This is a genomic window from Erwinia sp., from assembly GCF_049696395.1.
Lineage (GTDB): Bacteria > Pseudomonadota > Gammaproteobacteria > Enterobacterales > Enterobacteriaceae > Erwinia.
In genome coordinates, this window is record NZ_JBAVTT010000109.1 from 1 (window position 1) to 43,731 (window position 43,731).

Annotated in this window: 39 protein-coding genes; 16 read left to right on the top strand and 23 right to left on the bottom strand. The window is 53.8% G+C overall.

The window, feature by feature from the left end; all coding sequences use genetic code 11:
• The 4 genes from WCC56_RS14020 to WCC56_RS14035 form a co-directional block, all read left to right on the top strand.
• A partial coding sequence (locus tag WCC56_RS14020) for a cation diffusion facilitator family transporter (protein WP_424692971.1) occupies positions 1 to 523 on the top strand: 523 nt, incomplete at its 5' end.
• 208 nt (positions 524 to 731) lie between these two features.
• Positions 732 to 1,694, top strand: coding sequence for a 6-phosphofructokinase (pfkA, locus tag WCC56_RS14025; RefSeq protein WP_424692972.1), 963 nt, complete (start codon positions 732 to 734; stop codon positions 1,692 to 1,694).
• 145 nt (positions 1,695 to 1,839) lie between these two features.
• Positions 1,840 to 2,832: a sulfate ABC transporter substrate-binding protein gene (locus WCC56_RS14030; protein WP_424692973.1), complete on the top strand. Its 993-nt coding sequence runs from the start codon at positions 1,840 to 1,842 to the stop codon at positions 2,830 to 2,832.
• Positions 2,833 to 3,041: 209 nt separating this feature from the next.
• Positions 3,042 to 3,800: a CDP-diacylglycerol diphosphatase gene (locus WCC56_RS14035; RefSeq protein WP_424693002.1), complete on the top strand. Its 759-nt coding sequence runs from the start codon at positions 3,042 to 3,044 to the stop codon at positions 3,798 to 3,800.
• 31 nt (positions 3,801 to 3,831) lie between these two features.
• Here WCC56_RS14035 and yhjD read toward each other — a convergent pair whose 3' ends face one another.
• Both yhjD and WCC56_RS14045 read right to left on the bottom strand, forming a co-directional pair.
• A complete protein-coding gene (gene yhjD / locus WCC56_RS14040) occupies positions 3,832 to 4,833 on the bottom strand; it encodes an inner membrane protein YhjD (RefSeq protein ID WP_424692974.1) in 1,002 nt (333 codons plus the stop codon).
• Between the two features lie 57 nt (positions 4,834 to 4,890).
• Positions 4,891 to 5,790, bottom strand: a complete 900-nt coding sequence (locus tag WCC56_RS14045; RefSeq protein WP_424692975.1) for a LysR substrate-binding domain-containing protein — start codon at positions 5,788 to 5,790, stop codon at positions 4,891 to 4,893.
• A 114-nt stretch (positions 5,791 to 5,904) separates the two neighbouring features.
• Here WCC56_RS14045 and WCC56_RS14050 point away from each other — a divergent pair, with 114 nt between their 5' ends.
• Positions 5,905 to 6,663, top strand: a complete 759-nt coding sequence (locus WCC56_RS14050; protein ID WP_424692976.1) for an SDR family NAD(P)-dependent oxidoreductase — start codon at positions 5,905 to 5,907, stop codon at positions 6,661 to 6,663.
• A gap of 56 nt (positions 6,664 to 6,719) precedes the next feature.
• Here WCC56_RS14050 and WCC56_RS14055 read toward each other — a convergent pair whose 3' ends face one another.
• Complete coding sequence (locus WCC56_RS14055) at positions 6,720 to 7,571, bottom strand: PhzF family phenazine biosynthesis protein (RefSeq protein WP_424692977.1); 852 nt, start codon at positions 7,569 to 7,571, stop codon at positions 6,720 to 6,722.
• 161 nt (positions 7,572 to 7,732) lie between these two features.
• Here WCC56_RS14055 and WCC56_RS14060 point away from each other — a divergent pair, with 161 nt between their 5' ends.
• Positions 7,733 to 8,356 carry a glutathione S-transferase family protein gene (locus WCC56_RS14060; protein ID WP_424692978.1) on the top strand — a complete coding sequence of 208 codons (624 nt, stop codon included), beginning with the start codon at positions 7,733 to 7,735 and terminating at the stop codon, positions 8,354 to 8,356.
• 2 nt (positions 8,357 to 8,358) lie between these two features.
• On the opposite strand, the gene WCC56_RS14065 is transcribed toward WCC56_RS14060, so the two are convergent.
• The gene (locus WCC56_RS14065; RefSeq protein ID WP_424692979.1) at positions 8,359 to 9,816 is read right to left on the bottom strand and encodes a PLP-dependent aminotransferase family protein; all 1,458 of its coding nucleotides are present in this window, start codon (positions 9,814 to 9,816) and stop codon (positions 8,359 to 8,361) included.
• A gap of 136 nt (positions 9,817 to 9,952) precedes the next feature.
• Between WCC56_RS14065 and WCC56_RS14070 the strand changes: the two genes are divergently transcribed.
• Entirely contained in the window at positions 9,953 to 10,537 is a 585-nt protein-coding gene (locus WCC56_RS14070; RefSeq protein WP_424692980.1) for a LysE family translocator, read from the top strand.
• 50 nt (positions 10,538 to 10,587) lie between these two features.
• On the opposite strand, the gene mqo is transcribed toward WCC56_RS14070, so the two are convergent.
• Together mqo and WCC56_RS14080 are read right to left on the bottom strand one after the other, a co-directional pair.
• The gene (gene mqo / locus WCC56_RS14075) at positions 10,588 to 12,207 is read right to left on the bottom strand and encodes a malate dehydrogenase (quinone) (protein ID WP_424692981.1); all 1,620 of its coding nucleotides are present in this window, start codon (positions 12,205 to 12,207) and stop codon (positions 10,588 to 10,590) included.
• A gap of 290 nt (positions 12,208 to 12,497) precedes the next feature.
• Complete coding sequence (locus WCC56_RS14080) at positions 12,498 to 13,916, bottom strand: aldehyde dehydrogenase family protein (protein WP_424692982.1); 1,419 nt, start codon at positions 13,914 to 13,916, stop codon at positions 12,498 to 12,500.
• Positions 13,917 to 14,017: 101 nt separating this feature from the next.
• Between WCC56_RS14080 and WCC56_RS14085 the strand changes: the two genes are divergently transcribed.
• Positions 14,018 to 14,926, top strand: a complete 909-nt coding sequence (locus WCC56_RS14085) for a LysR substrate-binding domain-containing protein (protein WP_424692983.1) — start codon at positions 14,018 to 14,020, stop codon at positions 14,924 to 14,926.
• A gap of 2 nt (positions 14,927 to 14,928) precedes the next feature.
• Here WCC56_RS14085 and WCC56_RS14090 read toward each other — a convergent pair whose 3' ends face one another.
• Complete coding sequence (locus WCC56_RS14090) at positions 14,929 to 15,384, bottom strand: carboxymuconolactone decarboxylase family protein (protein WP_424692984.1); 456 nt, start codon at positions 15,382 to 15,384, stop codon at positions 14,929 to 14,931.
• 90 nt (positions 15,385 to 15,474) lie between these two features.
• On the opposite strand from WCC56_RS14090, the gene WCC56_RS14095 reads away from it, so the two are divergent.
• Complete coding sequence (locus tag WCC56_RS14095; RefSeq protein WP_424692985.1) at positions 15,475 to 16,914, top strand: PLP-dependent aminotransferase family protein; 1,440 nt, start codon at positions 15,475 to 15,477, stop codon at positions 16,912 to 16,914.
• Positions 16,915 to 16,958: 44 nt separating this feature from the next.
• Here the strand turns inward: WCC56_RS14095 and tpiA are convergent, their stop codons facing one another.
• Positions 16,959 to 17,726, bottom strand: a complete 768-nt coding sequence (tpiA, locus tag WCC56_RS14100) for a triose-phosphate isomerase (RefSeq protein ID WP_424692986.1) — start codon at positions 17,724 to 17,726, stop codon at positions 16,959 to 16,961.
• 119 nt (positions 17,727 to 17,845) lie between these two features.
• The gene (locus tag WCC56_RS14105) at positions 17,846 to 18,439 is read right to left on the bottom strand and encodes a DUF1454 family protein (protein ID WP_424692987.1); all 594 of its coding nucleotides are present in this window, start codon (positions 18,437 to 18,439) and stop codon (positions 17,846 to 17,848) included.
• A gap of 90 nt (positions 18,440 to 18,529) precedes the next feature.
• Here WCC56_RS14105 and WCC56_RS14110 point away from each other — a divergent pair, with 90 nt between their 5' ends.
• Entirely contained in the window at positions 18,530 to 18,973 is a 444-nt protein-coding gene (locus tag WCC56_RS14110; protein WP_424692988.1) for a DUF805 domain-containing protein, read from the top strand.
• Here WCC56_RS14110 and fpr read toward each other — a convergent pair.
• A complete protein-coding gene (fpr, locus tag WCC56_RS14115; RefSeq protein WP_424692989.1) occupies positions 18,964 to 19,710 on the bottom strand; it encodes a ferredoxin--NADP(+) reductase in 747 nt (248 codons plus the stop codon). The two genes, WCC56_RS14110 and fpr, sit on opposite strands and share 10 nt — an antisense overlap.
• A 302-nt stretch (positions 19,711 to 20,012) precedes the next feature.
• Between fpr and emrD the strand changes: the two genes are divergently transcribed.
• Positions 20,013 to 21,191: a multidrug efflux MFS transporter EmrD gene (gene emrD, locus WCC56_RS14120; protein WP_424692990.1), complete on the top strand. Its 1,179-nt coding sequence runs from the start codon at positions 20,013 to 20,015 to the stop codon at positions 21,189 to 21,191.
• A 90-nt stretch (positions 21,192 to 21,281) separates the two neighbouring features.
• Here the strand turns inward: emrD and glpX are convergent, their stop codons facing one another.
• The 3 genes from glpX to WCC56_RS14135 all read right to left on the bottom strand — a co-directional run bounded on the left by glpX (position 21,282) and on the right by WCC56_RS14135 (position 24,789).
• Complete coding sequence (glpX, locus tag WCC56_RS14125; protein ID WP_424692991.1) at positions 21,282 to 22,292, bottom strand: class II fructose-bisphosphatase; 1,011 nt, start codon at positions 22,290 to 22,292, stop codon at positions 21,282 to 21,284.
• A gap of 101 nt (positions 22,293 to 22,393) precedes the next feature.
• The gene (gene glpK / locus WCC56_RS14130) at positions 22,394 to 23,908 is read right to left on the bottom strand and encodes a glycerol kinase GlpK (RefSeq protein WP_424692992.1); all 1,515 of its coding nucleotides are present in this window, start codon (positions 23,906 to 23,908) and stop codon (positions 22,394 to 22,396) included.
• Positions 23,909 to 23,940: 32 nt separating this feature from the next.
• Positions 23,941 to 24,789 (bottom strand): MIP/aquaporin family protein, encoded by an 849-nt coding sequence (locus WCC56_RS14135; RefSeq protein ID WP_424692993.1) that lies wholly within the window; start codon positions 24,787 to 24,789, stop codon positions 23,941 to 23,943.
• 447 nt (positions 24,790 to 25,236) lie between these two features.
• Here WCC56_RS14135 and zapB point away from each other — a divergent pair, with 447 nt between their 5' ends.
• Positions 25,237 to 25,476, top strand: coding sequence for a cell division protein ZapB (zapB, locus tag WCC56_RS14140; protein WP_013200190.1), 240 nt, complete (start codon positions 25,237 to 25,239; stop codon positions 25,474 to 25,476).
• A 45-nt stretch (positions 25,477 to 25,521) separates the two neighbouring features.
• On the opposite strand, the gene rraA is transcribed toward zapB, so the two are convergent.
• The 7 genes from rraA to priA form a co-directional block, all read right to left on the bottom strand.
• Positions 25,522 to 26,007 carry a ribonuclease E activity regulator RraA gene (gene rraA / locus WCC56_RS14145; protein WP_013200191.1) on the bottom strand — a complete coding sequence of 162 codons (486 nt, stop codon included), beginning with the start codon at positions 26,005 to 26,007 and terminating at the stop codon, positions 25,522 to 25,524.
• A 106-nt stretch (positions 26,008 to 26,113) separates the two neighbouring features.
• Positions 26,114 to 27,022 carry a 1,4-dihydroxy-2-naphthoate polyprenyltransferase gene (locus tag WCC56_RS14150; RefSeq protein WP_424693003.1) on the bottom strand — a complete coding sequence of 303 codons (909 nt, stop codon included), beginning with the start codon at positions 27,020 to 27,022 and terminating at the stop codon, positions 26,114 to 26,116.
• Between the two features lie 177 nt (positions 27,023 to 27,199).
• A complete protein-coding gene (gene hslU, locus WCC56_RS14155; RefSeq protein ID WP_424692994.1) occupies positions 27,200 to 28,531 on the bottom strand; it encodes an HslU--HslV peptidase ATPase subunit in 1,332 nt (443 codons plus the stop codon).
• A gap of 11 nt (positions 28,532 to 28,542) precedes the next feature.
• Positions 28,543 to 29,073, bottom strand: coding sequence for an ATP-dependent protease subunit HslV (gene hslV, locus WCC56_RS14160; RefSeq protein WP_013200194.1), 531 nt, complete (start codon positions 29,071 to 29,073; stop codon positions 28,543 to 28,545).
• A gap of 90 nt (positions 29,074 to 29,163) precedes the next feature.
• Positions 29,164 to 30,072, bottom strand: coding sequence for a cell division protein FtsN (ftsN, locus tag WCC56_RS14165; RefSeq protein ID WP_424692995.1), 909 nt, complete (start codon positions 30,070 to 30,072; stop codon positions 29,164 to 29,166).
• Positions 30,073 to 30,240: 168 nt separating this feature from the next.
• On the bottom strand, positions 30,241 to 31,245 hold the full coding sequence (gene cytR / locus WCC56_RS14170) for a DNA-binding transcriptional regulator CytR (RefSeq protein WP_424693004.1): 1,005 nt from the start codon (positions 31,243 to 31,245) through the stop codon (positions 30,241 to 30,243).
• A 227-nt stretch (positions 31,246 to 31,472) separates the two neighbouring features.
• On the bottom strand, positions 31,473 to 33,671 hold the full coding sequence (priA, locus tag WCC56_RS14175; protein WP_424692996.1) for a primosomal protein N': 2,199 nt from the start codon (positions 33,669 to 33,671) through the stop codon (positions 31,473 to 31,475).
• A 217-nt stretch (positions 33,672 to 33,888) separates the two neighbouring features.
• Here priA and rpmE point away from each other — a divergent pair, with 217 nt between their 5' ends.
• Complete coding sequence (rpmE, locus tag WCC56_RS14180; RefSeq protein ID WP_013200198.1) at positions 33,889 to 34,104, top strand: 50S ribosomal protein L31; 216 nt, start codon at positions 33,889 to 33,891, stop codon at positions 34,102 to 34,104.
• 157 nt (positions 34,105 to 34,261) lie between these two features.
• On the opposite strand, the gene metJ is transcribed toward rpmE, so the two are convergent.
• A complete protein-coding gene (gene metJ, locus WCC56_RS14185; protein ID WP_013200201.1) occupies positions 34,262 to 34,579 on the bottom strand; it encodes a met regulon transcriptional regulator MetJ in 318 nt (105 codons plus the stop codon).
• Between the two features lie 286 nt (positions 34,580 to 34,865).
• Between metJ and metB the strand changes: the two genes are divergently transcribed.
• The 3 genes from metB to metF all read left to right on the top strand — a co-directional run bounded on the left by metB (position 34,866) and on the right by metF (position 39,583).
• The gene (metB, locus tag WCC56_RS14190; RefSeq protein WP_424692997.1) at positions 34,866 to 36,026 is read left to right on the top strand and encodes a cystathionine gamma-synthase; all 1,161 of its coding nucleotides are present in this window, start codon (positions 34,866 to 34,868) and stop codon (positions 36,024 to 36,026) included.
• Positions 36,027 to 36,028: 2 nt separating this feature from the next.
• Positions 36,029 to 38,458 carry a bifunctional aspartate kinase/homoserine dehydrogenase II gene (locus WCC56_RS14195; RefSeq protein WP_424692998.1) on the top strand — a complete coding sequence of 810 codons (2,430 nt, stop codon included), beginning with the start codon at positions 36,029 to 36,031 and terminating at the stop codon, positions 38,456 to 38,458.
• A 225-nt stretch (positions 38,459 to 38,683) separates the two neighbouring features.
• Positions 38,684 to 39,583, top strand: a complete 900-nt coding sequence (gene metF, locus WCC56_RS14200; RefSeq protein ID WP_424692999.1) for a methylenetetrahydrofolate reductase — start codon at positions 38,684 to 38,686, stop codon at positions 39,581 to 39,583.
• Between the two features lie 100 nt (positions 39,584 to 39,683).
• Here metF and ppc read toward each other — a convergent pair whose 3' ends face one another.
• Entirely contained in the window at positions 39,684 to 42,335 is a 2,652-nt protein-coding gene (ppc, locus tag WCC56_RS14205) for a phosphoenolpyruvate carboxylase (RefSeq protein WP_424693000.1), read from the bottom strand.
• A gap of 245 nt (positions 42,336 to 42,580) precedes the next feature.
• Positions 42,581 to 43,731: acetylornithine deacetylase (argE, locus tag WCC56_RS14210; RefSeq protein ID WP_424693001.1), on the bottom strand; the 1,151-nt coding region annotated here is incomplete at its 5' end.

Sequence of the window (43,731 nt, forward strand, 5' to 3'; positions counted from 1 at the left end):
TACCCTGGTGTTGGTGGCGTTCCAGCGGTGGGTGGTCAAGCGTACTCGCAGCGTGGCTATCCGTGCCGATATGCTTCATTACCAGTCCGATGTGATTATGAACGGGGCGATTCTGCTGGCGTTGGGGCTTAGCTGGTATGGCTTTAAACGTGCCGATGCGCTTTTTGCGTTAGGGATTGGCGTGTGGATTTTATACAGCGCATTGCGGATGGGATATGAAGCCGTACAGGCGCTGCTGGACCGGGCTTTACCTGATGAAGATCGTCAGGCGATCATCGATATCGCCTCAAGCTGGCCAGGCGTTCAGGGGGCGCATGATATCCGCACCCGCCAGTCTGGCCCAACCCGTTTTATCCAGTTGCACCTGGAGATGGACGATAATTTACCCCTTGTTCAGGCGCATAAAATGGCGGAAGACGTTGAACAGGCTCTGTTAAGTCGGTTTCCTGGTTCGGATGTGATCATTCATCAGGATCCCTGCTCGGTGGTTCCGGCTGAACGGGCGCGGGGACTTGATCTATAATTCTTTGGGAAATAAACGGGTTAGCGTAATGAATGTGAAAAACGTGACGCGGCGCAAAAAAAATAGCTAAATGATGACTGACCTGAATCAATTCAGCTGCCTGGCTTTGATATACTATTGCCATCATTAGTGGGTAAGCTCGCCTTATGCGCCGACCTTCCACGGCGCTCAGAATTCTAATTTTGCATCAACAAGTTCAGAGGTTGTCATGATTAAAAAAATCGGTGTACTGACAAGTGGCGGCGATGCGCCGGGAATGAACGCAGCCATCAGAGGCGTGGTCCGTGCCGCCCTGAGTGAAGGCCTGGAAGTGTGTGGCGTTTATGATGGTTACCTTGGTCTGTATGAAGATCGCATGGCCAATCTGGACCGTTACAGCGTGTCTGACATGATTAACCGTGGCGGCACCTTCCTGGGCTCTGCGCGTTTCCCTGAGTTCCGTGAAGATGCCGTTCGCACCGTTGCCATTGAGAACATGAAAAAGCGCGGCATTGATGCGCTGGTCGTGATTGGCGGTGATGGTTCTTATATGGGAGCCAAACGTCTTACTGAGATGGGCTTCCCTTGTATTGGTCTGCCGGGCACGATTGATAATGACGTAGCCGGAACGGATTACACCATTGGCTACTTCACTGCGCTGGAAACGGTAGTTGAAGCCATTGACCGCCTGCGTGATACCTCCTCTTCTCACCAACGTATTTCAATCGTTGAAGTCATGGGACGTTACTGTGGCGATCTGACGCTGGCCGCAGCTATCGCTGGCGGGTGTGAATTTATCGTGCTGCCAGAAATACCTTATACCCGCGAAGAGCTGGTAGAAGAGATCAAAGCCGGCATAGCGAAAGGGAAAAAGCACGCTATCGTGGCGATTACCGAGCACATCTGCGATATCGATGAGCTGGCGAAATACATCGAAACAGAAACCAAGCGCGAAACCCGCTCAACGGTGCTGGGACATATCCAGCGCGGCGGAGCGCCGGTAGCTTACGACCGTATCCTCGCTTCCCGTATGGGCGCCTACTCTATTGAGTTGCTGCTGCAGGGTTACGGCGGCCGTTGTGTGGGGATTCAGAATGAGAAGATGGTGCACCACGACATCATTGATGCGATTGAAAATATGAAGCGTCCTTTCAAAGGTGACTGGCTGGATACCGCCAAAAAGCTTTATTAAGAGAAAACAAGGCGCTGAAGCACAGCGCCTTTTTACTGCCGGTCTATATTCCATTAGGTTATTAAAGCTTTTTTTTAATTCTTTAAATCATGGATAGGTTTGTGTCAGGCTCTCTTACAGCAAAAAACCTTTGGGAGAGAGTGTGATGAATAAGTGGAGTGTGGGGTTTACCCTGTTACTGGCTTCAACCAGCGTCCTGGCGAAAGATGTCCAGCTGCTGAATGTCTCTTACGATCCAACTCGTGAGTTGTACGAACAATACAACAAAGCGTTCAGCGCGCATTACAAACAGGAAACTGGCGACAATGTTGTGGTCCGTCAGTCGCATGGGGGCTCCGGTAAGCAAGCCACTTCGGTCATCAATGGTATTCGTGCTGATGTAGTTACGCTGGCGTTAGAATCCGATGTGGATGCTATTGCTCAACGCGGCCGTATCGACAAAAACTGGATTAAACGTCTGCCAGACAACTCTGCTCCTTACACCTCTACCATCGTTTTCCTTGTCCGCAAAGGGAACCCAAAGCAGATCCACGACTGGGGTGATTTAACCAAACCAGGCGTTTCGGTCATCAGCCCGAATCCTAAAACGTCAGGCGGTGCTCGCTGGAACTATCTGGCGGCATGGGGTTGGGCTCTGGATCAGAACCATGGCGATCAGGCTAAAGCTCAGGCTTATGTGAAAGCCCTGTATAAAAACGTTGAGGTGCAGGATTCAGGCGCTCGTGCTGCGACCAATACCTTCGTAGAACGTGGACTGGGTGATGTGTTGATTGCCTGGGAAAATGAAGCCTATCTGGCGGTAAATAAGCTGGGTAAAGACAAATTCGAAATCGTGACGCCGAGTGAATCAATTCTGGCGGAACCTACCGTTTCGGTAGTGGATAAAGTGGTTGATGAGCGTGAAAGCCGCAAAGTGGCAGATGAGTATCTGAAATACCTGTATTCACCAGTAGGCCAGACTATCGCCGCGGAAAACTATTATCGCCCGCGTGATCCTGAAGTGGCTAAGAAGTTTGCCAGCACCTTCGCGCCGGTGAAACTGTTTACCATTGATAATAAGTTTGGCGGCTGGACTCAGGCCCAGAAAACGCACTTTGCCGATGGTGGCACTTACGATCAGATCATGAAACCCGATTAATTCTTACCAGGCGGTGAAACCCTTCACCGCCTGATTTGCCTTATCCCCGCCCTTAATCGCTTATTTACGCCTTCCTTACCCTTTCCAGACACAGACTTAAGTCGATTTATTTCCGCCCAGAAAAATGGTCACCGCGATTGATTATTTGACATGATCTTTATCCGTAATTCGTTTACATTACGAGCAGATTATGAGCAGAGGTTTCAATGATGCAGGGGCGAAAGCGGATCCTGATTTTAGTGGGTGTAGCTGGGGTAATTTTGACGGCGGGCTGTGCCTCGATAGCGTTGAATTATAAGAACAATTCGGACGCGCTATGGAAAATTGTCAGTCAAAAATGTGTGCCTAACCAAAATCAGAATAACGATCCTACGCCCTGTCGTCAGGTCGACTTACGCAATGGTTATGTTGTCATGAAAGACCGCGTGGGTCCTCTGCAGTTTTTATTAATGCCGGTGGAAAAAATAACCGGTATTGAAAGTCCGGTGTTACTCAATCCTGCCACACCTAATTTCTTTGCTGAAGCCTGGCGCTCACGTCATTTCATGGAAGAGAAACGCGGCGCACCTATTGATGACAGCGCAGTCGCTTTGAGCATTAATTCAGAGCGCGGAAGAACACAGAATCAGCTGCATATTCATATCTCCTGTCTACGCCGGGATATTCGCCAACAGCTGGACAGCCTGAGCCCGAAACTCACCAGCCTGTGGCAATCTGAACAGTTGTCTGGCCATACTTATCAGGTGCGGGCAGTGACGCGGGATGAGATCAAAAAAATGAGTCCTTTCCTGCGTATCGCTAAGGAGTTGCCCGGTGCACGGGAAGAGATGTACAAATACGGCATTGCCGTTGCTGCGCTGCCGGATGGCCGTCGCGTGATGATGGTGATCAAGCGCAATCTGCTGATGCTAAACCGTGGGTCTGCCGAGGAGCTACAGGATCACAGCTGCAGCATTCTGAAATCTTAAGGGCAACACAGGCTGCCCTTAAGAAGAAGCGTCAGGCTTTGTCAGTCGCTGGCTCGATGGGTTTATCGTCTTTGTACTTCGCCGTAGCAATCCAGGCGGCGCAGAACAGCGTCAGGCGCGCAAAGAAGTAGAAAAAGGCCATTAAGCCAAGGACCGAACCAAACGCAGCCCCGGAAGGGGAAGACGCCAGCTTAGGTAAGGTCAATGTCATGATGAATTTGATGACTTCAAAACCGATAGCCGCCAGCAATGTCCCGCGGAATAAGGCTTTCTTACGCGGTTTATGCCGTGGAAGGATCCAGAAAATCCACAGGAACAGCAGGTAGTTAGCCAGAATCGAAATCGACAGAGCGATGAGCGTCATCGCCGGTTTCAGCCACTCGATTCCTTCCAGACCTAGCGAGCGAACAATGAGGTCCTGCGCCGCTCCAGCAATTGAGGTGAGTGAAAGGGTGATGATCAGCGCCAACACCAGCCCGGTCAGAGAAATAAAGTCGCGCGAATACCTCAACCAGATTTTCTCTTTATCCTGCTTGTTTCTTTCCCACACATCGCGCGACTGAGCGCGGATAGCCTCGCGAAGGTTCCCCATCCAGCTGATGCCAGAATAGAGTGCAAGGAACAAACCGGTCAGCCCGACAGTGGTTCGCTGTTGAATCGCCGTGTTAACGGTATTTTTCAGCGTTGAGGCCAGCGTAGGATCGCTGATGTTGTCCACGATCTTATTGATCAATTGGGTCAACAGGTCCTGGTTTGAAGCCAGCACAAAACCGACAGCGGCAAAAGACACCATCAGAATGGGGATCAGCGACAGAAAGGAGAAATAGGTGATGGCCGCGCCAAACTGGCTGCCCAGGCGATCGTTAAAGCGTTCACCGGCACGCAGGAAATGCGCCACGGCGGGGATGGCCTGGAACCAGCTAACCAGCCGCGATACCCGGGTAATGGATTTATCCACGGTGTGATTGCCAGTCTTGATATTGATCAGCGGTTTTTCTTCTTGCTGCGTTTCAGCGGAGTGGTTTTCCTTCATGTCACCTTCTTCGTGTCCTTCAAATGAATGTAGCTGCCTGAAATTATAGTCTCGCAGTCAGGCAACGTAATTTTTCATCGTCTGAGTGATCCATTCCATAAACACATGCACCCGTCGGGCGAGGTTACGGCGATGGGGATAAATCAGCGAAATGGGCATCGGCTCAGCCCGAAAATGGGGAAGCACTTCGACCAACGTTTTGTTCGCCAGTGCCTCCTTCATCCCGGCCAGCGGTGCCTGAATAATGCCTAACCCAGCCAGACAGGCGGCCTGGTAAGTCACCGTGTTGTTAACGGTGATCGATCCACCCGTCTGGATAAAGCGAGTGGTTTTGCCGTCCCAGTACTCAAATCCCTGTGGATGAACGCCCAGCTGTTGGCTGTAATGCACCATCGCGTGTTGGCCAAGATCGTCAAGCGTCTGCGGAGTGCCGAACCGGGCCAGATAGTCAGGACTGGCGCAGTTTATCTGGGTCATCTTCCCCAACGGACGAGCGATCAGCCCCGAGTCACCCAGCGTGCCCCCACGGATCACGCAGTCAAAGCCTTCACGTATCACATCTACCCGCCGGTCACTGCTGCTCAGCTCCAGCTCGATACCCGGATACTGCTGCAAAAATTGTGGCAGCAAAGGCAGGATGAAATTACAGGCAAGGCTTACCGACATATCTACCCGTAACCGGCCGCTGAGCGTGGCGGGATCGTGCTGGAATAACGAGTCCATCTCTTCAAGCGTGGCTAAGACATCCCGGCAGCGCTCGTAATACACCAGCCCATCCTGAGTCAGTTGCACTCGTCGGGTGGTGCGGTGCAGTAAGCGCGTACCCATGCTGTTTTCCAACGCCTGAAGCTGACGAGAGAGGCTGCCTTTAGGTAAACCCAGGCTATCTGCAGCCCGGGTAAAACTCTGCAACTCCGCTACCCTGACGAATACCTGCATTGCGTGAATTTTATCCATTTTTGCGCCTGTTGTTATCCAGAATGAAACAGTGAAGCGTCATTCAGGACATTTATAGATCAGAACGAAGGTAATATCCTGTTTTTTGTCCACAGAAACAGACTGGAGAAGAAAATGCATTCTAAAATCGCAGTGATTACCGGTGGAAGCAGGGGTTTAGGTGAGAATTCCGCCCTGAAACTGGCCGCAAGAGGCGTAGACATCATTTTGACCTACCGCAGTAAGCAGCCGGAAGCCGATCAAGTTGTACAGCGCATTGAAGCGCTGGGAGCCCGTGCCGTGGCGCTTCAGCTGGATGTGGGTAACAGTAAAAGCTTCGCGGCCTTTGCCACTGAAGTGCAGAACCAGCTAAAAACGATCTGGCAAAGAGAGCGTTTTGATTATTTATTAAACAACGCCGGGACGGGACTTCACGCCAGTTTTGACGAAACCACGGAAGAGCAGTTTGATGAGATGGTAAATGTCCATTTCAAAGGGCCATTTTTCCTCACGCAGAAGCTGTTGCCGCTGCTGGTGGACGGCGGACGCATCCTCAATATTTCCAGCGGACTTGCCCGTTTCAGCCTGCCAGGGTCCAGTGCTTATGCTTCGGTAAAAGGGGCGATGGAAGTGTTGACCCGGTATCAGGCCAAAGAGCTGGGCAAACGGGGAATTGCGGTGAACATCCTGGCACCAGGCGCGATAGCCACAGATTTCAGCGGTGGGATGGTGCGGGATAATCCGGAAGTGAATGCTTTTGTTGCCTCGCAAACGGCGTTGGGACGGGTAGGTTTACCTGATGATATCGGCAACGCTGTAGCGCAGATCCTCAGTGACGAAAGCGGTTGGATCAACGGTCAGCGTATTGAGGCTTCGGGCGGCATGTTTATATAAGCCTCTGGCGCCGCTCTCTGCATTCACACACAGAAAGCGGCGCTCAGTTAGAGTGATCAGACCTTGAGCGTCCCGTCGATAACCGTCACGGTTTGTCCGCCAATCCACACGCCATCTGTTGCGTAGGTAACGCTTAGCCTGCCAGCGCGTTTCATTGCGGTTCCCTGACGTACCCGATAGTCCAGCTCTACGCCCTGCGCCTGCAGATAGCGTGCCAGGCAGGCGTTAGCACTGCCTGTTACCGGATCCTCGGTGAAGGAGCCATTCTCGACCAGCAACCCTCGCACTTCATATTGCTCGGGCATCCCGTCCAGCGGCCCGAACGGCATCACGCCATTCACCTGGGCCTTACGCAACAGCCGCTCAAACTCCACGATATTGGGTTTGATAGCCAGAACGGCCTCAGCGGATTGCATCGGCACCAGCAGCCAGCGTATCCCCATATCTGCCACCATGACCGGCAGTTTAGTTTCCAGCGCATCACTGTTCAGGGCGCTGCTCAACGGCGCATCGCTGAACTCTGTCAACGTGGCTTCCGGCGCGGCGAACGCCAGCGCGCCATCGGCGGCAATCTTAATAGTGACCAGGCCAATCCCGCACTCCTGCACTATCTTTCCGTGAGTGTTCAACGGCACGCCAGATTCAATCAATGCATGGGCTGTTCCAAGGGTCGGATGACCGGCGAACGGCAGTTCCAAATCTGGGGTGAAAATCCGTACCCGATAGTCTGCTGCCGGATCCGTTGGCGGGAGAACAAAGGTGGTTTCTGACAGATTGGTCCAGCTGGCAATGGCCTTCATCTGCTCATCGCTCAGGCCGCTGGCATCGATAATGACCGCCAGCGGATTACCATTGAGTGGGGAGGAGGTAAAGACATCAACCTGTTTAAATGCACGTAACTGTGTCATCACTAAAGTCCTTCTGGTGGGCATGTTGCAAGAGTAGCCGGAAAATGACCTGTTGAAGCCGGCAGTAATCACAATCTTGAGGCAACAAGGGGTTAGCCATTGTCAGCTTCATCGAATATGGGTATTAATAGCCTAACCCTGCACAAAAAAGTGACGGAACTATGCTGAAAATACTGGGACGAGCCTCATCAATCAACGTTCGCAAAGTGCTTTGGGTTTGTGAAGAGCTGGACATTGCCTTCCGCCGGGAAGACTGGGGCGAAGGATTTAAATCCCCCCAGGATGCTGCGTTCAAAAACCTCAATCCCAACGCCCTGATACCGGTTATTCAGGAAGGCGATTTCATCCTTTGGGAATCCAACGCCATCATCCGTTATCTGGCGAATGCCTATGGCGGCGGCTGGCTGTATCCCGAAGATCCTCGCGCTCGTGCGCCGGTCGATCAGTGGATTGACTGGCAGGCAACCGAGCTGAACACCTCCTGGCGCTATGCTTTTATGTCGCTGGTTCGTCACTCTCCTGCGCATCAGGATCCCCGTTTGCTGGCCGCAGCCAGTAAAGGCTGGTCGCATACCATGGGTATTCTTAATGCCCAGCTGGAACGGACGGGCGCTTATGTCGCGGGCAAAGAGTTCTCGCTGGCTGACGTTCCCGTAGGACTTTCCGTCAACCGCTGGTATGAAACTCCGCTTGACCATCCTGACTTACCGGCAGTTCGTGCTTATTATGAGCGTCTGACTCAGCGCAAAGGCTACGCGACCTATGGCCGCAACGGCACACCCTGATCTCAGCCGATGCCCGCTTCAAGCCCGCTAAGTTCACAGGCCAGCGCGCCGGTTCGCTTCAGTGCCCAGGTATAGCGTTCATCAAAGGGATAACAGCAGGAGAGCCGAAGCGCGCTGTTTCCGCGATCGCTTAAGGTATAAAGCGCACCGGGCGTCAGGCAAATCTTCTCCTGTAGCAACCGATGAAACAGGTCGACGGTATCCACTTTCGCGGGCAGCTCTACCCAGAACACGAAGCCACCGCTGGGCAGCGTTGCCTGAGTACCCTGAGGAAAATGGCGGGCGATAATGCCTCTGGCCTCATCCAGCTGCCCAGCGTAGCGGCGGCGCATAGTGCGCAGATGATGATCGTATCCCCCTGATTCCAGAAAATGGCCCAGCGTTTCTGATAACAAGCGTGATTCAGCCAGCGATGAGACGGATTTTAGTCTCGCCAGCTGCGCGCTGAAGCGTCCTGCCGCAATCCAGCCAATGTGGAAGTCCGGTGCCACCGTTTTGGTAAAGCTGGCGCAGTACAGCACCCAACCCTGCGTATCAAAGGCTTTCACTGAAGGCGCGAGTGGCCAGCAAAACTGCAGTTCGCCGTACAAACCGTCTTCAAGTAGCGGGACCTGGTAACGGTTAACCAGCTTTGCCAGCCGTTTTTTGTCGGCCAGCTTCATGGTGCAGCCCAGGGGATTCTGCACATTGGGCATGGCTACAATCGCCTGCAGGCGCTTTTCCTGCAGCAGCAATTCCAGCGCATCAAGCGACATCCCGTGTTGCGGGTCGGTAGGGATTTCCAGCACTTTTAACCCAAGGCTCGCCAGTAGCGGGAAGAGGTAAAAATAGGTTGGTGTTTCGACGCCTACACAATCACCAGGTTTGGTGACCGTTCTCAGCGCCAGCTGCAACGCTTCCATACAACCGTGGGTTAACGTGATGTCTTCGGTGGCCAGCGTCATCCCCAGGTTCATCGAGCGTTTAGCAATTTCCCGGCGTAAGCGTTCGCTGCCGGGGGGTAAAGCATAGCGGCCAATCAAATCCGGTTCCCGGCGTAACAGCGAAGCCATGATGCGGCTGATTTTTGCCGTGGGAAAAAAATCGCTATTCTGCGGGCAGGCTAATGAGATGTTGGTGTAGTCCGGATGATTTTGCGCAGCGAAAACTGCTTCAATCAGATCCAGTTTCTCACTGCTTGGGGAGCGGACTTTAGCCCGACGGTCGCCACTGGTTTTCACCGAAGGCAACATTCCCCGGACGTAATAACCTGACTGAGGACGTGCTTCTATCAGGCCACGATCTTCAAGGATCCGATAGGCAGTCAGCACAGTATTGATACTGACTTGATGATTACTGGCACAGCGACGTATCGCGGGCAGGCGGCTGCCAGGCAGGAAAGTGCCGTTATGAATGGCTTCTGCCAGCGATTCCGCCAGCTGATGATAAAGGGTGCTTTCCTGGGATTCGACAATGGACACAGTCGCCTGCCTTGGTCATGGGTACAGTGAAAGTCATTTCGACATTGTACTCATTACAATAGTGCATTTCTGAATCTGTTACCATTTGCCTGTCCGCTCTACCATGGTGTTCTCATTCACCAGCAGGAAACTGACCATGCTTGATCCCTCTTTTTTCAGTTATGTCACCGTAATGTCGATTACGCCTGGGCCGAACAACCTGATGCTGGCGACGTCCGGCGTCAATTTTGGCATGCGCAGAACGCTGCCGATGCTGTTGGGGATTATGATTGGTTGCGCGATCCAGACGGCGATAGCGGGGTTACTGCTGGAGGTCTTGCTGGTGTGGATGAGTGCCATTCGCCTGCCATTAACGCTGCTGGGTGCGGCTTATCTGCTCTGGCTGTCGTGGAAGATTTTCCGCAGCGGTGCGCCAGAATTACGCGAGAAAGCTCAGCCGATGACGCTGCTGGGTGGGGCGATGTTCCAGGCGATCAATCCCAAAGCCTGGCTGATGGCGACCAACGTCGCGCTGATGTACACCGCCAGCAGCGGTATCCTCGCGGTGATGATTGGGTTTATGGCGTTGAATCTGCCCTGCATTCTGATTTGGGCGGCAATGGGAGATCGGCTGGGGAAACATCTGCAGGTGCCGTGGAAACTGCGTTTATTCAATACGGTGATGGCGTTATCGCTGATGGCGACAACGTTGTGGATGGTGATTGAAGTGATTCACCCCTGAAAAAAAAGGCGGCCTTTCAGCCGCCCATTTTTGCCTGACGTGAGCCGTAATTACTTACCGATCACCGCTGCATTGGCTTCTTCTGCTTCATCATTCGCTGCTGAGGTTGGGGTGTAATCCAACTGCAAAATGCGACTGGTGTCAGCCAGCTCTTTCTCGGTAGCGGCCACGTTGCCGTTCAGCTTCCTGCCATACGAAGGGATCATTGTTTTCAGCTTCGCCTGCCACTCGCTTGAGGAGAACCGGTCTTCAAAGACTTTGGCCATCAGGTCGATCATGATTGGTGCCGCGGTTGATGCGCCCGGAGAGGCACCCAGCAGGGCGGAAATAGTGCCATCCTGAGAGGTAACCACTTCGGTACCGAGTTTCAGCACGCCACCTTTCTCAGCATCTTTCTTGATAATTTGCACGCGCTGGCCGGCTTTCACCAGACGCCAGTCTTCCTTTCTGGCTTCAGGGAAGTACTCCTGAAGCGCCTTCAGGCGATCGTCATCGGTCAGCATCACCTGGCCGACCAGATATTTCACCAGATCGAAGTTGCTCAGGCCAACGTGCAGCATCGGCTTAATGTTGGAAGATGTCAGTGAGCCAAACATATCAAACAGCGAACCCTGCTTCAGGAACTTGGTTGAGAAGGTGGCGAAAGGACCAAACAGCAGCGTCTGTTTGCCGTCCAGCATCCGAGTATCAAGATGCGGAACCGACATCGGTGGCGCGCCTACAGAAGCTTTGCCATAGACTTTCGCCAGATGACGTTTCACCACTTCTGGGTTTTCGGCCACCAGGAACTCGCCGCCTACCGGGAAGCCAGCATAGTCTTTCACTTCTGGTATGCCCGATTTTTGTAACAGCGTCAGGCCAGCCCCGCCAGCCCCAATAAAGACATATTTCGCGCGCAGCGTTTTTTCCTGACCGTTATTTTTCAGGTCTGCGACGGTAACGCTCCAGCTGGCATCTTCATTACGTTTGATATCGCGAACGTCATGACTGGTTTTGAGCGAGAACTGTGCGCTTTTCTGCAGCGACTCCACCAGTTGCTGGGTAATTTCGCCGAAGTTCACGTCGGTACCGCTCATGATACGGGTTGCAGCGACGCGGTCTGTGACTTCGCGGCCTTCCATCATCAGCGGAACCCAGTCCCTGACTTGTTCCGGGTCTTCTGAATATTCCATGCCACGGAAAAGCGTGCTCTTCTGTAAGGCTGCAAAGCGTTTTTTCAGGAACTCGACATTGTCGTCGCCCCAGACAAAGCTCATGTGCGGCACGCTATTAATGAAGCTGCGTGGGGTATGCAGGTTGCCTTTCTGTACCTGATAGGCCCAGAACTGGCGGGAAATCTGGAAGGATTCGTTGATTTCCACGGCTTTTTTGATCTCTATCGAGCCGTCACTTTTTTCTGGGGTGTAGTTCATCTCTGCCAGCGCGGAGTGGCCCGTACCTGCATTATTCCAGCCGTTTGAACTCTCTTCAGCGATGCTGTCCAGACGTTCAACCATGCCAATACGCCACGTGGGCTCAAGCTCCTGTAAATAGGTGCCGAGCGTGGCGCTCATGATACCGCCGCCGATCAATAACACATCGACGTCATTTTTCTCTTCTTCAGCCGTTACCGATTTTGCCAAACTTATTGCGTTGAACCAGCCAGCCAGGCGTACTGCTAAATTTCGCATGAGGCGACTTCTCCGTCTGTTGAATCATCAACATGGTAAGCAGGTGAAACAGTTTCGGCTTCTGAGGAGCTCGTTTTGCTGTCTCGTTTTTCCAGGGTAATTTTTAAGCAAATTCACACATTAAAACGAATGTATTGAAAATGATCAAAGCGATAGAAATATACCATTGTTACCAGTAAATTAAAAAATTGTTTAAAGATTAAAAATGAGAATGAAAAATCAAACGAAATTAGTAACATTGATACCGCGCCGTGAGGGTGGCGCGGTCAGAGGAAGGGAGAGGCGGAGAGCTAATTGATAATCAGTGACTTAGGTTCAAGAAAGGCTTCCAGCCCCCAACGACCCATTTCGCGACCCAGTCCGGAGTGTTTGAAGCCGCCAAAGGGCGCTTTGGGTTCATGAAACAGCGTGTTAACCAATACACGTCCGGATTCGATTTGTCTGGCAACGCGTTCGGCTCTTTCAACATCCGCGCCAAGCACTAAAGCACTAAGTCCATAGTCCGTCTCATTCGCCAGCTTAATAGCTTCAGCTTCATCGCTATAGGTGATCACGCTTAACACCGGGCCAAAAATTTCTTCACGCGCCAGCGTCATGGTATTGGTGACATCGGTGAACAGCGTAGGACGGATATTCCAGCCACAATCGATTCCTTCCGGGCGGCCTAATCCGCCAGCCAACAGTCGTGCACCTTCTTTGCTGCCAAGGTTGATGTAATGTTGCACGCGATCCCACTGTTTCTGGCTGACCATGGGTCCAATGTCGGTAGTGGCTGAGCGGGGATCGCCAGACACCGTTTGATTAACAGCTTCAGCCAACGCCTGCTCAAACTCATCTTTACGTGAGGCAGGGATAAAAATTCGGGTCCCCGCGATACAAGCCTGTCCGCTGTTCATAAACCCGGCCTGTATGGCGAGTGGAACCGCTTCGTCAATCAAGGCGTCATCCAGGAAAAGGGTTGGCGATTTGCCGCCCAGTTCGAGCGTGATACGCTTTAATGTCTCCGCGCCATTGCGCAAAATGGCTTTTCCTACGGCGGTTGAGCCAGTAAAGGAGATTTTGGCGATATCCGGATGGCGGCTGATCTCTCCCCCTACCACCTCACCTCTGCCGGTAACAATATTGAATACGCCAGGAGGCAAACCGGCTGCGTGCAGGGCTTCAGTGACAATCTGCGTTTGTAGGGCGCTCATCTCGCTTGGTTTGATTACCGCTGTACAACCTGCTGCCAGTGCCGCCGCCAGCTTTCCGCAGATGAATCCAGCGTTGCTGTTCCAGGGGGTAATCAACCCGGCAACACCCACCGGCGTCATAAGCACATTTGCCCGTCCAGTCTGCTGCTCAAAGGAGTAGGCTTCCAGCGCCTCCATCGCCTGACCAATCACCACAGCAGGATAGGCGGCCATCCAACCGGAGCGCGCGGCCGGGGCGCCATATTCCATGATAATGGCTTCAAGCAGGTCTGCTTCTCTTGCCATTACCGCTTGCTGCAGGCGTTTAAGCCATTCCAGCCGTTCGGCTTTACGGGTGTTTGCAACGGCAGGGAATGCGGCTTTGGCGGCGGCAATCGCCCGTTGGGTATCGACCACATCGGCAAGGCGTACCTGGCCAATAATCTCTTCAGTGGCTGGATTATGAAGATCGAACCACTCTTCGCCATGAGGGGTGACGAATTCTCCATTGATATAAATCTGACTGATGCGTTGCATACTTTTTCTCCAGTGAAAGGCTGGAATGAGTATAAGAGTCGAACATCGTGCTGATAAGCTGGTGTATCCTGTAATGGGTGTACCGATAATCAGGATAATTTATGCATCGTTCTGGTCTGATTGAGCTTGAAGTGGTGATGGCTGTGGCACGACGAGGCAGTTTCCGCGCGGCTTCCCGCGAACTGGGAATGTCGGCTACTGCGGTGAGCAGTGCCGTTGCCGGGCTTGAAGCGCGGTTGGAAACTCGACTTTTTAACCGGACAACGAGGAGCGTGGCGCTAACCGAGGCCGGCGTTCGTTATCTGGACAGAATCGGTCCGGCATTGAATGAGATCCGTCAGGCCTCGGAAGAAATTGGCAGCCATGCCAATGAACCGGCGGGCACGTTGCGGCTGAATGTACCGGTAGAAGTGGCGAGTTTGTTCTTCAACGCCATTTTGAAATCGTATTTACAGCAGTACCCGCAGATGAAGCTGGAAATTGTCAGCGAAGCGCGACTGGTAGATATCGTTGCCGAAGGGTTTGATGCTGGCGTCCGCCTCGCCGAGTCTGTTCCGCAAGACATGATAGCCGTAGCGCTAACTGGCGATCTGCGTATGCGTATTGTCGGTTCACCGGACTATTTTACCCGCTGTGGTAAGCCTTCCTCTCCTGATGAGTTGCAGCAACATGTTGGCTTAGGAATGCGGATGTCGCACGGTGGCATTTATCGCTGGGAGCTGACAAAGCAGGGAGAGGCGATCGAGGTGGCCGTTCCCTCAAGAGCTATTTTTACTGATATGCGGACGCTGCGGGAAGCGGCGCTTGCGGGGATTGGGCTGGCGTTTATTTCTGAGTTTCAGGTGGCTGAGGATTTACGCCTTGGGAACCTAATCTCTGTGCTGGATGAGTGGTCGGCGCCTTTTGCGGGCCTGCGGCTCTATTATCCTGGCCATCGCCATGTGCCAGCCGGTTTAAAAGCGCTGGTGGCGATGATCCAGGGACAGAAAAAAGGGTTCAGCCTGCTGTGATTTTAACCGCGTGGTGCGCTGTCAGGTAACTTGCGGTGGCTGATCGCCAATCGGTTATAGGCATTCATCAGTCCAATGGCGATGGTCATGTCGCTGATCTCTTTTTCACTGAACGCGGCTTCAACGTCGGCGAAGACTGAATCTGGCGCGTGAGTTTGTGAAATTAACGTCAGTGATTCGGCCCAAGCCAGCGCCGCTTTCTCACGTGTTGAGAACCAGTCGCCCGCTTCACGCCAGACCTGAGTGAGCACAATTTTGTCCCACGGCAGGCCTTCTTTGTGCAATGCTTTAGTATGCATATCAATACAGTATGCGCAGCCATTAATTTCCGACACACGCAGGAAGACCAGCTCGATCAGATCCTGTGGCAGGCCGCATTGCGCAACATAGTTGTACACGCCGCCAAGGGCTTTCATGCCAGCAGGGGCAACCTGGATGTAATCAATACGTTCGCTCATTCTCTTATCCTTTAACGGTTATTTGCAGGTGTGGGGTCTTTTCAGCCCAGCGCTGACAATGATTCTCTCTTCTTCGATGGGACAGTAAAAGTGCCAGGAATTGACAAAAACAGGGGCCCATCTGCGTTGGCGGAGGTGCAGATTGCGCTCTCCAGAAGAGGCTCAGTAACGCTAAGCGAGCAGATTCGGGATGAGATCACGGCGGCTATCTGTGAAGGGCGACTGATCGCTGGAGCGCGCGTGGCTTCCTGCCGGGATCTCGCTGCCCAGCTCGGCGTGGCAAGAGGAACCGTGCGCCATGCCTACGATATGTTGGTAGACAGACAGCTGCTGGTGGCTAAAGGCGCGGCAGGCACGTTTGTCTCTGCTCAGCTGCCTGCAACGGCGAAAGCGGGCACCAGGCAAAAGGTGATGTCCCCGCTGTTCGACATTATCCACGATTTCGATTCGCCCCCGCTGACCTTCCAGATGGGCGTTCCGGCTGATGATGCTTTCCCGGCTAAAGTCTGGTCACGCATTCTGACCCGCCATGCCCGCGAAATGGCTTCAAGGCCGATCAGTTATCCCGATCCCCGAGGCAGCGTGATGCTGCGTGAACAGCTGGTAAGCTATCTGGCGATGACTCGTGGGATTCGCTGTCAGGCTTCGCAAATAATAATGACCAACGGCTATGCCGGTGCATTGGGTTTGATCTGCCTGACGTTGGGTCTGCGGGAGCAGCAAGTCTGGATGGAAGATCCCGGTTACCTGCTGGCACGTAAGGCGTTGGAGATGGCCGGGTTGACGCCTGTTGGCATTCCTGTCGACGGAGAAGGGATCGTTGTAGAGGAAGGCAAAAAACGGGCTCCAGAGGCCCGTATAGCGCTGGTTACGCCGGGACAGCAGGCACCGCTTGGCATGACGCTTTCTCTGGCCCGCCGGGCTGAATTGATCAAGTGGGCGCAGCAATCAGAGGGCCTGATCATCGAGGATGATTATCTTGGAGAACTGCAACTTGCTGGCAGAGCCGCTCCAGCGATGGCTTCACTGGATACTGAGCGGGTGCTGCATATTGGCACCTTCAGCAAGAACCTCAGCCCCTCACTGCGTTTAGGCTATCTGGTGGTGCCGGAAAGACTGGCTACCCGCTTTGGTGACGTGACGGCCTTGCTGTCTCCGGCCTCTTCTTTTGTGCTGCATAACGCAGTGGCCGAGTTCTTGCGGGAAGGGCATTTTTTGCGGCATTTACGGCGCATGAAGCGGCTCTATGCCGAACGGCTGGAAAATATGTTGCAGGCTTTGCAGCCGCATTTCCCGAAGGTGACTCGCGCGGCGCTGGGTGTGGTCATTGAATTACCGGCAGGAACCAGGGACAGCGTGATAGCGCGTGAGGCGCTTGCCTACGGCATGGCACCGACAGCGCTTTCCGTGTGGTATCAGACTGCCGAAAGATGTCGTTATGGGCTGGTTCTTAGCGTGACCAATATGCCGAAAGGGGGATTTGAAGGCAGTGCGCTGAGGTTAAAAATGCTGGTAGAGCAGTGTGGCTGAAGGGGGAAGATTCCTGCGCTGTTACCAGCGCAGGAGGCAGAGCATCAGGCGTTTTTCGCTGCTGCAGCTGCTTTAACGATCACCGCGAAAGCATCTGCTTTCAGTGACGCGCCGCCAACCAGCGCACCGTCGATGTCTGGCTGCGCAAACAGTTCAGCTGCGTTCTTGTCGTTAACAGAACCGCCGTACTGAATGATAACCTGAGCGGCCACTGCTTCGTCTTTTTTGGCAATATGGCCACGGATGAATTTGTGAACCGCTTGTGCCTGAGCAGGCGTTGCTGATTTGCCAGTACCGATAGCCCAAACTGGCTCGTAAGCAATGACTACGCCGTTGAACGCGTCAGCGCCCTGGGTGTTCAGTACCGCGTCGATCTGACGTGCACAGACTTCTTCCGTTTTGCCCGCTTCGTTTTCTGCTTCGGTTTCACCGATGCACAGCACAGGGATCAGGCCTGCAGCTTTCAGCACAGCAAACTGCTCAGCAACGAATTCATCGCTCTCTTTGTGGTAAGTACGACGTTCAGAGTGGCCGATAATGATGTACTGCGCGCCAACATCTTTCAGCATGTCTGCAGAAATTTCACCTGTGAACGCACCAGACAGGTTCACACCTACATTCTGCGCGCCAAGGGCGATATGGCTGCCAGAAATAGCGTGTTTCGCCAGATCCAGATACATCACCGGAGGGGCAATGGCTACGCCGCAGCCGTCAACATTGCTCAGCTCTTTGCGCAGGCCTGCAATCAGTTCGTTGACCATATGCTTGCTGCCGTTCAGTTTCCAGTTACCCATTACTAACGGATGTCGCATTATATCCTCCACGCTTAGCGCGATGCTGTTAAATTACCCTGCCTTGGCAGCGTTGTCTGCCAGACAGTATAGAGATCAAAAACCCGAAAGGCTTTGCTTTTTGTCATCTTTGCGGACGGTCAGTTGGTGGCCAGGGCGAGTTTAATCGGCTCAATGGCGAAGGTCAGACCTTTGTCACCATTGTCCGCCACGATGTAACGCACTGCGCCTTCATCCTGGGTGTAATAGCGCGAGCCTTTCCCTTTGTTTAGCACATCATCCAGCCGTTTCAGGCTTTGTTCTTCGTTGAGCGTTGGCTCGAAAAAACGCTCCATGGCGGCCATATAAGCCCGCGCCTCATCCTGAGCTTCTTTTTGATCCGGGCCGGGAACCGGGAGCCAGGTTATCTGTAACGTTTTGATCTTACCGGTTCCTTGCTCAAGCGCGGTAGAAGCGTACAGATTTTCATTGATCTTGCTGGCGGCGCGAGTCAAATTACTTTTATCCCCACGGTTATCGATGGCGCGATATTCAGCAATCTGTAACGTTGGGTTGATAGCATTATACTTTTCGCGGAACTGGCCGATAGTCATATCAAAGGTGGGCGATCCAGCCTGAAGATAGGGAGCCGCAGGCAGATGTTCAGTGCGATCCTGCGCAGCAGGGGCGTCGTCTGCTCTGGCTGTCGACAGCGTCAGCAGTACCATGATGCCCAAAAAAAATGCTTTATTCATACCGTCAGCCCTAACCAATACATTCAGCTCAAGATTAGAACGGACAATGACCGGCAAAGTCAAAGCCTGACGCTGTTCTGGGGGATAAAAATGACCTTACAAGCGTGGTGTTTTTCCTGGCGAGGCCGAATAGGGCGCCGGGATCTGTGGGTCTGGCTGACACTCTGGCTGGCACTGATGGTGGTGCTGTTCTGGCTGGCTGACCGGGGGTTTATTTCCACACAAACCGCAGCATTCTGCGTAGTTTTCCTGTTATGGCCAACCAGCTCGGTGGTGGTAAAGCGTCTGCACGATCGCAACAAAACCGGCTATTGGGCGCTGTTACCGATCCTCGCCTGGGTGTTACTGGCTCGTGACTGGGAAATGTTGCCAGCAAGCTGGCAGTGGGCGCTGGACTGTTTTATTCCGACGTTGATCCTGGTGACCATGACGCTGGAACTCGGGACATTTAGCGGCACGCCGGGCGAAAACCGCTTCGGTAAAGCGGCCAGCCCGGTGAATTACTTACGCCGCAGAGCACCTGATTACCAGTAATGCTCGGCGGTCATATGACCAGGCTTACGCTTCAGGTGTTTGCGCATCTCGCGGGTGTCTTTCAACAGCTGTTGGGTGTCTCTGACCATCTGAGGATTGCCACACAGCATGACGTGGCTCTCTTCTGCGGTCATTGGCAGGCCCACGGCGGCTTCCAGCTCGCCATTCTCAATCAGAGCCGGCACGCGCCCGGTAAGAGAACCGGTTATCTCTTCTCGGCTGACAACGGTCTGGATCCGTAACTTGCCGTTGTAACGCTGCTGCAGCTGCTGCATCAGCGGCAGGTAGCTCAGGTCCTGCGCAAAGCGAGCAGCATGGACCAGCACGATGTTTTCAAAACGATCCAGACCTTTGCCTTCCTGTAGAATTGACAGGTAAGGTCCAATTGCCGTGCCGGTTGCCAGCATCCACAGCGTTTTGCAGTCAGGCACTTCATCCACCACAAAAAATCCGGCCGCTTCTTTGGTGATCATCACTTCGTCGCCTGGCTTCAGGGCATGCAGGCGTGGGCTGAGTTTGCCTTCCGGTACGGTGACCAGATAGAACTCCAGATTGTCATCGCTCGGGGCATTGACGAAGGAGTAAGCTCGCTGTACGCGTTCTCCGTCAATCTCCAGCGCCAGTTTGGCAAACTGGCCAGCGGTAAACGGGTCGATGGGGGCGGTAACGATGAGACTGTACAAACTGTCGGTAAAGTCGTTCACCTGTTTGATCCTGGCGTTAACCCATTCGGCCATAAACAACTCCTTAAGTGGGGTGAGAGCAAGGTGGCTTAGCGGTATCTTCGCCACTAAGCGGCGGATTTTCCAGTGTCTGTCGGCGACAAAGCTCGTATCGACAAATTCTCCCTGCCTCTACTCACTATAACGTACAGATTGATTTACGCTGCTGCCTGCTTTCTCTGACAGTGGCGGCGAAACCATTTTCGGCTCCCCCCTCGCTTTGTCAGGGATTCCTGATATTTTCCTCGCCATAGAGTTCCTTCCTGCTGGTGTTATTGCTGAATTACGTGCAAAACGCCGATAAATGTGCTGAAAAAATGAGAAAAATTGAAAACGGGCATCTGCTGATGATGCTGATTGCGCTGGTGGCCGTTGGGCAGATGGCGCAGACCATTTACGTGCCTGCGATGGCAACCATTGCCGAGGCATTTAATGTCCGTGATGGCGCGGTACAACGTGTGATGGCGGCGTATCTGATGACCTATGGCGGCTCCCAGCTGCTGTATGGTCCTTTGTCTGACACTATAGGTCGCCGTCCGGTGATCCTGGCGGGGTTAGCTATTTTCTGCGTGGGAACGTTGGTGGCGCTCAATGCCGCAACCTTCGATCTGCTGGTGATGGGCAGTGCGATTCAGGGACTGGGCACCGGCGTGGCTGGTGTGATGGCCCGAACCATGCCGCGCGATCTGTACGCCGGAAGCTCGTTAAGGCTGGCGAACAGCCTGCTGAATATGGGGATCTTAGTCAGCCCGCTGGTGGCTCCGGTTATAGGCGCGTTGCTGACGCATCTGTTTGGCTGGCAGGCCTGTTATGCTTTCCTGTTGCTGCTGTGTTTCTGCGTAGGGATGGCGATGCTGCGCTGGTTACCAGAGACGCGGCCCGCACCGGTAGAAAAACGCAGGTTGTTCTCAAGGTATCGTCCGTTGCTCGCTGATGGCACCTTTATCCGCTACCTGATTATGCTGATGGGCGCATTGGGCGGCATTGCCGTATTCGAGGCCAGCTGTGGCGTATTGATGGGCGGCGTGCTGGGTCTGAACAGTCTGACCGTCAGCCTGCTCTTTATTCTGCCCATCCCGGCGGCTTTTTTTGGCGCCTGGTTTGCCGGACGCGAAAATCGGCCCTTTCCCCAGTTGATGTGGTGGTCAGTGAACAGCTGCTTGCTTGCCGGCGCCTTGATGTGGATCCCTGCCTGGTTCGGTGTGATGACCATCTGGACACTGGTTGTCCCTGCGGCGGTGTTCTTCTTTGGGGCTGGTATGCTCTTTCCGCTGGCAACCACAGGGGCAATGGAACCCTGGCCTTATATGGCTGGTACTGCCGGAGCCCTGTTGGGAGGATTGCAAAATCTGGGGTCAGGCCTGGCTGCATGGCTTTCCGCCCTGCTGCCGCAGACCGGGCAGTTCAGCCTTGGTATGCTGATGTTTGCGATGGCGCTGCTGATTCTGCTTTGCTGGCTGCCACTGTCCCGTCGGCCAGAGCCACAGGCAGTGTAAGATTCAGCAGTACGGCAGAAAAAAAACGGCCCCTGTAGCCATAACGCTGCCGGGGCCGTTTTCGTTGTCCGAAAGGGGACAAATCAGGCATTACAGAATAAACGGGTGCAGATTTTCGTCTTTGCGGTCGAGGTAATGTATCGACTGAATACGACGAATTGTTCGCGATTTTCCGCGAACCAGCAGCGTTTCAGTGGTAGCCACGTTGCCATTGCGGGTGATGCCTTTCAGCAGGTCGCCGCTGGTGATACCGGTAGCCGAGAAAATCACGTTATCGTTACGCGCCATCTCATCCAGACGTAAAACCTTGCCGGCTTCGATACCCATTTCCTGACAGCGTTGCAGCTCTTGTTCGCCCAGCGCCCGGTTTTCCGGCGTGTCGCCTTTTACAAAATGACGGGCCAGCAGGCGACCCTGCATATCGCCATCCATTGCGCGGATCACCGCTGCTGAAATAACCCCTTCAGGCGCGCCGCCAATGCCGTACATCACATCCACTTCACTGTCTGGCATGCAGGTCAGGATTGACGCAGCAACATCACCATCCGGAATAGCGAAAATGCGCACGCCGAGTTTTTGTAATTCAGCAATCACGTCTTCATGACGAGGTTTAGCCAGAATAGTGACGGTCAGTTCAGACAACGGCTTGCGCAGCGCCTGGGCTACGCGCTGCAGATTCTCTTCCAACGGTAAGGCCAGATCGATCGCGCCTTTAGCACCAGGCCCGACAATCAGTTTTTCCATGTACATATCTGGCGCATTCAGGAAGGTGCCTTTATCGCCAACCGCGAGCACTGCCAGCGCATTGGGCTGGCCCATTGCGGTCATGCGCGTGCCTTCAATTGGATCGACAGCAATATCCACCGCATCGCCTTCACCGCTACCGACTTTCTCGCCGATATATAACATCGGGGCTTCATCAATCTCGCCCTCGCCAATGACAATCTGGCCGTCAATGTTCACTTTGTTCAGCATGATGCGCATGGCGTGGACGGCAGCACCGTCTGCGGCGTTTTTGTCACCGCGTCCCAGCCACTTGTAGCCTGCCAAAGCAGCGGCTTCCGTTACGCGTGAAAATTCAATGGCGAGTTCTCGTTTCATGATTGGCCTCGGGGAAATGTTGAGGCGGAAAGTTTATCACAGCAGGGGAAAGGGGGAGGGGAAAAGCCCGTAGCCAGGGAGGCTACGGGCAACTTTCAGACTTACGAATCGTCCTGATCTTCCCACGCCTGGGCGCGAGAAACGGCTTTTTTCCAGCCAGCGTAGAGGTAGTTACGCTGCGTGGTTTCGATGCCTGGGCGGAATTCACGTTCAATCACCGCTTTTTCACGCACTTCATCCAGATCTGACCAGAAGCCTACGGCCAGGCCAGCAAGGTAAGCTGACCCCAGAGCAGTCACTTCCAGCACTTCAGGGCGCTCAACACGCGTGCCCAGAATGTCGGACTGGAACTGCATCAGGAAGTTGTTGGCAACCGCTCCCCCATCCACACGCAGAGACTGCAGGCGGGTGTTTGAATCGATTTGCATTGCTTCCAGTACGTCACGAGTCTGGTAAGCAATTGACTCCAGCGTTGCACGGATGATGTGGTTAGCATTCGCGCCGCGCGTCAGGCCGAAGATTGCGCCACGGGCATACGGGTCCCAGTAAGGAGCACCGAGGCCGGTGAAGGCTGGCACCATGTAAACACCGTTGCTGTCCTTCACTTTGGTCGCGAAATATTCGGAGTCGGTTGCATCGCCGATCAGTTTCATCTCATCGCGCAGCCACTGGATAGAAGCACCCCCGATAAACACGGCGCCTTCCAGTGCGTAGTTCACTTCACCACGTGGGCCACAAGCGATAGTGGTTAACAGACCGTTGGTTGAGGTCACCGCTTCAGTACCGGTGTTCATCAACATAAAGCAGCCGGTGCCATAGGTATTTTTTGCCATACCAGGCTGAACACACATCTGGCCGTACAGAGCAGCCTGCTGGTCACCAGCGATCCCGGCGATTGGAATACGCGTACCGCCTTTACCACCAATGTTGGTCTGACCGTACACTTCAGAAGAAGACTTCACTTCTGGCAGCATTTCACGCGGGATATCAAGGATATCCAACATGCGCTGATCCCACTCCAGCTTATGGATGTTGAACATCATGGTACGTGAAGCGTTGGTGTAGTCGGTGATGTGAACCCGTCCCTGAGTCATTTTCCAGACCAACCAGGAGTCAACGGTACCGAACAGCAGCTCGCCACGTTTTGCACGATCGCGTGAGCCTTCCACGTGGTCGAGGATCCACTTCACTTTGGTGCCAGAGAAGTAAGGGTTAATCACCAGACCGGTGGTGTGCTGGATGTACTCTTCCAGACCTTCTTTTTTCAGTTTGGCACAGTAGTCAGCAGTACGCGGATCCTGCCAGACGATAGCGTTGTAGATCGGCTTGCCGCTCTCTTTTTCCCACACAATGGTGGTTTCACGCTGGTTGGTGATACCAATGGCAGCAATCTCGTCAGAACGAATGTCTGCGTGCGCCAGCACTTCTACCAGGGTGGAACTCTGAGAAGCCCAGATGTCCATTGGGTCATGCTCAACCCAGCCGGGCTTAGGATAAATTTGCTGAAATTCGCGCTGGGAGACGGCAACGATATTGGAGTCATGGTCCAGGATCACGGCACGAGAACTGGTCGTCCCTTGATCAAGCGCGACAATGTATTTTTTTTCTATGGTCATAATTCATTCCTGATGGTGTAAAGGGTTAGCACTTACGCTTTACGCTGCTCAGCACGCGCTATCGTCTTCTCGTCTTTCTTTACTACAGTAGCGCCTGGCAGGTTACGGGCAATCAAATAGCGATAGCCAACTGCACCCAGGCTGGCGCCTACGATTGGCCCAAAGATCGGCACGAGGAAATAAGGGATGTCACGGCCACCGGTAAAGGCAACGTTACCCCAACCAGCAAGCCAGGCAAAGATTTTCGGTCCGAAATCACGGGCCGGGTTCAGTGCGAAGCCGGTCAGTGGGCCCATTGAGCCGCCGATCACGGCAATCAGCAGGCCAATCAGCAGCGGAGCCATAGGACCGCGAGGTAAGCCGTTGCCATCATCGGTCAGCGCCATAATCAGGCCCATCATCACCGCAGTGATCACCGCTTCAACCAGGAATGCCTGCCCAACGCTGATGTGCGGGTTTGGATAGGTGGAGAAGATCCCGGCCAGGTCGAGGCTCTCAATGCTGCCACGAACCATCTGATGCGATTGTTCGTAATCCAGGAACAAATTGTAGTAGAGACCGTAAACCAGTGCTGCGGAGCAGAAGGCACCGGCTATTTGTGCCAGAATATACGGCACGACTTTACGCCCTTCGAAATTGGCGAAGAGGCACAGCGCAATGGTAACAGCAGGATTCAGATGCGCGCCCGATATGGCGGCACTGAGGTAGATGGCCATCGCAACGGCAATTCCCCAGATGATACTGATTTCCCACTGACCAAAGCTTGCACCAGCCAGTTTCATGGCGGCGACACAGCCGGCACCAAAGAAGATAATGGTGGCGACACCAAGGAATTCGGCGATGCACTGCCCTTTGAGCGTGCTTGTTGCTGTCTGACTCATGATGACATTTCCTGAAGGCGAGGTTTAATGTTGTACTTCGTTTTTTTCTCACTCCGTGAGCCGCCCAAATCTATTGTAGGGCTGATGTAAATTTATCGTTAACGAGCATAAACGAGAAATAGCGAAATCAAAAGTTGTGTGCTGCGTCATAAAAATGAGCGTTTTCGCGTCTTTTTGCTTTCCTGAAACAACATTTCATTTTTTGATTTGGTGTTTTTTATCCCAAATCGTCAACATAACCCTGTTTATAGCCGGGCTAATGTTGCAGATTCCAGGTCTATGCTGAAAATTGTTACAGACTGCAGCCTGTGCGGGTTCGCTACTGGACTTGCCGCGCTGGTCTACTTACAATCGGGGAAGCGTTGTTATCCGTGGAATCCCGGCTTATCCCCTCATGATCTGCGGCTGGCAACATCAACGCCTGGCGATTAGGAGAGGTCTTTTACAATGTCATTTGAAGTGTTCGAGAAACTGGAAGCGAAAGTACAACAGGCGATTGATACCATCACCCTGTTACAGATGGAAATTGAAGAGCTGAAAGAGCAGAACAACAACCTGAATCAACAGGTTCAGCAGGCTGCAGGGAATAGCGAGTCAGTCGTGCGTGAAAACCAGCACCTGAAAGAAGAGCAGCTTGTCTGGCAGGAGCGTTTGCGCGCCCTGTTGGGAAAAATGGAAGAAGTCTGATTTAACGGTCAGCAGAGAAACGGGTGCCAGTGGCACCCGTTTTTTTTATTCGATATCGAGCGGGTCTTCAGAAAGGATAATGCCGGTGTTGTCGGCATAAAGGTGGTCGCCTGAGAAGAAGGTGACGCCACCGAAATTGACGCGAATATCGCTTTCGCCAATTCCTTCACCAGCGGCCCCAACCGGGATAGCCGCAATAGCCTGAATGCCAATGTCCAGCTCTTCCAGATCGTCAACCTGACGAACGGAACCGTACACCACAATGCCTTCCCATTCGTTCTGTAAAGCCAGTCTGGCCAGCGCCGCATCAATCAGCGCGCGACGAACGGAACCGCCGCCATCAACCAGCAGCACACGACCTCGCCCGTTTTCCTCCAGCAGATCGTACAACAGCCCGTTGTCCTCGAAACATTTTACCGTGATGATTTGCCCGCCAAACGACGTACGGCCACCGAAGTTTGAAAAGAGCGGTTCAACGACGTTCACATCTTCGTGATAGATGTCGCAGAGTTCAGAAGTATCATATTTCATAGGGGTTTCGTCTGTTTGCCACAGGAACACTAAGTATATCGCTTTCTCGCCGCTGTTGGCAAAATCATCAATTGTTAAAAGTTGCGATGAGTCAAACACATCGCAATTAATTAAGGACCAGGCCGAGTGAGAAAAGCAGGTTAAGCAACAGCGCTGATTTGACCGTTTTTTCCAGCATAGGGCGCATGGCAACGGCTGAGGTCTGCTGAGTAATGTAGCGTGCCTGTCTGAAGAGCAGCGGTGCTGCCAGCAGGAATAACCAGCCTGCGGCATTCAGGGAAGCCAGCAGGGCAAAAAGAACGTAACAAAGCACAGCAGCCGACAGGAGCAGCGAATGATAGCGCCTGGCGCCAGAAGCCCCTAAACGAACCGCCAGGGTGAATTTGCCATGCAGCTGGTCGCTTTCAATGTCGCGCAGGTTATTGACGTTAAGCACTGCTACGGCCATCAGCCCACAAGCGGTGGCGGGTAAAATCAGCAGCGCAGAGAGTTGATGGGACTGAAGATAGTCACTGCCCATCACGCCAAGCCAGCCGAAGAAAATCAGCACCGAGGCATCGCCAAGACCTAAATAGCCATAAGGTTTTTTGCCGACGGTATAGGCGATGGCGGCAACGATCGCCACGGCTCCCAGCGCGATAAACCCCAGGATATCGTTGAACGACTGGCAGGCGCTGATCACCAGACAAACACCTGAAATCACCGTCAGCGCTACGGTGAACAGCAGTGCCATACGCATCTGTGGCAGGCTGATAACGCCCTTTTGCATTCCTCTAAGCGGACCAATGCGCGCAGGTGTGTCACTGCCTTTTTGCGCATCGCCATAGTCATTCGCCAGGTTAGAAAGGATCTGGAGCAGCGCAGTGGTGAGTAACGCCAGAAAGGCGGTGCCAGCATTGAAGTGCCCCTGCCACCAGGCAAGCGCTGAACCGGTCATCACCGAGGCACAGGCCAGCGGCAGAGTGCGCAAACGGAGGCTTTCCAGCCAGGCGCGGGAAGAAGAGGTTGTGGTTATCGAGTGCAGATTGTCCGTCATAGCGGCTGAGCCCTGGCTGAGGAAAAACGTCACGCTATGGTATCGCCTGCAACCAGGCAGAGAGTTATTCCACGTCAAGGATGCAGCCGCCGCAGGGAATTTCAGGCATAAAAAAAGGAGGCCGAAGCCTCCTTATCGAAAGATTTTACTGCGCTATTACAGAATGAAGCGGCTCAAATCTTCGTCTGCAACCAGCTCATCCAGATGCTTACCTACGTACTCGGCATCAATGGTGAACGACTGGCCGTTCAGGTCGCTGGCGTCATAGGAGATGTCTTCCATCAGACGCTCCAGCACCGTGTGCAGACGGCGGGCACCGATGTTCTCGGCGGTTTCATTTACCTGCCACGCGGCGGCAGCGATCTTACTGATGCCGTCTTCGGTGAAGGTAATATCCACGCCTTCGGTTTTCATCAGTGCTTTGTACTGCACGGTAACAGAGGCGCTAGGCTCCGTCAGAATGCGTTCGAAATCATGCGTAGTCAGTGCCTGCAGCTCAACGCGGATTGGCAGACGACCCTGCAGTTCCGGGATCAGATCTGACGGGCTGGCTACCTGAAAAGCACCAGAAGCGATAAACAGAATGTGGTCTGTTTTCACCATGCCGTGCTTGGTAGAGACCGTACAGCCTTCAACCAGTGGCAGCAGATCGCGCTGGACACCCTCGCGGGAGACATCAGGGCCTGAGCTTTCGCCACGCTTACAGACTTTGTCGATCTCATCAATAAAGACGATACCGTGCTGCTCAACCGCATCGATAGCTTCCTGCTTCAGCTCTTCCGGGTTGACCAGCTTGGCCGCTTCTTCCTCAATCAGCAGCTTCATCGCGTCCTGAATTTTCAGCTTCCGCGGCTTCTGCTTCTGGTTGCCAAGGTTCTGGAACATAGACTGCAGCTGGCTGGTCATCTCTTCCATACCCGGAGGAGACATGATTTCAACACCCATTGACGAAGAGGCCAGATCGATCTCGATCTCTTTGTCATTCAGCTGGCCTTCACGCAGTTTTTTGCGGAAAGACTGGCGCGCTGCAGAAGGTTCAGCTTCGGCTTCTGACTGGCCCCAGTTGTTCTTGGCCGGCGGGATCAGCACATCAAGGATACGCTCTTCTGCCATCTCTTCGGCGCGGTGGCGATTACGTTCAATAGCCTGAGAGCGCACCATTTTCAGCGCAGAATCGGTCAGATCGCGGATGATGGAATCCACTTCTTTCCCGACATAACCCACTTCGGTAAATTTGGTTGCTTCAACTTTGATAAACGGCGCGTTGGCGAGTTTTGCCAGGCGGCGGGCAATTTCTGTTTTACCCACGCCGGTCGGGCCGATCATCAGAATGTTTTTTGGCGTCACTTCGTGGCGCAGCTCTTCGTCGAGCTGCATACGCCGCCAGCGATTACGCAGGGCAATCGCCACAGCGCGCTTGGCATTATCCTGGCCAATGATAAATCTGTTCAGTTCGCTGACGATCTCGCGCGGAGTCATTTCGGACATAGTTGGGATCCTTACGCTTTAGACGGTAATGCTTCGATAGTGAGGTTATGGTTGGTATAGATGCAGATATCGCCTGCAATACCCAGCGCTTTTTCAACGATGTCGCGTGCGCCGATTTCGGTGTTTTCCAACAGCGCACGGGCCGCAGCCTGCGCGTAAGGACCACCAGAACCAATGGCAATTAAATCGTTTTCCGGCTGAATGACGTCGCCATTACCGGTAATAATCAGGGAGGCATTTTCATCGGCTACCGCCAGCAGCGCTTCAAGCTTGCGCAGCATACGGTCGGTACGCCAGTCTTTCGCTAACTCAACGGCAGCTTTCACCAGGTGGCCCTGATGCATTTCCAGCTTGCGTTCGAAGAGTTCAAAGAGCGTGAAGGCATCTGCGGTCCCACCAGCAAAACCGGCAATGACTTTGTCATTATAGAGACGACGCACTTTTTTGACGTTGCCTTTCATTACGGTGTTGCCGAGGGTAGCCTGGCCATCACCGCCAATTACTACCTGGCCGTTGCGTCGTACACTTACAATTGTTGTCACGGGCAGACCCCTTGTTGCAGTCAGAAGATGTCCCCGCAGTTCACCTGCGGGGCATTGATGCAACCAGATATGGGGCGGCTTTGAAGGGTTTCAACCCCCGGAGGCGAGAGGAATACAATTTGAGTGGCCAGATCCGCGCAGGCGTTTCAGCGTGCTGTCAGCCGAAGAACGGCTGTTATACGGGCCAATTACCACACGATTCCAGCCACCGCCGGTAGTGATTCGGCTCTCAAATCCTTCGAAGGCCAGCTGAGCACGAATCGACTCTGCCTGATCGGTTCCTTTGAACGAACCACACTGCACCATCCAGCGCTGAGACTTCTCTGCCTCTTTCGGTTTGCTCTCTGCTTTCGGCTGCTGAGCGGTTTGCGCAGGTGCCGGAGTTGGCGCAGGTTGCTGCTGCTTAACCGGCTCACGAGGTGCCGGTGTTGCGCGTGTTACCGGAGCGACAGGAGCCGGACGAGTCGTCTGCGGAGCCTGCTGCTGTGGCATACGTGACTGCTGCTGCAACTGACTTTGCTGCTGCTGACGCTGCAGGGTTTGCTGACGTTGGGCTGGCGTTTGCTCGTTCCACGGCACTTCATTCAGCTGCGTTGGCGTTTGACGCATATCAGACTGCATCTGCTCCAGTAGCTGGCGCTGTTCGTCAGTGAGCTGAGTTTTGGATTGCACTTCGCCACCTGAAGAAGGTTCAACAGGTGAAGGAACGGAAATCTGACGATTTTCCAGCTCTTTGATGTAACGCCAGCGCTCTTCCGGCTTGGGCGGAAGGCCGTTACCCACGGATTTGTGCGCGGGAATTTCAGGCGTTTCTTCTTTTTTATGATGAGCAATAAACCACAGTCCGCCAACAAACGTCACCAGCACGGCAACGGCAAGCACAACCATAATTTTTGACACTCCAGAACCACCACCACTGCGCTTTTTAGTGCGACTGTTGGTCTTCTTGCGACGCGTCCCTGTCGAACGCCCGCGGCCTACGTAATCTTTTTGTGCCACTAATCGTTCCGCTAATATTCAATGAAAGGTGAGGCCGGACAAAAGGTAACGCACCCGGCTATCAGCTCGCCATGTTACGCAAGGGCCGGAAGTTTGACCAGCAGGGATCCCCGTAAGAATCCGCTGAATCTTAAAATTGCGTCTAAGTTGGCGGAAATATTTCGCTTTTCAGACTTTTTCCCGCAGGGAAGGTGCCGTGCTACCGCGAATTTTTAGCTCAAAATCCAGCAGGCGGGAACCGCTGTTGACGGTTTTTCCCTGAAGCTGTTCAAGTAACAGTAACATCGCTTCCCGGCCGATATTAAATCTTGGCTGAGCAACGGTGGTGAGCTGTGGGTCGCTGTAACGGGACAGTTCAATGTCATCAAAGCCAATCAGCGAGATATCCTGGGGTACGCGTAACCCCATGATTTTTGCCTGAGACATGGCACCAAGCGCCATGATATCACTGTGACAGAAGAGCGCATCCGGCGGTTTTGGCAGGGTCATCAGCTGTTTCATCGCCCGTGAACCGGCATCAAACGTAAAGTCACCGCGCACAATATAGTGGGGATCGACGGCTAACCCATTACGCCTTAAAGCCTGGATATATCCCTGAAGGCGATACTGGCAAAGCGGCATATCCTGCGGACCGGCAATGCAGGCAATGCGGCTGTGGCCGAGTTTCAACAGGTGATTGACGGCTTCAAAGGCCGCGGTGAGGTTGTCGATATGCACGGTCGGTAGCTCAAGCTCAGGCGCAAATTCATTGGCCATCACCATCGGTGGAAGGTTGCGCTGTTCTTCAATACCAGTATCGAAAGGAACCTGCGACCCTAACAACACCATGCCATCAATCTGGCGGGTCATGACCAGGTTGAGGAACGATTTTTCCTGCTTATTCTGATGGGCGCAGTCGCCGATAAGCACCAGATAGCCCTGATCGGCGGCGACCACTTCAATGCCTCGGATCATCTCACTGAAAAAGGGGTCGCAGATATCCGGCACAATCACCAGGATGGTGCGGGATTCGCTGCGTTTGGCACTGCGGGCCATAGCGTGAGGCGAGTAGCCAACGGCAAGCACCGCTTCCTCTACTTTTTTGCGCGTGGCGGCAGAGACCTTTTCCGGGTTCATCAGCGCGCGTGAAACGGTCGCCGTTGATACGCCTGCTTTCTCAGCCACGTCCTTCATGGTCGCGCCTGTTGTCTCTTGATTCTGCTCCAACGCTTTTCTCCTCACGCCAGCCTCAGCTGACCTGACTTTTTGGGGACGGTTCTGGTTATAAAGTGGCCGCGAGAGGTCCTTTCGCAGGCCAGACTCTCATGTTTATCAGATGCGACGACAGGCTGTTACTTAATTTGCATAAAAATTGTGACTTGTGCGACTTTTTTCGATGTTACCCGCAATGTCGGGCTGTATTAGCCTTCTGTAGGATCGACATCCAGCGTCCACTTCACTTTTCGCGCCTGTGGCAAGGTGCCAATCAGCGGCAGCGAATTTTTAATCAACCGCTGTAACACGGCGCGGGAAGGGTGCTGCAACAGCAGTTGCCAGCGGAAGCGGCCACCGCGTTTGGGCTGCAGGGCCGGAACGGGACCCATCACCCAAAACGCTTCGTCTTTTAACGGACTGGCCTCCAGCAAATTACGCAACTGCTGTAAAAACAGAGCGGACTGCTGATTATCATGGTCTTCAGAGCGGAACAGCGCATGGCTGGTAAACGGCGGCAGGAATACCGTTTTGCGTTCGATCAGCGCCTGCTGGGCAAAAGCGTCATAGCCCTGATGGAGCAAGGTTTGCAGCAGAGGATGTTCAGGGTGATGCGTTTGCAGCATCACTTCCCCTTGCTTCCCTGCGCGGCCTGCTCGTCCGGCAACCTGAGTATAAAGCTGGGCGAAACGCTCGGCTGAACGGAAGTCGGCGGAGAAAAGCGCGCCATCCACATCCAGCAAGGACACCAGCGTCACATCCGGGAAATGGTGACCTTTAGCCAGCATTTGTGTGCCAACCAGAATCCGTGCGCCGCCGCGATGCACATCCGCCAGATGTTGTTCCAGCGCCCCTTTGCGGCTGGTGGTATCACGGTCAATACGCGACAGCGGCACGTCAGGGAAGTGCTCGGTCAGATTGTGTTCCAACTGCTCGGTTCCCAGCCCGACAGGAACCAGGTTGGTGGAGCCACATTGTGGACACTGGTGCGGAATGGGGCGCTGACTGTCGCAATGGTGGCAGCGCAGCTGGCGATGATGTTGGTGCAGCGTGTAGTAACGATCGCAGCGCTGGCATTCGGCAATCCAGCCACATTCATGGCACAGCATTGCCGGTGAGAAACCGCGACGGTTGAGGAACAGTAACACCTGATTATCCGCTTTCAGATGCTGGCTGATTTTCTTGATCAGCATCGGCGAGAGTCCGCCCTGCAATTTCACGCCTTTCAGGTCAATCAACTGTTGCGTAGCCTGACGGGCGTTCCCGGCTCGTTTGCTCAGGTTGAGCTGGCGGTATTTGCCTGTCTGCACATTATGCAGCGTTTCCAGCGCGGGGGTCGCGGTGCCCATGACAATGGGAATATCTTCCTGACGGGCACGGAACACGGCCAGATCGCGAGCCTGATAGCGCCAGCCTTCCTGCTGTTTATAGGAGCTATCGTGCTCTTCATCAATGATGATCACGCCAAGTTTTGAGAAGGGCGTGAAGAGTGCTGAGCGCGTACCAATCACAATCGCCGTTTCGCCCTGACGGGCACGCAACCAGACTGCTAAGCGTTCGCTGTCGTTCAGTGCTGAGTGCAGCACATCTACTGGCGCGTCAAATCGCTCTCTGAAGCGTGCAATGGTTTGCGGTGTCAGCCCGATTTCAGGCACCAGCACCAGCGCCTGTCCGCCGTTGGCCAGCACATTCTCCAGCACGCTGAGATAGACCTCGGTTTTACCGGAGCCGGTGATCCCGGCCAGCAGCCAGGCCGCATAATGATCGTCTTCGCTACGAATCGCACCAACGGCGGTAGCCTGCTCGGTGTTCAGTCTTAGCCGCTCGCCTTTTACCGCATAGTGGGTGCGCCAGTCCTGCTGAGCACGCTGCTGCGCACGTAAGTCGCAAAGCCCTTTAGCCCGAAGCGCCTGTAATGTCGCGTCTGTAATATCATGCTGACTGATTTCATGCCGGTAGAGAGGGCGCTGACGCAGTGCGGCCAGCGCCTGCTGCTGCTTAGGCGCGCGCTTCAGGCTTTCAGGGGCCGTTTCTTTGCCTGACTCGCTGAGGAACCATTGGTAAATCGGTGCTTCCTGCGCGGGTTTTCCCTGACGCAACAGCACCGGCATGGCGTGAAACAGCACTTCACCCAGCGGATAGTGATAATAATCCGCTGCCCAGAGCAGAATTCGCCATAAAGAAGGCGGATAGAGTGACTCGTTGTCCAGTACTTCATGCACGGCTTTCAGCTGATCCAGCGGGAAATCGCTGGTTTCTGCTGTGCCAACCACCACACCAATCGCTTTGCGTTTGCCAAAAGGCACGCTGACGCGAGCTCCCGCTACCGGCAAGGGCAGGTGAGAGGGCAACGCATAATCAAAATTGCGGGCAAGCGGGACGGGGAGCGCGACCTGAACAACGGGCATGAAATCATCCGGATGAAATTATGAGCGAGATAGTGTACACTGTGTCTTCCGTAATGTGCGGATTCGATTGCAGCAGACCTCACCTTTCTGTATAGTTTGCCGCCGTTGATACGGCATTATTGGTATCAAAACACCTGTTATTATTAATCCGCGTGTGGTGCCGGTGCAGGAATAATCCTGGCACGGGAGAGCGACACGGCCTTAACTGAGGTTTCCCATGAAAAAAGGTATTCACCCTAATTACGCTGAAGTTACTGCTAAATGTTCTTGCGGTAACGAAATCAAAACCCGCTCTACCGTGGGTCACGACCTGAACCTGGACGTGTGTGGTAACTGCCACCCGTTCTACACCGGTAAGCAGCGTGACGTTGCTAGCGGTGGTCGTGTTGACCGCTTCAACAAGCGTTTCACTATGCCTGGCAGCAGCAAGTAAGTTGCCTGAAAGAGACGGTCTCCGTTTCGCAAGTGATGAAAACCCAGCTAAGGCTGGGTTTTTTTATGCCTGTCGATCGGCATAAGCCTGCGCAAATCAGGGCAAAAAAAATCCGCGAATGTTATCCATTCACGGATTTTTTTAGCTTGAGACTGGCTTAGTATTCCCAGGTATCAGGATCTACACCCATCTCACGCATGATCGCTTTGGCTTCTTCCGGGATCTCATCGCTGCGTTCTTTACGCAGATCAACATCATCTGGCAAAGGCTGGCCGGTGAAAGCATGCAGAAACGCTTCGCAAAGCAGTTCGCTGTTAGTGGCATGACGCAAGTTATTGACCTGACGACGTGTCCGCTCATCAGTCAGAATTTTTAATACTTTCAACGGAATGGATACCGTGATTTTTTTAACCTGTTCGCTTTTTTTGCCGTGCTCAGCGTACGGGCTGATATATTCGCCGTTCCATTCAGCCATGGGTTACCTTAGTCATTATTAAAATTGAAATTACCCTTATTCTCTGACGTTCTCGTCACTGATATCGGGGTAGATACCGAAATTCGGCTAATTATGCCCGAAGTGAGTCGCCATCACACTGCATTGACTCAACTTTCTGTCGGCTATAGCGTCATAATCTTAACGGTTATTCACGCTTTGCTCAATCTATACGCAAAGACATTTAGATGTCCAGATGTATTGACGTCTATCTGTGCCCTGTTATGCTAGGGCTCTTCTTTATTCTCCAGTCAGGAATTTATGCACCATGACGCGTAAACAGGCAACCATCGCAGTACGCAGCGGTTTGAATGATGACGAGCAATATGGCTGCGTTGTCCCGCCGATCCACCTTTCCAGCACCTATAATTTTACCGATTTCAATGAGCCTCGCGCCCATGACTACTCACGCCGTGGCAACCCTACGCGCGATGTGGTTCAACGTGCTTTGGCCGAGCTGGAAGGCGGTGCCGGTGCCGTGATGACCAATACCGGAATGTCAGCCATTAACCTGGTTTGCACGGTATTCCTGAAACCTGGCGATCTGCTGGTAGCCCCGCATGACTGCTACGGCGGCAGCTATCGTCTGTTCGACAGCCTGAGCAAACGTGGTGCGTACCGCGTAAAGTTTGTCGATCAGGGCGATGAAGCAGCGCTGAAAGCGGCTCTGGCAGAAAAGCCAAAGCTGGTGCTGATCGAAAGCCCAAGCAATCCGCTGCTGCGGGTGGTGGATATCGCAGCCATCTGCAAAGCGTCTGCTGATGCAGGTGCCATTACCGTGGTGGACAATACTTTCCTGAGCCCGGCTTTACAGAACCCGCTGGCGCTGGGCGCTGACGTGGTGCTGCACTCCTGCACCAAATATCTGAACGGTCACTCAGATGTGGTGGCAGGCGCGGTCATTGCGAAAGATCCGGCTCTGGTCACAGAACTGGCATGGTGGGCCAATAATATTGGTGCGACCGGCAGTGCTTTCGACAGCTATCTGTTGCTGCGCGGGATGCGTACTCTGGCACCGCGTATGGCTGCCGCACAGCGTAATGCGCAGGCAATCGTTGATTACCTGAAGCAACAACCGCTGGTCAAAAAGTTGTATCATCCTTCCCTGCCGGAAAATGCGGGCCACCAGTTTGCGGTTCGTCAGCAAAAAGGCTTTGGCGCAATGCTCAGTTTTGAGCTGGATGGTGATGAGCAGACGCTGCGTCGTTTCCTGAAAGCGCTGGAGCTGTTCACGCTGGCAGAGTCATTAGGTGGCGTAGAGAGCCTGATTTCTCACACCGCGACCATGACCCACGCAGGTATGTCGGCTGAAGCCCGTGCCGCCGCAGGTATTTCTGAGACGCTGCTACGCGTGTCAGTTGGAATTGAAGACCACGAAGATTTAATCGCCGATCTGGATAATGCATTCCGGATAGCGGCCGAGAGGTAAGTATGAGTCAGTCAGCAGTGGCAGCAGGTACGCGTCAGTTGCATAAATTTGGTGGTAGCAGTCTTGCGGACGCCAAATGTTACCTGCGAGTGGCGGGAATTATGGCGGAGTACAGCCATCCCGGCGATATCATGGTGGTCTCCGCCGCGGGGAGCACGACCAACCAGTTGATCAGCTGGCTGAAGTTGAGCCAGAGCGATCGGTTATCGGCTCACCAGGTGCAACAAGCGTTGCGTCGCTACCAGAGCGAGCTGATTTCCAGCTTGCTGCCTGCTGCTCAGGCAGACAGCCTGATTACTGAGTTTATTCACGATCTGGAAAAACTCGCTGCCCTGCTGGATGGCAAAATGACCGATGCCGTGTATGCCGAAGTGGTGGGACACGGAGAAATCTGGTCTGCCCGTCTGATGGCTGCCGTGCTGACTCTGCAGGATATCTCAGCCAGCTGGCTGGATGCGCGTGAATTCCTCTGTGCGGAGCGTGCTGCTCAGCCGGAAGTGGATGAAGGGAAATCCTGGCCGCTGTTGCAGCAGCTGATGATCCAGCATCCAAATCGCCGGTTGGTGGTCACAGGCTTTATCTGCCGGAATGAAGCCGGGGAAACGGTGTTGCTGGGTCGCAACGGCAGTGACTACTCGGCAACCCAAATTGGTGCGCTGGCTGGTGTTTCCCGCGTGACCATCTGGAGCGATGTGGCTGGCGTGTACAGTGCCGATCCTCGCAAAGTGAAAGATGCCTGTTTGCTGCCGCTGCTTCGTCTTGATGAAGCCAGTGAGCTTGCTCGCCTCGCCGCGCCCGTTCTGCACACCCGTACTCTGCAACCCGTCTCCGGCAGCGATATCGATCTGCAACTTCGTTGTAGTTATCAGCCTGAGCAGGGATCAACCCGCATTGAGCGAGTGCTGGCTTCCGGCACTGGTGCAAGGATTGTGACCAGCCACGATGACGTTTGTCTGATTGAGTTCCTGGTTCCTTCGCAGCATGATTTTGCCTCTCTTCATAAAGAAATTGATCATCTGTTGAAGCGCGCGCAACTGCGACCGCTGGCAACCGGTGTGCATCCCGATCGTAATCTGATTCAGCTTTGCTATACCTCTGAAGTGGTCAGCAGTGCGCTGGATCTGCTGCAGGATGCCGGCATCCCTGGCCGCATTCAGCTGCGAGAAGGAATGGCGCTGGTGGCAATGGTGGGTGCTGGCGTTTGCCGCAATCCGCTGCACAGCCACCGTTTCTGGCAGCAGTTGAAAGATCAGCCGGTAGAATTTATCTGGCAGTCTGAAGACGGTATCAGTCTGGTAGCCGTATTGCGCGTGGGGCCGACCGAAAGTTTGATTCGCGGTTTGCACCACTCTTTGTTCCGCGCCGAAAAGCGTATTGGGCTGGTGTTATTCGGCAAAGGCAATATCGGTTCCCGCTGGTTGGAGTTGTTTGGACGTGAGCAGGAGATCCTCTCCGCCCGAACGGGTTTCGAGTTCCTGCTGGCTGGCGTGGTAGATAGCCGCCGCAGCCTGCTGAATTATGAGGGACTGGAGGCCAGCCGCGCGATGGCTTTCTTCGAAGAGGAAGCGGTCGAGCAGGATGAAGAGTCACTGTTCCTGTGGATGCGAGCACACCCGTATGATGATTTAGTGGTGCTGGATGTCACCGCGAGCGAGACGCTGGCCGACCAGTATCTGGATTTTGCCAGCTACGGCTTTCATGTCGTCAGCGCCAATAAAGTGGCTGGCGCATCAAGCTCTGACCGTTATCGCCAAATCCGCGATGCTTTCGCCAAAACCGGCAGTCAGTGGTTGTATAACGCCACGGTAGGCGCCGGTTTACCGGTGAATCACACGGTGCGCGATCTTCGTGAAAGCGGCGACAGCATTCTCTCAATCAGCGGTATTTTCTCCGGCACACTCTCCTGGCTGTTTTTGCAGTATGACGGCACGGTGCCTTTCACCGAGCTGGTGGATCAAGCCTGGCAACAGGGACTGACGGAACCCGATCCGCGTGTGGATCTCTCCGGGCAGGACGTGATGCGTAAACTGGTGATCCTGGCGCGTGAAGCGGGTTACGACATCGAGCCTGATCAGGTTCGTGTGGAGTCGCTGGTGCCAAAAAGCTGTGAAGGCGAGTCGGTCGATCACTTCTTCGAAAATGGCGATGCGCTGAACGACCAGATGCAGCAGCGTTTTGAAGCCGCTCAGGAAATGGGGCTGTTGCTGCGTTATGTGGCGCGGTTCGATGCCAATGGTAAAGCACGCGTGGGTGTGGAAGCCGTGCGCAGTGAGCATCCTCTGGCTTCTCTGCTACCGTGCGATAACGTCTTCGCCATTGAAAGCCGCTGGTATCGAGATAATCCGCTGGTTATCCGTGGGCCTGGCGCAGGTCGTGACGTTACCGCAGGCGCGATTCAGTCCGATTTGAATCGTCTGGCACAGTTACTGTAGTTTTCTCTCTTGTGGGCCAGTGTTCGCTGGCCCACTGATTTCCCTCATCTCTTTCTGCAATCATGAAATTTATTCAACTTCATTGAGATTTTTTCATGTTGGTTAACCCTATATCTGTTGACTGAATAAGCAAATTCGGTCATTTTGAATGTCTGGACGTCTAAACGTATGGATGTTCATTTCTCGGGTGTCTTCCCTAAGCAGCGATCGATGAGGTATGCAGGTATGAGTTTTTTCCACGCTAATCAGCGAGAAGCGCTGAACCAGAATCTGGCCGAACTGAACGGGCAAATTAACGTCTCCTTTGAGTTTTTCCCGCCGCGCACCAGTGAAATGGAACAGACTCTGTGGAACTCTATCGATCGTCTTAGCAGCCTGAAACCTAAATTTGTGTCGGTGACTTATGGGGCCAACTCTGGCGAACGTGACCGTACCCACAGCATTATCAAAGGCATTAAAGACCGCACCGGGCTGGAAGCCGCACCGCATTTAACCTGTGTGGATGCCACCCGCGACGATCTGCGCGTCATTGCCCAGGATTACTGGGACAACGGCATCCGCCACATCGTTGCTCTGCGTGGTGATTTGCCGCCGGGCGGCGGTAAGCCAGAAATGTACGGTGCCGACCTGGTCGGCTTATTGAAAGAAGTCGGTGATTTTGATATCTCGGTTGCGGCTTACCCTGAAGTGCACCCGGAAGCAAAAAGCGCTCAGGCCGATCTGATTAACCTTAAGCGTAAAATTGACGCAGGCGCTAACCGCGCGATCACCCAGTTCTTCTTCGACGTTGAAAGCTATCTGCGCTTCCGTGACCGCTGCGTAACCGCAGGGATTGATGTTGAAATCGTGCCTGGCATTCTGCCGGTATCAAACTTCAAGCAGTTGCAGCGTTTTGCCACCATGACTAACGTGCGTGTACCGGGCTGGATGACCAGCATGTTTGAAGGGTTGGATGAGGACCCTGAAACGCGCAAAATGGTCGGTGCCAGCGTTGCGATGGATATGGTGAAAATCCTCAGCCGTGAAGGCGTGAAGGACTTCCACTTCTATACGCTTAACCGCGCTGAGCTGAGCTACGCTATCTGTCACACGCTGGGTGTTCGCCCTCGCGCAAGTCTCGTGTGAAGGTGATGAAATGAAAAAAGACGCCTGCGGGCGTCTTTTTTTATGGGCGTTCGCCCGTGCGGAAAAACCGGGAAGCCGTTTAAGCCTCCCGACTTACTGATTAACCGGTATTACGCATACCAGCCGCAACGCCGGCGATGGTTACCATCAGCGCTTGTTCTACGTGAGGATCTACGGGTTCGCCTTTGGCTTCCTGCTGACGTGAACGGTGCAACAGTTCTGCCTGAAGAACATTGAGCGGATCGGTGTAAACGTTACGCAGTGCAATCGACTCGGCAATCCAGGGCTGGTCGGCCATCAGGTGCGCATCGTTGGCAATGGTCAGGATCGCTTTGATGTCGGAATCCAGCTGATCGCGCAGCTGTTTGCCCAGTGGCCACAGCGACGGTTCAACCAGACGCTGATCGTAATATTCCGCCAGCCACAGGTCAGCTTTCGAGAACACCATCTCCAACATTCCTACGCGGGTTGAGAAGAAGGGCCAGTCACGACACATCGTTTCGAGCTCGTCCTGATTACCGGCCTCCATCGCTTTCTGCAGCGCGGCTCCGGCACCCAGCCAGGCTGGTAACATCAGGCGGTTCTGCGTCCAGGCAAAGATCCACGGAATGGCACGCAGGGACTCAACGCCACCGCTTGCACGGCGTTTTGCCGGGCGGGAACCCAGAGGCAACTTGCCCAACTCCTGCTCTGGCGTAGCCGAGCGGAAGTACGGCACGAAATCTTTGTTTTCACGCACGTAGCCGCGATACATCTCGCAAGAGTCCGCAGACAGCTGGTCCATTATGTTGCACCACTCTTTCTTTGGCTCTGGCGGTGGCAACAGGTTGGCTTCCAGAATGGCGCCAGTGTACAGCGACAGGCTACTGATGGTGACTTCTGGCAGGCCGTATTTGAAGCGGATCATCTCGCCCTGTTCGGTCACACGCAGGCCACCTTTCAGGCTGCCCGGAGGCTGAGACAGCAACGCAGCATGGGCTGGTGCGCCACCACGGCCGATAGAGCCGCCGCGTCCATGGAACAGCGTCAGAGAGATACCGGCTTTCTCGCAGGTTTTGATCAACGCGTCCTGAGCTTCATACTGCGCCCAGCTCGCTGCCATCACGCCAGCATCTTTCGCCGAGTCGGAATAGCCAATCATCACCATCTGTTTGCCCTGAATGATGCCACGATACCAGTCGATGTTGAGCAGCTGGCTCATCACATCGTTGGCATTGTTCAGGTCATCCAGCGTCTCAAACAGCGGCGCAACAGGCATAGTGAACGGGATACCGGCTTCTTTCAGCAACAGATGAACCGCCAGGACGTCAGACGGGACTTTCGCCATTGAAATAACGTAAGCAGCAATCGATCCTTTAGGGACTTCAGCGGCAACACGGCAGGTTTCAAGCACTTCACGCGTGTCGGCACTTGGCTCCCACTGACGAGGCAGCAACGGACGTTTCGAGTTCAGCTCGCGGATCAGGAAGGCCTGTTTGTCGGCCTCTGACCAGCTTTCATAATCGCCCAGACCCAGGAAACGGGTAATTTCGGCAATCGCTTCAGTGTGACGGGTGCTTTCCTGGCGGATATCGATCCGTACCAACGGCACGCCGAAGCACTTCACGCGGCGCAGCGTATCCAGTAACTGACCATTCGCAATGATGCCCATGCCACAAGCCTGCAAGGACTGGTAACAGGTGTACAGCGGGTCCCACAGCTGGTCATTAGAGATTAGCAGGTCAGCAGGGCGCGGCAGACGTTCACCCTTCAGACGACGTTCCAGGTAGGCCTGAGTGCTCATCAGCTGGCCACGCAGGTTCTTCATGATCTCGCGGTAAGGTTCAAGTGCTTCCGGGTTACCACAAAGCTCACGCACTTCTGGCGTACATTCAGACATAGACAGCTCTGACACCAGCACGGCGATATCACGCAGGAACAGGTCGGTTGCTTTCCAGCGGCTGAGCTGCAATACATGGCGGGTGATATCGGCTGTGACGTTCGGGTTGCCGTCACGGTCGCCCCCCATCCAGGAGGTAAACTGTACCGGGACAAAATCAACCGGAAGCTTGACGCCGAAAGAGGCTTCAACCTGTTCGTTCAATTCGCGCAGGAAGTTAGGCACACCTTCCCACAGGCTGTTCTCAACAACCGCAAAACCCCATTTGGCTTCATCAACCGGAGAAGGGCGGTATTTCCGAATTTCATCGGTATGCCAGGCTTGAGCCACCAGCTGGCGCAGGCGGCGCATGATCTGCGATCGATCGTAATCAGAGAGATCGTTATGATCGAGCTGCTTCAGGCAGCTGTTCACTTCAACCAGCTTGTGGATTAGCGTCCGACGAGTGATTTCAGTTGGGTGAGCCGTTAACACCAGCTCCAGTGAAAGCGATTCGATGGCTTCACGGATTGACGCTTCGGTAAGGTGGGGTTGCTGCTTGAGACGTTCGAAGACTTTAGTCAGCATTTCCGGGTGGTTGGCGCCTTCACCCTTAGGGGAAATCGTATGATATTGCTCAGCAACGTTCGTCAGATTCAAAAACTGGCTGAAGGCGCGTGCCACAGGCAGCAGCTCATCATTTGAAAGGTTCTGCAGCGTTGACAGCAATTCTTTACGGTGGGCTTCATTTCCCGCACGTGATGACTTAGAGAGTTTACGGATGGTTTCCACCCGCTCAAGGATGTTCTCTCCAAGTGCATCCTTAATCGTATCCCCGAGCAGTTTGCCGAGCATACTGACATTACTTCGCATTGCGGAATATTGTTCGTTCATATGATCCCTGACACCCTTCTTGTTTTTGTCACTTTATTTCACCGTTGCCGGCATAACTTTGCCTTTTATCTAGCCACGTTCGTTACCATTCGTCAAATGACTTACATCTGGCGGCCTGAGCGGCTAAATGACGGTAATTTATGAAATTTAATTACAGGCAAGTGAGATAAGTTATTCTTATCATGAAAGACGGAACAATTCAGGGGCAAGACACTGTTTCGCCAGTGAATTGCCCCGTATGTCATTTAGTGGTGGCAAAAGTGCTGAACCACCTGAGCGATCAATTCGCGGGTGGGTTTAATAAATGCGGTATCAAGATATTCGTCCGGCTGATGAGCCTGATCGATCGATCCAGGTCCCAAAACCAGCGTTGGGCAAAGCGTCTGAATGAACGGCGCTTCCGTACAGTAATTCACAACTTCCGTTTCTGTTCCCAGTAATTTTTCCACTACCTGTACCAGTTGATGATTGCGCGGGCATTCGTAACCTGGGATGGGGGGATGCAACTCGCCAATCGTCACCCGGCCTGGCCAGCGTTCGCTAACCGGAGCTAGCGCATCATTCAGCAGTCCTTCCAAATCTTGCAGCGACAGGCCCGGTAACGGGCGAATATCCATATACATCTCGCAGCAGGCACAAATACGGTTTGGCGCATCGCCGCCGTTGATGTAACCAAAGTTCATGGTGGGATAAGGAATAGCAAAGCCATCGTGGTGATAGCGCTCTTTCAGAGTGTTACGCAGGCCCATCAGGTGAGTAATGGATTCATGCATCAGCTCGATAGCATTGACGCCGCGCGCCGGATCGCTTGAGTGACCAGACTGGCCCTGAATGCGGATCGACTGAGACAAATGGCCTTTATGAGCACGTACGGGTTTCAGTGAAGTTGGCTCGCCGATAATGGCGCAGTCCGGGCGGATAGTGGTATTTTCAGAGAAATATTGCGCCCCCGCCATGGTGGTTTCTTCATCGGCGGTGGCCAGAATATAGAGCGGTTTTTCCAGTTTGGTCACGTCAACATCACGCAGAGTATCCAGAATAAAAGCAAAGAAGCCTTTCATATCTGCCGTGCCCAGACCGTAAAGCTTGTTGTCATGCTCGGTCAGCGTGAACGGATCGCGCGTCCAGCGGCCATCATCATAAGGCACGGTATCGGTATGTCCGGCTAACAGCAGGCCGCCAGCGCCGTTTCCTGTTCTCGCCAGCATATTAAATTTGTGGCGCGTTCCGGGCACCGGTTGAACTTCAACGCTGAAGCCCAGGTCACGAAACCAGCCTGCCAGCAAATTGATTAAAGTTTCATTACTCTGATCGATGGCAATATCGGTTGCGCTGATCGACGGTGTGGCAATCAACTCACGGTATAACTCGATAAAAGGGGGTAATTTTGTCTTCA

Bases quoted from the DNA above. Each gene is read 5' to 3' on its own strand.
- metB (WP_424692997.1), top strand. From the start codon at position 34,866: ATGACGCGTAAACAGGCAACCATCGCAGTACGCAGCGGTTTGAATGAT.
- WCC56_RS14080 (WP_424692982.1), bottom strand. From the start codon at position 13,916: ATGCAACGCATCAGTCAGATTTATATCAATGGAGAATTCGTCACCCCT.
- rraA (WP_013200191.1), bottom strand. From the start codon at position 26,007: ATGAAATATGATACTTCTGAACTCTGCGACATCTATCACGAAGATGTG.
- WCC56_RS14135 (WP_424692993.1), bottom strand. From the start codon at position 24,789: ATGAGTCAGACAGCAACAAGCACGCTCAAAGGGCAGTGCATCGCCGAA.
- hslU (WP_424692994.1), bottom strand. From the start codon at position 28,531: ATGTCCGAAATGACTCCGCGCGAGATCGTCAGCGAACTGAACAGATTT.
- WCC56_RS14050 (WP_424692976.1), top strand. From the start codon at position 5,905: ATGCATTCTAAAATCGCAGTGATTACCGGTGGAAGCAGGGGTTTAGGT.
- WCC56_RS14110 (WP_424692988.1), top strand. From the start codon at position 18,530: ATGACCTTACAAGCGTGGTGTTTTTCCTGGCGAGGCCGAATAGGGCGC.
- fpr (WP_424692989.1), bottom strand. From the start codon at position 19,710: ATGGCCGAATGGGTTAACGCCAGGATCAAACAGGTGAACGACTTTACC.
- WCC56_RS14195 (WP_424692998.1), top strand. From the start codon at position 36,029: ATGAGTCAGTCAGCAGTGGCAGCAGGTACGCGTCAGTTGCATAAATTT.
- yhjD (WP_424692974.1), bottom strand. From the start codon at position 4,833: ATGAAGGAAAACCACTCCGCTGAAACGCAGCAAGAAGAAAAACCGCTG.
- priA (WP_424692996.1), bottom strand. From the start codon at position 33,671: ATGCCCGTTGTTCAGGTCGCGCTCCCCGTCCCGCTTGCCCGCAATTTT.
- rpmE (WP_013200198.1), top strand. From the start codon at position 33,889: ATGAAAAAAGGTATTCACCCTAATTACGCTGAAGTTACTGCTAAATGT.
- glpK (WP_424692992.1), bottom strand. From the start codon at position 23,908: ATGACCATAGAAAAAAAATACATTGTCGCGCTTGATCAAGGGACGACC.
- pfkA (WP_424692972.1), top strand. From the start codon at position 732: ATGATTAAAAAAATCGGTGTACTGACAAGTGGCGGCGATGCGCCGGGA.
- cytR (WP_424693004.1), bottom strand. From the start codon at position 31,245: ATGAAGGACGTGGCTGAGAAAGCAGGCGTATCAACGGCGACCGTTTCA.
- WCC56_RS14035 (WP_424693002.1), top strand. From the start codon at position 3,042: ATGCAGGGGCGAAAGCGGATCCTGATTTTAGTGGGTGTAGCTGGGGTA.
- WCC56_RS14030 (WP_424692973.1), top strand. From the start codon at position 1,840: ATGAATAAGTGGAGTGTGGGGTTTACCCTGTTACTGGCTTCAACCAGC.
- metF (WP_424692999.1), top strand. From the start codon at position 38,684: ATGAGTTTTTTCCACGCTAATCAGCGAGAAGCGCTGAACCAGAATCTG.
- zapB (WP_013200190.1), top strand. From the start codon at position 25,237: ATGTCATTTGAAGTGTTCGAGAAACTGGAAGCGAAAGTACAACAGGCG.
- emrD (WP_424692990.1), top strand. From the start codon at position 20,013: ATGAGAAAAATTGAAAACGGGCATCTGCTGATGATGCTGATTGCGCTG.
- ppc (WP_424693000.1), bottom strand. From the start codon at position 42,335: ATGAACGAACAATATTCCGCAATGCGAAGTAATGTCAGTATGCTCGGC.
- WCC56_RS14055 (WP_424692977.1), bottom strand. From the start codon at position 7,571: ATGACACAGTTACGTGCATTTAAACAGGTTGATGTCTTTACCTCCTCC.
- glpX (WP_424692991.1), bottom strand. From the start codon at position 22,292: ATGAAACGAGAACTCGCCATTGAATTTTCACGCGTAACGGAAGCCGCT.
- WCC56_RS14060 (WP_424692978.1), top strand. From the start codon at position 7,733: ATGCTGAAAATACTGGGACGAGCCTCATCAATCAACGTTCGCAAAGTG.
- tpiA (WP_424692986.1), bottom strand. From the start codon at position 17,726: ATGCGACATCCGTTAGTAATGGGTAACTGGAAACTGAACGGCAGCAAG.
- WCC56_RS14090 (WP_424692984.1), bottom strand. From the start codon at position 15,384: ATGAGCGAACGTATTGATTACATCCAGGTTGCCCCTGCTGGCATGAAA.
- WCC56_RS14085 (WP_424692983.1), top strand. From the start codon at position 14,018: ATGCATCGTTCTGGTCTGATTGAGCTTGAAGTGGTGATGGCTGTGGCA.
- WCC56_RS14070 (WP_424692980.1), top strand. From the start codon at position 9,953: ATGCTTGATCCCTCTTTTTTCAGTTATGTCACCGTAATGTCGATTACG.
- WCC56_RS14105 (WP_424692987.1), bottom strand. From the start codon at position 18,439: ATGAATAAAGCATTTTTTTTGGGCATCATGGTACTGCTGACGCTGTCG.
- WCC56_RS14045 (WP_424692975.1), bottom strand. From the start codon at position 5,790: ATGGATAAAATTCACGCAATGCAGGTATTCGTCAGGGTAGCGGAGTTG.
- metJ (WP_013200201.1), bottom strand. From the start codon at position 34,579: ATGGCTGAATGGAACGGCGAATATATCAGCCCGTACGCTGAGCACGGC.
- mqo (WP_424692981.1), bottom strand. From the start codon at position 12,207: ATGCGAAATTTAGCAGTACGCCTGGCTGGCTGGTTCAACGCAATAAGT.